Source organism: Blastococcus sp. TBT05-19 (assembly GCF_003319095.1).
Taxonomy (GTDB): domain Bacteria; phylum Actinomycetota; class Actinomycetes; order Mycobacteriales; family Geodermatophilaceae; genus Blastococcus.
The window spans coordinates 1185657-1241112 of record NZ_QOHI01000001.1; the positions used below are offsets into that span (position 1 = coordinate 1185657).

Annotated in this window: 60 protein-coding genes, 1 tRNA gene and 1 pseudogene (2 of these 62 only partly in view); 38 read left to right on the forward strand and 24 right to left on the reverse strand. The window is 73.3% G+C overall.

Features of this window, described 5'->3' with window-relative positions; all coding sequences use genetic code 11:
* The 4 genes in view from DQ244_RS05785 to DQ244_RS05800 are tightly spaced (at most 6 nt apart) and all read left to right on the forward strand, a layout consistent with a single transcriptional unit that may run on beyond the window.
* Positions 1-267, forward strand: partial view of a PhoH family protein gene (locus DQ244_RS05785; RefSeq protein ID WP_113810686.1) — the 3' portion only. It extends 834 nt beyond the left edge of the window; only the last 267 of its 1101 coding nucleotides appear in the window; the start codon falls outside the window, past its left edge; its stop codon occupies positions 265-267.
* A 5-nt stretch (positions 268-272) separates the two neighbouring features.
* Entirely contained in the window at positions 273-776 is a 504-nt protein-coding gene (gene ybeY / locus DQ244_RS05790; protein ID WP_113810411.1) for an rRNA maturation RNase YbeY, read from the forward strand.
* Positions 773-2128 carry a hemolysin family protein gene (locus tag DQ244_RS05795; RefSeq protein ID WP_113810412.1) on the forward strand — a complete coding sequence of 452 codons (1356 nt, stop codon included), beginning with the start codon at positions 773-775 and terminating at the stop codon, positions 2126-2128. Before ybeY ends, DQ244_RS05795 begins: the two co-directional genes overlap by 4 nt.
* A 6-nt stretch (positions 2129-2134) precedes the next feature.
* Positions 2135-2467: a cytidine deaminase gene (locus DQ244_RS05800; RefSeq protein WP_113810413.1), complete on the forward strand. Its 333-nt coding sequence runs from the start codon at positions 2135-2137 to the stop codon at positions 2465-2467.
* Here DQ244_RS05800 and DQ244_RS05805 read toward each other — a convergent pair.
* Positions 2464-3051, reverse strand: coding sequence for a hypothetical protein (locus tag DQ244_RS05805; protein ID WP_113810414.1), 588 nt, complete (start codon positions 3049-3051; stop codon positions 2464-2466). The genes DQ244_RS05800 and DQ244_RS05805 overlap by 4 nt on opposite strands.
* Positions 3052-3119: 68 nt before the next feature.
* On the opposite strand from DQ244_RS05805, the gene era reads away from it, so the two are divergent.
* The 10 genes and pseudogenes from era (at position 3120) to ppdK (ending at position 14102) form a co-directional block, all read left to right on the forward strand.
* Positions 3120-4037: a GTPase Era gene (era, locus tag DQ244_RS05810; RefSeq protein WP_113810415.1), complete on the forward strand. Its 918-nt coding sequence runs from the start codon at positions 3120-3122 to the stop codon at positions 4035-4037.
* A 1-nt stretch (position 4038) separates the two neighbouring features.
* The gene (recO, locus tag DQ244_RS05815; RefSeq protein WP_113810416.1) at positions 4039-4827 is read left to right on the forward strand and encodes a DNA repair protein RecO; all 789 of its coding nucleotides are present in this window, start codon (positions 4039-4041) and stop codon (positions 4825-4827) included.
* Positions 4817-5581 carry an isoprenyl transferase gene (locus DQ244_RS05820; RefSeq protein WP_113810417.1) on the forward strand — a complete coding sequence of 255 codons (765 nt, stop codon included), beginning with the start codon at positions 4817-4819 and terminating at the stop codon, positions 5579-5581. The genes recO and DQ244_RS05820 overlap by 11 nt, the downstream gene beginning before the upstream one ends.
* On the forward strand, positions 5581-5877 hold the full coding sequence (locus DQ244_RS05825; RefSeq protein WP_113810418.1) for an antibiotic biosynthesis monooxygenase: 297 nt from the start codon (positions 5581-5583) through the stop codon (positions 5875-5877). The genes DQ244_RS05820 and DQ244_RS05825 overlap by 1 nt, the downstream gene beginning before the upstream one ends.
* Before the next feature lie 59 nt (positions 5878-5936).
* Positions 5937-6458, forward strand: coding sequence for a hypothetical protein (locus tag DQ244_RS05830; RefSeq protein ID WP_113810419.1), 522 nt, complete (start codon positions 5937-5939; stop codon positions 6456-6458).
* A gap of 90 nt (positions 6459-6548) precedes the next feature.
* A complete protein-coding gene (locus DQ244_RS05835; RefSeq protein WP_113810420.1) occupies positions 6549-7946 on the forward strand; it encodes a glycine--tRNA ligase in 1398 nt (465 codons plus the stop codon).
* A 213-nt stretch (positions 7947-8159) separates the two neighbouring features.
* Positions 8160-9511, forward strand: a pseudogene (locus tag DQ244_RS05840) (aldehyde dehydrogenase).
* Between the two features lie 118 nt (positions 9512-9629).
* Positions 9630-10790, forward strand: a complete 1161-nt coding sequence (dusB, locus tag DQ244_RS05845; RefSeq protein ID WP_113810421.1) for a tRNA dihydrouridine synthase DusB — start codon at positions 9630-9632, stop codon at positions 10788-10790.
* Entirely contained in the window at positions 10787-11236 is a 450-nt protein-coding gene (locus DQ244_RS19330; RefSeq protein ID WP_158544476.1) for a hypothetical protein, read from the forward strand. Before dusB ends, DQ244_RS19330 begins: the two co-directional genes overlap by 4 nt.
* A 172-nt stretch (positions 11237-11408) precedes the next feature.
* The gene (ppdK, locus tag DQ244_RS05855; protein ID WP_113810422.1) at positions 11409-14102 is read left to right on the forward strand and encodes a pyruvate, phosphate dikinase; all 2694 of its coding nucleotides are present in this window, start codon (positions 11409-11411) and stop codon (positions 14100-14102) included.
* Between the two features lie 47 nt (positions 14103-14149).
* On the opposite strand, the gene DQ244_RS05860 is transcribed toward ppdK, so the two are convergent.
* From DQ244_RS05860 to DQ244_RS05875, 5 genes are all read right to left on the reverse strand, one after another.
* Positions 14150-15007, reverse strand: coding sequence for a metal ABC transporter solute-binding protein, Zn/Mn family (locus DQ244_RS05860; protein WP_113810423.1), 858 nt, complete (start codon positions 15005-15007; stop codon positions 14150-14152).
* Complete coding sequence (gene aztD / locus DQ244_RS05865; RefSeq protein WP_113810424.1) at positions 15004-16278, reverse strand: zinc metallochaperone AztD; 1275 nt, start codon at positions 16276-16278, stop codon at positions 15004-15006. The genes DQ244_RS05860 and aztD overlap by 4 nt, the downstream gene beginning before the upstream one ends.
* 111 nt (positions 16279-16389) lie before the next feature.
* Positions 16390-16539 carry a hypothetical protein gene (locus tag DQ244_RS19335; protein ID WP_158544477.1) on the reverse strand — a complete coding sequence of 50 codons (150 nt, stop codon included), beginning with the start codon at positions 16537-16539 and terminating at the stop codon, positions 16390-16392.
* Between the two features lie 77 nt (positions 16540-16616).
* Positions 16617-18836 carry a catalase/peroxidase HPI gene (gene katG, locus DQ244_RS05870; protein WP_199580209.1) on the reverse strand — a complete coding sequence of 740 codons (2220 nt, stop codon included), beginning with the start codon at positions 18834-18836 and terminating at the stop codon, positions 16617-16619.
* A complete protein-coding gene (locus DQ244_RS05875; protein ID WP_113810687.1) occupies positions 18833-19303 on the reverse strand; it encodes a Fur family transcriptional regulator in 471 nt (156 codons plus the stop codon). The genes katG and DQ244_RS05875 overlap by 4 nt, the downstream gene beginning before the upstream one ends.
* Positions 19304-19435: 132 nt before the next feature.
* Here DQ244_RS05875 and DQ244_RS05880 point away from each other — a divergent pair, with 132 nt between their 5' ends.
* From DQ244_RS05880 to DQ244_RS05895, 4 genes are read left to right on the forward strand one after another with little or no spacing between them, the layout of a single operon-like run.
* Entirely contained in the window at positions 19436-20041 is a 606-nt protein-coding gene (locus tag DQ244_RS05880) for a YdcF family protein (RefSeq protein ID WP_113810426.1), read from the forward strand.
* Between the two features lie 11 nt (positions 20042-20052).
* The gene (locus DQ244_RS05885) at positions 20053-20559 is read left to right on the forward strand and encodes a hypothetical protein (RefSeq protein ID WP_113810427.1); all 507 of its coding nucleotides are present in this window, start codon (positions 20053-20055) and stop codon (positions 20557-20559) included.
* On the forward strand, positions 20559-22442 hold the full coding sequence (dnaG, locus tag DQ244_RS05890) for a DNA primase (protein ID WP_113810428.1): 1884 nt from the start codon (positions 20559-20561) through the stop codon (positions 22440-22442). The genes DQ244_RS05885 and dnaG overlap by 1 nt, the downstream gene beginning before the upstream one ends.
* Positions 22439-22987: a hypothetical protein gene (locus tag DQ244_RS05895; RefSeq protein WP_113810429.1), complete on the forward strand. Its 549-nt coding sequence runs from the start codon at positions 22439-22441 to the stop codon at positions 22985-22987. Before dnaG ends, DQ244_RS05895 begins: the two co-directional genes overlap by 4 nt.
* Before the next feature lie 12 nt (positions 22988-22999).
* Here the strand turns inward: DQ244_RS05895 and DQ244_RS05900 are convergent, their stop codons facing one another.
* Positions 23000-23209 (reverse strand): hypothetical protein, encoded by a 210-nt coding sequence (locus DQ244_RS05900; RefSeq protein ID WP_113810430.1) that lies wholly within the window; start codon positions 23207-23209, stop codon positions 23000-23002.
* Between the two features lie 139 nt (positions 23210-23348).
* Here DQ244_RS05900 and DQ244_RS05905 point away from each other — a divergent pair.
* The 3 genes from DQ244_RS05905 to DQ244_RS05915 all read left to right on the forward strand — a co-directional run bounded on the left by DQ244_RS05905 (position 23349) and on the right by DQ244_RS05915 (position 24948).
* Positions 23349-23421, forward strand: a tRNA-Asn gene (locus DQ244_RS05905).
* 74 nt (positions 23422-23495) lie between these two features.
* Positions 23496-24308, forward strand: coding sequence for a hypothetical protein (locus DQ244_RS05910; RefSeq protein WP_113810431.1), 813 nt, complete (start codon positions 23496-23498; stop codon positions 24306-24308).
* A 79-nt stretch (positions 24309-24387) separates the two neighbouring features.
* Positions 24388-24948 (forward strand): AAA family ATPase, encoded by a 561-nt coding sequence (locus tag DQ244_RS05915; protein ID WP_233491219.1) that lies wholly within the window; start codon positions 24388-24390, stop codon positions 24946-24948.
* Here DQ244_RS05915 and DQ244_RS05920 read toward each other — a convergent pair.
* The 4 genes from DQ244_RS05920 to DQ244_RS05935 form a co-directional block, all read right to left on the reverse strand.
* Positions 24926-27442: an HAD-IC family P-type ATPase gene (locus DQ244_RS05920; RefSeq protein ID WP_113810433.1), complete on the reverse strand. Its 2517-nt coding sequence runs from the start codon at positions 27440-27442 to the stop codon at positions 24926-24928. The genes DQ244_RS05915 and DQ244_RS05920 overlap by 23 nt on opposite strands.
* Positions 27443-27558: 116 nt before the next feature.
* Positions 27559-28584, reverse strand: coding sequence for an acetamidase/formamidase family protein (locus DQ244_RS05925; protein WP_113810434.1), 1026 nt, complete (start codon positions 28582-28584; stop codon positions 27559-27561).
* Positions 28581-30011 (reverse strand): APC family permease, encoded by a 1431-nt coding sequence (locus DQ244_RS05930; RefSeq protein ID WP_113810435.1) that lies wholly within the window; start codon positions 30009-30011, stop codon positions 28581-28583. The genes DQ244_RS05925 and DQ244_RS05930 overlap by 4 nt, the downstream gene beginning before the upstream one ends.
* Positions 30012-30094: 83 nt before the next feature.
* Positions 30095-31138 (reverse strand): ABC transporter substrate-binding protein, encoded by a 1044-nt coding sequence (locus DQ244_RS05935; protein WP_199580212.1) that lies wholly within the window; start codon positions 31136-31138, stop codon positions 30095-30097.
* Between the two features lie 21 nt (positions 31139-31159).
* Here DQ244_RS05935 and DQ244_RS05940 point away from each other — a divergent pair, with 21 nt between their 5' ends.
* From DQ244_RS05940 to DQ244_RS05960, 5 genes are all read left to right on the forward strand, one after another.
* Positions 31160-31603, forward strand: a complete 444-nt coding sequence (locus DQ244_RS05940; protein WP_113810689.1) for a MarR family winged helix-turn-helix transcriptional regulator — start codon at positions 31160-31162, stop codon at positions 31601-31603.
* Positions 31604-31675: 72 nt separating this feature from the next.
* The gene (gene bluB / locus DQ244_RS20125; RefSeq protein WP_113810436.1) at positions 31676-33370 is read left to right on the forward strand and encodes a 5,6-dimethylbenzimidazole synthase; all 1695 of its coding nucleotides are present in this window, start codon (positions 31676-31678) and stop codon (positions 33368-33370) included.
* Entirely contained in the window at positions 33367-33912 is a 546-nt protein-coding gene (locus DQ244_RS05950) for a bifunctional adenosylcobinamide kinase/adenosylcobinamide-phosphate guanylyltransferase (RefSeq protein WP_233491190.1), read from the forward strand. The genes bluB and DQ244_RS05950 overlap by 4 nt, the downstream gene beginning before the upstream one ends.
* On the forward strand, positions 33909-34688 hold the full coding sequence (locus DQ244_RS05955) for an adenosylcobinamide-GDP ribazoletransferase (protein WP_199580214.1): 780 nt from the start codon (positions 33909-33911) through the stop codon (positions 34686-34688). Before DQ244_RS05950 ends, DQ244_RS05955 begins: the two co-directional genes overlap by 4 nt.
* A gap of 55 nt (positions 34689-34743) precedes the next feature.
* Positions 34744-35004 carry a hypothetical protein gene (locus DQ244_RS05960; protein WP_113810438.1) on the forward strand — a complete coding sequence of 87 codons (261 nt, stop codon included), beginning with the start codon at positions 34744-34746 and terminating at the stop codon, positions 35002-35004.
* 9 nt (positions 35005-35013) lie between these two features.
* Here DQ244_RS05960 and DQ244_RS05965 read toward each other — a convergent pair whose 3' ends face one another.
* Positions 35014-35787 (reverse strand): alpha/beta hydrolase, encoded by a 774-nt coding sequence (locus DQ244_RS05965; RefSeq protein ID WP_199580216.1) that lies wholly within the window; start codon positions 35785-35787, stop codon positions 35014-35016.
* Positions 35788-35816: 29 nt separating this feature from the next.
* Entirely contained in the window at positions 35817-36122 is a 306-nt protein-coding gene (locus tag DQ244_RS05970; protein WP_113810439.1) for a hypothetical protein, read from the reverse strand.
* A gap of 175 nt (positions 36123-36297) precedes the next feature.
* Between DQ244_RS05970 and DQ244_RS05975 the strand changes: the two genes are divergently transcribed.
* Entirely contained in the window at positions 36298-36558 is a 261-nt protein-coding gene (locus DQ244_RS05975) for a hypothetical protein (RefSeq protein WP_113810440.1), read from the forward strand.
* 27 nt (positions 36559-36585) lie between these two features.
* Here the strand turns inward: DQ244_RS05975 and DQ244_RS05980 are convergent, their stop codons facing one another.
* The 6 genes from DQ244_RS05980 to DQ244_RS06000 all read right to left on the reverse strand — a co-directional run bounded on the left by DQ244_RS05980 (position 36586) and on the right by DQ244_RS06000 (position 42469).
* On the reverse strand, positions 36586-37773 hold the full coding sequence (locus DQ244_RS05980) for an acyl-CoA dehydrogenase family protein (RefSeq protein ID WP_113810441.1): 1188 nt from the start codon (positions 37771-37773) through the stop codon (positions 36586-36588).
* A gap of 89 nt (positions 37774-37862) precedes the next feature.
* Complete coding sequence (locus DQ244_RS19555; RefSeq protein WP_199580217.1) at positions 37863-38000, reverse strand: hypothetical protein; 138 nt, start codon at positions 37998-38000, stop codon at positions 37863-37865.
* Positions 38001-38033: 33 nt separating this feature from the next.
* The gene (locus DQ244_RS05985; protein WP_113810442.1) at positions 38034-38537 is read right to left on the reverse strand and encodes a mycothiol transferase; all 504 of its coding nucleotides are present in this window, start codon (positions 38535-38537) and stop codon (positions 38034-38036) included.
* Between the two features lie 41 nt (positions 38538-38578).
* Positions 38579-39784, reverse strand: a complete 1206-nt coding sequence (locus DQ244_RS05990; protein ID WP_199580219.1) for a serine/threonine-protein kinase — start codon at positions 39782-39784, stop codon at positions 38579-38581.
* Between the two features lie 60 nt (positions 39785-39844).
* Complete coding sequence (locus tag DQ244_RS05995) at positions 39845-41494, reverse strand: AMP-binding protein (RefSeq protein WP_113810443.1); 1650 nt, start codon at positions 41492-41494, stop codon at positions 39845-39847.
* A gap of 9 nt (positions 41495-41503) precedes the next feature.
* Positions 41504-42469, reverse strand: a complete 966-nt coding sequence (locus tag DQ244_RS06000) for a cyclase family protein (protein ID WP_113810444.1) — start codon at positions 42467-42469, stop codon at positions 41504-41506.
* 131 nt (positions 42470-42600) lie between these two features.
* Between DQ244_RS06000 and DQ244_RS06005 the strand changes: the two genes are divergently transcribed.
* The gene (locus DQ244_RS06005; protein ID WP_113810445.1) at positions 42601-43890 is read left to right on the forward strand and encodes a hydroxyacid-oxoacid transhydrogenase; all 1290 of its coding nucleotides are present in this window, start codon (positions 42601-42603) and stop codon (positions 43888-43890) included.
* 6 nt (positions 43891-43896) lie between these two features.
* On the opposite strand, the gene DQ244_RS06010 is transcribed toward DQ244_RS06005, so the two are convergent.
* Both DQ244_RS06010 and DQ244_RS06015 read right to left on the reverse strand, forming a co-directional pair.
* Complete coding sequence (locus tag DQ244_RS06010; RefSeq protein WP_113810446.1) at positions 43897-44877, reverse strand: MsnO8 family LLM class oxidoreductase; 981 nt, start codon at positions 44875-44877, stop codon at positions 43897-43899.
* Between the two features lie 36 nt (positions 44878-44913).
* Complete coding sequence (locus DQ244_RS06015) at positions 44914-45330, reverse strand: PaaI family thioesterase (protein ID WP_113810447.1); 417 nt, start codon at positions 45328-45330, stop codon at positions 44914-44916.
* A 119-nt stretch (positions 45331-45449) separates the two neighbouring features.
* Here DQ244_RS06015 and DQ244_RS06020 point away from each other — a divergent pair, with 119 nt between their 5' ends.
* From DQ244_RS06020 to DQ244_RS06035, 4 genes are read left to right on the forward strand one after another with little or no spacing between them, the layout of a single operon-like run.
* Positions 45450-45872 carry a putative T7SS-secreted protein gene (locus DQ244_RS06020; protein ID WP_113810448.1) on the forward strand — a complete coding sequence of 141 codons (423 nt, stop codon included), beginning with the start codon at positions 45450-45452 and terminating at the stop codon, positions 45870-45872.
* A complete protein-coding gene (locus DQ244_RS06025; protein ID WP_113810449.1) occupies positions 45869-46651 on the forward strand; it encodes a hypothetical protein in 783 nt (260 codons plus the stop codon). The genes DQ244_RS06020 and DQ244_RS06025 overlap by 4 nt, the downstream gene beginning before the upstream one ends.
* Positions 46638-48038 carry an alpha/beta fold hydrolase gene (locus tag DQ244_RS06030; protein WP_113810450.1) on the forward strand — a complete coding sequence of 467 codons (1401 nt, stop codon included), beginning with the start codon at positions 46638-46640 and terminating at the stop codon, positions 48036-48038. The genes DQ244_RS06025 and DQ244_RS06030 overlap by 14 nt, the downstream gene beginning before the upstream one ends.
* A gap of 7 nt (positions 48039-48045) precedes the next feature.
* Positions 48046-48501: a hypothetical protein gene (locus tag DQ244_RS06035; protein ID WP_113810451.1), complete on the forward strand. Its 456-nt coding sequence runs from the start codon at positions 48046-48048 to the stop codon at positions 48499-48501.
* Positions 48502-48509: 8 nt separating this feature from the next.
* Here the strand turns inward: DQ244_RS06035 and helR are convergent, their stop codons facing one another.
* Positions 48510-50726 (reverse strand): RNA polymerase recycling motor ATPase HelR, encoded by a 2217-nt coding sequence (gene helR / locus DQ244_RS06040; protein ID WP_233491191.1) that lies wholly within the window; start codon positions 50724-50726, stop codon positions 48510-48512.
* Between the two features lie 243 nt (positions 50727-50969).
* A complete protein-coding gene (gene wrbA / locus DQ244_RS06045; RefSeq protein WP_199580223.1) occupies positions 50970-51572 on the reverse strand; it encodes an NAD(P)H:quinone oxidoreductase in 603 nt (200 codons plus the stop codon).
* Positions 51573-52022: 450 nt separating this feature from the next.
* On the opposite strand from wrbA, the gene DQ244_RS19340 reads away from it, so the two are divergent.
* The 6 genes from DQ244_RS19340 to DQ244_RS06070 all read left to right on the forward strand — a co-directional run bounded on the left by DQ244_RS19340 (position 52023) and on the right by DQ244_RS06070 (position 54517).
* Positions 52023-52322, forward strand: a complete 300-nt coding sequence (locus tag DQ244_RS19340; protein ID WP_158544478.1) for a helix-turn-helix domain-containing protein — start codon at positions 52023-52025, stop codon at positions 52320-52322.
* Positions 52319-52531 carry a hypothetical protein gene (locus tag DQ244_RS06055; RefSeq protein ID WP_113810453.1) on the forward strand — a complete coding sequence of 71 codons (213 nt, stop codon included), beginning with the start codon at positions 52319-52321 and terminating at the stop codon, positions 52529-52531. The genes DQ244_RS19340 and DQ244_RS06055 overlap by 4 nt, the downstream gene beginning before the upstream one ends.
* A 124-nt stretch (positions 52532-52655) precedes the next feature.
* Positions 52656-53060, forward strand: a complete 405-nt coding sequence (locus tag DQ244_RS19345; protein WP_158544479.1) for a hypothetical protein — start codon at positions 52656-52658, stop codon at positions 53058-53060.
* Positions 53061-53152: 92 nt separating this feature from the next.
* The gene (locus DQ244_RS19350; protein ID WP_233491192.1) at positions 53153-53365 is read left to right on the forward strand and encodes a hypothetical protein; all 213 of its coding nucleotides are present in this window, start codon (positions 53153-53155) and stop codon (positions 53363-53365) included.
* 357 nt (positions 53366-53722) lie between these two features.
* On the forward strand, positions 53723-54106 hold the full coding sequence (locus tag DQ244_RS06065) for a hypothetical protein (protein WP_147251474.1): 384 nt from the start codon (positions 53723-53725) through the stop codon (positions 54104-54106).
* Positions 54107-54181: 75 nt separating this feature from the next.
* Positions 54182-54517, forward strand: coding sequence for a hypothetical protein (locus DQ244_RS06070; RefSeq protein ID WP_147251475.1), 336 nt, complete (start codon positions 54182-54184; stop codon positions 54515-54517).
* A 46-nt stretch (positions 54518-54563) separates the two neighbouring features.
* Here DQ244_RS06070 and DQ244_RS06075 read toward each other — a convergent pair whose 3' ends face one another.
* On the reverse strand, positions 54564-55456 hold the 3' end of the coding sequence (locus tag DQ244_RS06075; protein ID WP_113810457.1) for a hypothetical protein. Its footprint extends 1624 nt past the window's final position; only the last 893 of its 2517 coding nucleotides appear in the window; its start codon lies off the right edge, out of view; its stop codon occupies positions 54564-54566.

The window sequence follows — 55456 nt, forward strand, 5'->3', positions numbered from 1 at the left end:
TCGAAGATCGTCGTCACCGGCGACGTGACCCAGGTCGACCTGCCCGGTGGCGCGCAGAGCGGCCTGAAGATCGTGCGCGAGATCCTCGACGGCATCGAGGACGTCCACTTCGCCAACTTGACCAGCACCGACGTCGTCCGCCACCGCCTGGTCGGCGACATCGTCGACGCCTACGAGCGGTTCGACGCCACCCGGCAGCCCGCACCCACCCGACCGGCTGCCGGCGCGCCCGTCCGGACGAACCGACCGCGCCGGCAGGGGAGCTGACCGCGGTGCCCGTCGAGGTGTCCAACGAGTCCGAGATCGCCGTCGACGAGGCGGAGCTGGCCGGCATCTGCCGGTTCGTGCTGGGCGAGATGAAGATCAACCCGATGGCCGAGCTGTCGGTGCTGTGCGTCGACGTCGACTACATGAGCAGCCTGCACGAGCGGTGGATGGGCGAGCAGGGCCCCACCGACGTGCTCGCCTTCCCGATGGACGAGTTCGACACCGGCCGTCCCGACGACCCGGACCCCGGCCCGGCGCTGCTCGGCGACATCGTGCTGTGTCCGGCCGTCGCCGTCCGCCAGGCCCGCGCCGCCGGCCACTCGATGGACGACGAGCTCGTGCTGCTGGCCACCCACGGGGTGCTGCACCTGCTCGGCTACGACCACATGGAGCCAGACGACGAGAAGGAGATGTTCGGTCTCCAGTCGCAGCTCATCGAGTCGTGGCGGGCAGCGCCCCGCGAGCCCGTGACGGGCGCCCCCTCCGGTCAGGAGCCCGGCTCCCGATGACGAGCAACGCGATCACCATGCTCGTGGTCGCTGTGTGCCTGGTCCCGCTCGCCGGTCTCTTCGGCGCCATGGACGCCGCCCTCCAGCGGGTGTCCAAGGCCCGCGTCGAGGAGATGCGCAAGGAAGGCGTGAAGCGGGCGGCGGCGCTGGAGGAGGTCGTCTCCGAGCGCGCCCGGCACGTCTCCCTGCTGCTCCTGCTGCGCATCGCCTGCGAGATGGTGGCCGTCGTCCTGGTCACCGTCCTGCTCTACGACCTGTGGGGCGGCGGCTGGCAGACGTTCCTCACCGCCGCCGGCGTGATGACCCTGGTCAGCTACGTGCTCGTCGGCGTCGGTCCCCGCACCCTGGGCCGCCAGCACGCGTACGGGACGGCGCTCGCCACCGCCGGCGTCGTGCGCGTCCTCGGCCGGGTCCTCGGGCCGGTCGCCACGCTGCTCATCCTCGTGGGCAACGCGATCACCCCCGGCCGGGGCTTCCGCGACGGCCCCTTCTCCTCCGAGGTGGAGCTGCGCGAGCTGGTCGACATGGCCGAGGAGCGCGGCGTCGTCGAGTCCGGCGAGCGCAACATGATCCACTCGGTGTTCGAGCTGGGCGACACCATCGCCCGCGAGGTCATGGTCCCGCGCACCGACGTCGTCTACATCGAGCGGCACAAGACGGTGCGGCAGGCGCTGGCCCTGGCCCTGCGCAGCGGGTTCAGCCGCATCCCGGTGATCGGCGAGAACGTCGACGACGTCGTCGGCGTCGTCTACCTCAAGGACCTGGTGCGCCGGTCGCAGAACTCCGGCGACCAGCGCGGGCCCAAGGTCGAGGAGCTGATGCGGACTCCGGCGTTCGTGCCGGAGTCCAAGCCGGTCGACGAGCTGCTCCGCGACATGCAGGCGCAGCGCATCCACATCGCGATCGTGGTCGACGAGTACGGCGGCTTCGCCGGCCTCGTCACCATCGAGGACATCCTCGAGGAGATCGTCGGCGAGATCGCCGACGAGCACGACACCGTCCAGCGGCCGGAGATCGAGCAACTGGAGGACGGGTCGGTGCGGGTCATCGCCCGGCTCCCGGTGCAGGGCCTCGCGGAGCTGTTCCCCGGCGTGGAGCTGACCGACGACGACGCCGTCGAGACCGTCGGCGGGCTGCTGGCCCGCGAGCTCGGCCGGGTGCCGATCGAGGGCGCGTCCGCCGAGGTGGGCGGCCTGCGGCTGGTCGCCGAGAGCACCGGTGGGCGGCGCAACCGGATCGACACGATGCTGGTCAGCCGGGTGCCCGAGCCGTCGGAGGACGGCGAGGAGGAGCGCGAGGAGCAGCCGTCCGGGGCCACCCGCGCCGAGCAGCACGCCGGCGTGGAAAGCTGACTCCTCGTGGCTGACCTGGACCCCGAGGACGCAAAGCTCGTCACCCTCGCCCGCTCGGCGCGGGCCCGCACGGGTGCGACCGAGGGTGCGGCGGTGCGGGACACCGACGGCCGCACCTACGTCGCGGCGAGCGTGGCCCTGCCGTCGCTGACCCTGACCGCGCTGCAGGCCGCCGTCGCCGCCGCGGTGTCCAGCGGCGTCGAGGGGCTGGAGGCGGCCGTGATCGTCTCCGCCGCCGAGGCCGTGGAGCCGAACGGGCTGGCCGCCGTGCGCGACCTCACCGCCGGCGCCCCGGTGCACCTGGCCGGACCCGACGGGGTCGTGCGCGCCAGCGCCTAGCGGTACAGCGGCACGCCGAGCGCGTCGGCGAAGGCATCGGGGTCGCGCACCCAGAGGGTGAACGCCGCGTCGCCGTCATCGGTCAGGTGCCGCACCGCGACGCGGGTCCGCCCCGGCCACCAGCCGCCGCGCTTGACCGGCGCCGGCCAGTCGGCCGGTGCCCGGCCGGTGCGCACCGACCGCACGGCCACCGACGGGACGACGGACGCGGGCTCCAGGCCCGTACCGACGGCGGAGAACGAGATCCCGGTGTCGGAGACGGTGAGCCGGCCGGTGTTGACCGCATAGATCAGCAGCCCGGCCGCCAGCGCCACCGGGAGCTCGTCCTGCACGGCGTACCAGCCGCCGCGCCAGGCGAAGAGCCCCACCCAGACGGCGGTGACGATCACCGCCAGCACGGCCGCCCAGGGTCCCGGGGCCCGGTACTGCCAGTAGCGCAGCGGAGCGGGGACGACCGTCGCCGACCGCTTCGGCCCCCAGCCGGCGACGAAGCGGTGCCCCCGCAGCTGCTCGGCGTGCAGCCGCCGAGCACGGTCCAGAGCCGCCTGCGGCGGCCGGGAGCGGTCGCGTTCTCGCTGTGCCACGCGGCGATGATCCCAGGCGACCGCGGCGCCGGTCCGTTCCCGTCGTCCCCGGGTGGGAGACTGGACCGGTGAGCAGCCCTGACCAGACGCCGTACCGCAGCGGCTTCGTCGCCCTGGTGGGTCGCCCGAACGCCGGCAAGACCACGCTGACCAACGCGATGGTCGGCGAGAAGGTCGGCATCGTCAGCAACCGCCCGCAGACCACGCGGCACGCGATCCGCGGCGTCGTCCACCGTCCCGGCGGTCAGATCGTGCTGGTCGACACCCCGGGGCTGCACAAGCCCAAGAGCCTGCTGGGCAAGCGGCTCAACGACGTCGTCCGGGACACGCTGTCCGACGTCGACGTCATCGTCTTCTGCATCCCGGCCGACCAGCCCGTCGGCAACGGTGACAAGTTCATCGCCCGCCAGCTCGCGGAGGTGAAGGCGCCGGTGGTCGTCGTCGTCACCAAGACCGACGCCACCGGCAAGAAGCAGATCACCGAGCAGCTCATGGCCGCCAGCCGCCTGGTCGAGGCGGCCGAGATCGTGCCGGTCAGCGCCGTGGCGGGCGACCAGGTCGACCTGCTGCAGGACCTGCTGATCAAGCTGCTGCCCGAGGGTCCGCCGCTGTACCCCGAGGAGCAGACCACCGACGAGGACGTCGAGCGCCAGCTCGCCGAGCTGGTCCGCGAGGCGGCGCTGGAGAAGGTGTTCCAGGAGGTGCCGCACTCCCTCGCCGTGACGATCGAGGAGATGCACCGGCGTCCCGACCCGAAGCGCGCCGGCCGCGAGCTGGTCGAGGTGCACGCCCTGCTGCACTGCGAGCGGCAGACCCAGAAGCCGATGCTGCTGGGCAAGGGCGGCTCGGTCATCAAGGCCATCGGTACCGAGGCGCGGGTGGGCATGGAGACGCTGCTGGACGCCCGCGTGCACCTGGAGCTGCACGTCACCGTGCTCGGCGAGTGGCAGGACGACCCGAAGAAGCTGAACAGGCTGGGGTACTGAGGTGAGCACGACCCCGAAGGCCCTCTACCGGGACGAGGGCATCGTGCTGCGCACCCAGAAGCTGGGTGAGGCCGACCGGATCGTCACCGTGCTGACCAGGCGCACGGGCAAGGTGCGCGCGGTGGCCAAGGGCGTGCGCCGCACCAAGAGCAAGTTCGGTGCCCGGCTCGAGCCGTTCACCCACGTCGACCTGCAGCTCTACACCGGCCGCAACCTCGACATCGTCAGCCAGGCGGAGTCGATCCGGTCCTACGGCCAGGAGATCGTCGCCGACTACCCGGCCTACACCGCCGGCACCGCCGTGCTGGAGACCGCCGACCGGCTCACCTCCGAGGAGAAGGAACCGTCGCTGCGGCTGTTCCTGCTCGTCGTCGGCGCGCTGCGGGCGCTGGGGGAGAAGACCCACCCCGCCCCCCTGGTGCTCGACGCCTTCCTGCTGCGGGCGATGTCGGTCGCCGGGTGGGAGCCCGCGCTCTCGGAGTGCGCCCGCTGCGGCGAGGCCGGCCCGCACCGGCACTTCTCGGTGCCCGCCGGCGGCACCGTGTGCCCGGCCTGCCGGCCCACCGGCTCGGCGATGCCCAGCCCGGTCACCATCGAGCTGCTCGACTCGCTGCTCACAGGCGACTGGGCGCGAGCCGAGGCCAGCCAGGGCATCAACCGGCGCGAGGGCAGCGGCCTGGTCGCCGCCCTGCTGCAGTGGCACCTGGAGCGCGGGCTGCGCTCGTTGCCGCTGGTCGACCGAACCGAATCGGCACCGCGCCGGGAGATGAGCCTGCTGCATGAGGCGTGAGGTCAAGGCGCCGAACCCGCATCCCTCCGGCGCGCGCCCGCCGCAGCTGCCGAAGGACAAGGTGCCCCGGCACGTCGCCCTCGTCATGGACGGCAACGGCCGCTGGGCCAAGCAACGCGGGCTGCCGCGGACCGCCGGGCACGAGGCGGGGGAGTCCTCGCTGTTCGACTGCGTCGAGGGTGCGATCGAGCTGGGTGTGAAGGCGATCAGCGCGTACGCCTTCTCCACGGAGAACTGGCGTCGCAGCCCCGAGGAGGTCCGCTTCCTCATGGGCTTCAACCGCGACGTCATCCGCCGCCGGCGCGACGAGATGCACGAGCTGGGGGTGCGGGTGCGCTGGGCCGGCCGTCGTCCCCGGCTGTGGCGCAGCGTGGTCAAAGAGCTCGAGGTCGCCGAGGAGCTGACGCAGGACAACGACGTCCTGACCCTCACCATGTGCGTGAACTACGGCGGCCGCGCCGAGATCGCCGACGCCGCGGCGGCCATCGGCCGCGAGGTGGCGGCGGGCCGGCTCAACCCCGACAAGATCGACGAGTCCACCGTCGCCCGGTTCCTCGACGAGCCCGACATGGAGGACGTCGACCTGTTCGTGCGCAGCTCGGGGGAGAACCGCACCAGCAACTTCCTGCTGTGGCAGTCGGCCTACGCGGAGTTCGTCTTCCTCGACACGCTCTGGCCGGACTTCGACCGCCGGCACCTGTGGGCGGCGTGCGAGGAGTTCGCCGCTCGCCAGCGCCGGTTCGGGTCCGCCTGATGTTCGCCGTGACGCGGCTGCGCGTGGGCGCGGGCGACGAACCGGTGCTGGCCGAGCAGGTGCGCACCCTGCTGGCCGCCCTCGCCACGCGGCCGGGGTTCCTGGACGGCGAGATCGGCTCCGCGCCGGACGAGCCCGGGCTGTGGGCGCTGGTCACCCGCTGGGAGGGCGTCGGGTCCTACCGGCGGGCGCTCTCGGCGTACGACGTGAAGCTCGCCGGGGGACCGGTCTGGGTGCACGCCGTCGACGAGCCAGGGGTGTACCTCACCGCAGCGGACCTGGGAACCGAGGCGTAGGTCCGGCGTTGGCGGGCACCCCAGGCTGGCAGCCGCCGCTCACCTGGGAGGACCCCCGCATGACCGAGCCCTCGCAGGAGCCGTCCCTGCCCGACGACCGCACCCGGGACATCACCCTCCCGCCCCTGCCCGACCGGCCGGGTCCGGCGCTGCCCAAGGCGTGGCAGTCGCTGCCCTCGGTGGACCAGCCCACGACCGCGGTCGCCGGTCCCGCCGCCGCGCCGCCGGCCCGCGCCACCCCTCCGGTCGCCGCCGAGCCGGCTCCGACGGTCGCCGAGCCTGCTGCGTCCACGGTCGCCGAGTCCGCGACGCCCCAGGTGTCCAAGGAGGAGGCGGTCGCCCGGATCGAGGCGCGGCGGTTGGCCTCCCAGCGCACCGACGAACTGGTGCAGCCGCCCGCGGCGCAGCGTCGCGACCGGACCCTGTCGTTCAGCGAGCCGGAGATGCGCAACCGGCCGGTCGAGCCGGTGCAGGTCGGCCGGACCTCGCGACGGTGGCCGTGGGTCGTGCTGACGCTGCTGCCGATCCTGGTCATCGTCGGCGCCGCGCTCGCCTGGATGCTGCTGCTCGACGGCGTCTGACCCAGGGCACCGGACCGGAGAGGCGGTCGACCGGGCGACTAACGTTGGGAGGTCACCCGCCGACCGCCAGCCGGATGGAGCTACTCCTTCGTGAGCACCGCCAAGCACGACGCCGCCCGCCTCGACAAGGTCGTCAACCTCTGCAAGCGACGGGGGTTCGTCTTCCCTGCCGGGGAGATCTACGGCGGTACCCGCTCCGCCTGGGACTACGGCCCGCTGGGCGTCGAGCTCAAGGAGAACATCAAGAAGCAGTGGTGGCGCACCGTCGTCCAGAGCCGTGACGACATCGTCGGTCTGGACTCCTCGGTGATCCTGCCGCGCCAGACCTGGATCGCCTCCGGTCACGTCGGCGTCTTCACCGACCCGCTGACCGAGTGCCAGAGCTGCCACAAGCGCTTCCGGGCCGACCACCTCGAAGAGGGCTACGAGGAGAAGAAGGGCCGGGCCCCGGAGAACGGGCTGGCCGACATCTCGTGCCCGAACTGCGGCACCAAGGGCGCCTGGACCGAGCCGCGCGACTTCAACATGATGCTCAAGACCTACCTCGGCCCGATCGAGGACGAGTCGGGGCTGCACTACCTGCGCCCGGAGACCGCGCAGGGCATCTTCGTGAACTTCGCCAACGTCATGGGCGCCGCGCGCAAGAAGCCGCCGTTCGGCATCGGCCAGATCGGCAAGTCGTTCCGCAACGAGATCACCCCGGGCAACTTCATCTTCCGCACCCGCGAGTTCGAGCAGATGGAGATGGAGTTCTTCGTCGAGCCGGGCAGCGACGAGGAGTGGCACCAGTACTGGATCGACGAGCGCACCCGCTGGTACACCGACCTCGGCATCGACCGGGACAACCTGCGGCACTACGAGCACGCGAAGGAGAAGCTGTCGCACTACTCGAAGCGCACCGTCGACATCGAGTACCGCTTCGGCTTCCAGGGATCGGAGTGGGGCGAGCTCGAGGGCATCGCGAACCGCACCGACTTCGACCTCTCCACGCACTCGGAGCACTCCGGCACGGACCTGTCCTACTTCGACCAGGCGACCAACACCCGCTGGACGCCGTACGTGATCGAGCCCGCGGCCGGCCTCACCCGCTCGCTGATGGCCTTCCTCATCGAGGCCTACACCGAGGACGAGGCGCCCAACGCCAAGGGCGGCGTGGACGTGCGCACCGTGCTGAAGCTGGACCCGCGGCTGGCGCCGGTGAAGGCCGCCGTCCTGCCGCTGTCCCGCAACGCCGACCTCTCGCCCAAGGCGCGCGACCTGGCCGCGACCCTGCGACGGAACTGGAACATCGACTTCGACGACGCCGGCGCAATCGGCCGCCGGTACCGCCGTCAGGACGAGGTCGGCACGCCGTTCTGCATCACGGTCGACTTCGACACCCTCGAGGACCAGGCGGTGACCATCCGCGAGCGCGACTCGATGAGCCAGGAGCGGGTCGCCCTGGACCAGGTCGAGTCCTACCTCGGCGCTCGGCTCGTCGGCTGCTGACCGACCGCGCGTGCACCTGACGCCGGCGCCCGTCCCCGTTCCCGGGGGCGGGCGTCGCGCGTTCCCGGGCCATCGTCCGACGGCCCGGGCCCCCTTCCAGTTCCAGGAGTGATCGTGTTCGAGACCAGCCTGCTCATCGGCAGCGAGCCGTCGTCCGCCGCCGACGGACGCACCTTCACCCGCGCCAACCCGGTGTCCGGCGAGGTGGTCACGGTGTCCCCGGCCGCCGGCGTCGAGGACGCGGTGCGCGCCGTCGAGGCGGCCGCTGCGGCGTTCGAGTCGTGGGCCGCCACCACCCCGAGCACCCGCCGCATGCTGCTGCTGAAGGCCGCCGACCTGCTGGAGGCCGGTAGCGACCGCTTCGTCGAGCGGATGGCCGCCGAGTGCGGCGCCACCGCCGGCTGGGGTCACTTCAACGTGCACCTCGCCGCCGGCATCCTCCGCGAGGCCGCCGGCCTCACCACCTCCGTGGGCGGTCAGGTCATCCCCTCGGACATCCCGGGCAGCCTGAGCATGGGCATCCGCCAGCCCGCCGGCGTCGTCGTCGGCATGGCGCCGTGGAACGCGCCGGTGATCCTGTCGACCCGCGCCGTCGCCTTCCCGCTCGCCGCCGGCAACACCGTCGTCCTCAAGTGCTCGGAGCTCTCCCCGGCCACGCACGCGCTGCTCGGCGAGATCCTGCAGGAGGCCGGCTTCCCGGCGGGTGTCGTCAACGTCATCACCGTCGCCCCCGAGGACGCCGCCGACGTCACCGAGGCCATGGTCGCCCACCCGGCCGTGCGCCGGCTCAACTTCACCGGCTCCACCCGGGTCGGCCGCATCATCGGCGAGGTCTGCGCGCGGCACCTCGTGCCCGCGGTGCTCGAGCTCGGCGGCAAGAACCCGCTGCTCGTGCTCGACGACGCCGACATCGACGCCGCCGTCGCGGGCGCGACCTTCGGTGGCTTCGTGAACCAGGGCCACGTCTGCATGTCGACCGACAAGATCATCGTCGACGAGTCGATCGCTGACGAGTTCGTGGCGAAGCTGGTGGCCCGGGTGGAGTCGCTGCCCGTCGGCGACCCGCGCGAGGGCGACGTCGTCCTCGGCTCGGTCATCGGCCAGAGCACGGTCGACCACATCGGCGCCTGGTCGACGACGCCGTCGCCAAGGGTGCGAAGGTGCTGACCTCGGGCGAGCCGAACGGCACGATCATGCCCGGCGTGGTGCTCGACCACGTGACCCCGGAGATGGAGATCTTCTCCGAGGAGATCTTCGGCCCGGCGGTCACCATCACCCGGGTGAGCGGCCAGGACGAGGCGATCGCCCAGGCCAACGACAGCGCCTACGGGCTGTCCGCCGCGGTCTTCACCCGGGACGCCGCCCGTGGCTTCCAGGTGGCCCGGCGCATCGAGTCGGGCATCTGCCACATCAACGCGCCGACCGTGCACGACGAGGCGCAGATGCCCTTCGGTGGCGTGAAGGACAGCGGTTACGGACGGTTCGGCGGCCAGGCCGGCATCGACGCCTTCACCGAGCTGCGCTGGATCAGCATGCAGGTGGAGCCCCGCGTCTACCCGTTCTGACCGGAGCGTGGTCCCCGGGGCGCGCAGTTCCTCGCCCGGAATGCGCGTCTCGGGGACCACGCGGCGACACCGGACCAGGGGGCGAGGGTGACCGGCGTCGCCGCCTACCCTGGGTGCCGTGACCGCCACGCTCGAGCCGACGACGACGGCGCTCCCGCCGCTGCGGCTCGGGGCGCTCACCGTCGACCCCGCCGTGGTGCTCGCGCCGATGGCCGGCATCACCAACCCCGCGTTCCGCACGCTGTGCCGTGAGTTCGGGGCGGGCCTCTACGTCTGCGAGATGATCACCACGCAGGCGCTGGTCCAGCGCAACGCGAAGACCCTGCGCATGATCCGGGCGACCGCCGACGAGAAGGACGCCTTCTCCGTGCAGCTGTACGGCGTGGACCCGGTGACGGTCGGCCGCGCGGTGGAGATGCTCGTGGACGAGGGCGTCGCCGGCACGCGCCCGGCGCACATCGACCTGAACTTCGGCTGCCCCGTGCCCAAGGTGACCCGCAAGGGCGGTGGCTCCGCGCTGCCGTGGCACCGGGTCCTGCTGCAGAACATCGTCCGCGAGGCCGTGCGCGCGGCCGGGGACGTGCCGGTCACCATCAAGACCCGCATCGGCATCGACGCCGACCACGTCACCTACCTCGACGCCGGCCGGATCGCCCAGGACGAGGGCGCCGCCGCGATCACCCTGCACGGCCGCACCGCCGACCAGCTCTACAGCGGCACCGCCGACTGGGGCCCCATCGCCCGGCTGGTCGAGACCGTCGACATCCCGGTGCTGGGCAACGGCGACATCTGGGAGGCCGACGACGCCCTGCGCATGGTCGCCGAGACCGGGTGCGCCGGCGTCGTCATCGGCCGGGGCTGCCTCGGCCGGCCGTGGCTCTTCGGCGACCTGGCCGCCGCGTTCGCGGGGGAGAGCCGCCGCGCGCTGCCGGCGTTCCGCGAGGTCGCCGCGATCATGCACCGGCACGCCGAGCTCCTGACCGAGGAGCACGGCGAGCTGCACGGCTGCAGCGACTTCCGCAAGCACGTCGCCTGGTACCTCAAGGGGTTCAGCGTGGGCGGTGACGTCCGCCGGGCGCTGGCGATGGTCAGCAGCCTCGACGAGCTGGCCGGGCTGCTGGCCGGCATCCCCGACCAGCCGTACCCGACGGCCGTCCTCGGCGCGCCGCGCGGCCGGACCAGCACGCCCCGCCCGGTGGCGCTGCCGGAGGGCTGGCTCCTCGACCGGGACGACCCCAGGCCGCCGGTGGGCGCCGAACTGGAGACGAGCGGCGGATGACCTCGCAGGGACCCTTCCTCTACGACGACGGCCCGGCGCCGCTGCACACCGGCACGCCCCGCAGCGCGAAGACGTGGATCGTCGCGGGCATCGTCGGCATCGTGCTGCTGTCCGGGGCCATGGTCGGCTTCCTCTACCTGCTCAAGGGCTCTCCTCAGGAGCAGGCGACCCAGGCCGCCGAGGTGTTCGTCGCCTCGATGTCCGACGGCGACACCGAGACCGCGTACCAGATGCTGTGCGAGGACGAGCGGAACCGGCTGGAGCCCGGCGAGGTCGCCGGCGAGTACCTCGGGACCGGCGTCGGAGAGGTCGGCGAGGTGCGGGACGACGACGTCGAGGGTGCCGCCGTGCAGCTCGTCGCCGTCGGCTGGGACGACGGCACCACCACCGAACTGCGCGTCCTCAACGAGGACGGGCCCCGCATCTGCGGGATCGCCGGGCGCTGACCCGTAGGGGTGTGGCCGAATCGCGCCGCACCCTCCTCTGCGCCAAGATCACTGACACCCGTCCGGAGGGCGCGCCGCCGCGCGGTCGCGACCGGACGGGCAGACCGAGCGCCTCCGGTACGGCAGCATCGGGGCTCCGCGGAGGCCGGTCGTCGAGCGTGGAGGTGCGGGGATGTCGGGCGGTGCGTCGGCGAAGTGGGTCTACGACTTCAGCGAGGGCAGCAAGGACCAGAAGGACCTGCTCGGCGGCAAGGGGGCCAACCTCGCCGAGATGACCAACCTCGGGCTGCCGGTGCCGCCCGGCTTCACCATCACCACCGACGCGTGCCGGTTCTACCTGGAGCAGGGCGGCACCCCGCCGGAGCTGGACGCCCAGGTCACCGAGCACCTCACGGCGCTCGAGAAGGCGATGGGCAAGACCCTCGGTGACCCCGCCGACCCGCTGCTGGTGTCGGTCCGGTCCGGTGCGGCCGCCTCGATGCCCGGGATGATGGAGACCGTCCTCAACGTCGGCCTGAACGACGAGTCGGTGCGTGGCCTCGCCGCCCAGTCCGGCAGCGAGCGCTTCGCCTGGGACTCCTACCGCCGGCTCATCCAGATGTTCGGCAAGACCGTGCTCGACATCGACGGCGAGCTGTTCGACGACGCCCTGGACGAGGTCAAGCGCGAGCAGGGCACCGAGTCCGACCTGGACCTGGACGCCGCGCACCTCGAGGACGTCGTCGGCCGGTTCAAGGCCATCGTCGAGGAGCAGACGGGCAACGCCTTCCCGCAGGACCCCCGCGAGCAGATGGACCTGGCGATCAACGCCGTCTTCGACTCGTGGAACTCCGACCGGGCGATCATCTACCGCCGTCGCGAGCGGATCCCCAGCGACGCCGGGACCGCGGTCAACGTCTGCTCCATGGTCTTCGGCAACCTCGGCATGGACTCCGGTACCGGTGTCGCCTTCACCCGTGACCCGGGCAGCGGCGAGCAGGGTGTGTACGGCGACTACCTGCAGAACGCCCAGGGCGAGGACGTCGTCGCGGGCATCCGGAACACCGTGCCGCTGGTCGACCTGCAGAAGATCGACGAGCCGGCCTACGACGAGCTCATGGGCATCATGTCGCGGCTCGAGCAGCACTACCGCGACCTGTGCGACATCGAGTTCACCGTCGAGCGCAACAAGCTCTGGATGCTGCAGACCCGCGTGGGCAAGCGCACCGCCGGCGCGGCCTTCCGCATCGCCACCCAGCTGGTCGACGAGGGCCTCATCGACATGGACGAGGCGGTCCGGCGGGTCAGCGGCGACCAGCTCGCGCAGCTGATGTTCCCGCGCTTCGTCTCCAGCGGGGACGCCACGCAGCTGACCCAGGGCATGAACGCCTCCCCGGGCGCGGCCGTGGGCCGGGCGGTCTTCTCCTCCGAGGAGGCCGTGAAGTGGGCCGACCGCGGCGAGAAGGTGGTCCTGGTCCGGCGCGAGACCAACCCCGACGACCTGTCCGGGATGATCGCCGCCGAGGGCGTCCTGACCAGCCGGGGCGGGAAGACGTCGCACGCCGCCGTCGTCGCCCGCGGCATGGGCAAGACCTGCGTCTGCGGCGCCGAGGAGCTGCAGGTCGACACCAAGGCGAAGAAGTTCACCGCCCCGGACGGCTCCGTGGTCGAGGAGGGCGACGTCATCTCCATCGACGGCTCCACGGGCAAGGTCTGGCTCGGCGAGGTGCCGGTCGAGCCGTCCGCCGTGGTCCGCTACTTCGAGGGCGAGATCGACCCCGACGCCGAGGACACCGACGACCTGGTGAAGTCCGTGCACCGGATCCTGACCCACGCCGACGACGTGCGGCGGCTCGCCGTCCGCACCAACGCCGACACCCCCGAGGACTCCGCCCGCGCCCGGCGGTTCGGCGCCCAGGGGATCGGCCTGTGCCGCACCGAGCACATGTTCCTCGGCAGCGACCGGCGGAAGCTGGTGGAGAAGCTGATCCTGGCCGACGGCGACGACGAGCGGCAGGCGGCGCTCGACGCGCTCGAGCCGCTGCAGAAGCAGGACTTCCTGGAGATCTTCGAGGCGATGGACGGGCTGCCGGTGACCGTCCGCCTGCTCGACCCGCCGCTGCACGAGTTCCTGCCCGACCTCACCGAGCTCTCGGTGCGCGTGGCGCTGGCCGAGGAGCGCGGGGAGCCCGACGAGGGCAACCTGCGGCTGCTCGCCGCCGTCCGGGGCATGCACGAGTCCAACCCGATGCTGGGCCTGCGCGGGGTGCGCCTGGGCCTCGTCGTCCCGGGGCTGTTCGACATGCAGGTGCGGGCGATCGCCGAGGCGGCGTGCGAGCGGAAGAAGGCCGGCGGGGACCCGCGGCCGGAGATCATGATCCCGCTGGTCGGCGCGGTGCAGGAGCTGGAGGCGATCCGCGAGGAGTCCGAGCGCGTGCTGGCGGAGGTGTGCCGGTCCTGCGGCATCGACGTCCAGCCGCTCATCGGCACGATGATCGAGGTGCCCCGGGCCGCGCTCACCGCCGGTGAGATCGCCGAGCACGCCGACTTCTTCTCCTTCGGCACCAACGACCTGACCCAGATGACGTGGGGCTTCTCCCGCGACGACGTCGAGGCCGCCTTCTTCCACCAGTACCTGGACAAGGGGATCTTCGGGGTCTCGCCGTTCGAGGCGCTGGACCGCGAGGGCGTGGGCCGGCTCGTGCAGCTCGGCGTCGAGGCCGGCCGCGAGGCCCGTCCCGACCTCAAGCTCGGCATCTGCGGCGAGCACGGCGGCGATCCGGAGTCGGTGCACTTCTTCCACGAGGTCGGCCTGGACTACGTGTCCTGCTCGCCGTTCCGGGTGCCGGTGGCCCGGCTCGAGGCGGGCCGCGCCGCGCTCGCCTGACCGGCGGCCCTCGGCCGGCGGGCTGCCGGCCGAGGGCCGCCGAGGTGTCAGCCGCAGACGAGCCCGCGCTGGAGCGCCGCCAGGTTGGCGCGCATGAGCTCGTCGTAGGTCTCGCCCGCGGCGACCCGCTCGATCGGGTGCAGCACGTCGGTGGCCAGGCCGAGGTCGTCGGCCAGCACGTCGGCCACCCCCGAGCCGGCCGGCGCCTCGAAGAAGATCGTCCGCGCGCCGGTGCGCCCGACCTCCTCGGCCACCGCGCGCACCCGGCTCGGGGACGGCTCGACGTTCGGGTCCAGCCCGGCCACGCCCACCTGCCGCAGGCCGTACCGCTCGGCGAGGTAACCGAACGCCTCGTGCGAGGCGAGCAGGGTGGCACCGTCGCAGACGGCGAGACCCTCGGTGTACGCCCGGTCGATCGCCCGGAGCCCCTTCTCCAGCCGGGCCGCCGCGGCGTCGTAGTCGGCAGCGTGCGCGGGGTCGACCTCCGACAGCTCGTCGGCCACGTCCCGACCCACCTGCGCCAGGCGCAGCGGGTCGAGCCAGAAGTGCGGGTCCGGCCCGCGGTCGGCCACGGCGGCGGCGTCCACCAGGTGGTCGGGCCGCTCGCGCTCGAGGACCTCGTCGACGGCCGGTTGCAGCCCGCCGCTCAGGTGCACGACGACGTCGGCCTCCGACAACGCCGCCACCTCCCGCGGTGCCGGGTCGAGCCGGTGGGTGTCCCCGCCGGGCGGCGTCAGGTTGACCACGTCCACGTGGCGTCCGCCGACCTGCTCCGCGACGTGCTGAAGCGGGTAGGAGGAGACGACGACGTCGAGCCGTCCGTCGTCCTCCGCGGCCTGGCCCGCGCCGCAGCCGGGAAGCCCGACGAGGAGCACGGCGGCTGCCAGCACGCGGGTGCAGGTCACTCGTCGTCCTCGTGCTCGTGGTCGCTGTGCGCCTCGGCGTCGCCGGACACGCCGGAGAGCTCGTTCGGCGTGACCTCCAGGTCGGCGCTCTTCCACACCTCGCCGCCCTCGATGTCGACGGCGTGCACCTGCTTCGTGGCGGGCTCGGTCACGTACGCCATGCCCTCGACCACGACCACCTGCGGGTGCGGGTCCTGCCAGTCGTCGGACTCCTCCCACGGACCGGTCACCGGGATGGACCGGGTCACGGTGCCGGAGACGACGTCGATGACCTGCAGGTCGCCGTCGTAGGTGAGCACCAGGCCCTCGCCGTCCGGGCCGCGGTCGAAGGACTGGTACCAGTACGGCGCGGGGAGGTCGAGCAGGCGGAGCTCGGCGGTCGTGGTGTCGATGAGCGCGACCGTGCGGGACCGGTCCTCGGCGCTGCGCTCGTAGTCGCCGAGCACGATCGGCGAGGCCTCGGTGCCGAACTGGTTGCCGATGCGGCCGTACCCGTCCGGGCTCTGGATCTTCGTCAGCTCCCCGCCGGTGTAGAGCACGGCGCCGTCCTGGCAGCCGATGACGACGGCCTCGCCCGCGGCGACGGTCTCGCCGTGCACGGAGGGGCAGTCGTCGCGGGCCGTGAGCTCGTTGCCGTCGGCATCGAGGATGCGGACGCCGGAGCGCTCCTCCTCGGTGCCGTCCGAGACGAGCACCGACCCGTCCGCGAGCTCGACGGCGACGCCGTGGTGGGCCGCGGGGGTGGTGAACTGCTCCAGCTCGCGGTCGGGGTCGGCGAGCTCCGCGCTGTCGACGGCGGTGACCTGCCCGGTGCCGTCGTCGAACAGGACGGTACGGCCGGCGTGGGCGACCACGTGGCCCGGCTTCTCCGCCTCGAACAGCACGTCGGTCAGCTGCGGCTCGGCGGTGTAGTGGTGCGAGTGGTCGCCGTGCGGCTCGCCCCAGGCGCCGCCGTCCAGCAGCCGGAAGCCGCCCTGGGTCGAGACGAGGAAGTGCCGCCCGTCGCCGGCGGGGTTGAGCCGGTTGAAGCCCTCCAGGGGTTCGTCGGCCAGCACCTCGAGCGTGGTGGCGTCGAGGACGAGCAGGCCGCCGTCGTAGGTGAGGGCCAGGCGCGGTGCGCTGCCCCCGACCTCCGTCGGTTCCGGGGCCGGGGTCGAGGACGGGGTGGCCGCCCGGCCTCCGTCGGGAGAGGCGCAGCCGGTGGCGAGTGCGAGCGGCAGGGTCGCCGACAGGGCGATGGCGCGGAGGGAGGTGGACGAGAGGCGACGCACGGTTGCTCCTGGGCGTGGGGGATCGGTCGGCGTCACCGTAGCGTGTAACGAGAATCGTTATCACTTAGGGGGTGCCGACGACGATCACCTACGCACGCGCCCGACCGCCTCTCACTTCTTCTTCTTCTTCGTCTTCCCGCCCTTCTTGCCGAGCTCGCTCTGGGCCGCCGAGCTCGTCCGCGGGTTTTTCTTGCCGTCCTTCTTCGCCTTGGCGTTCGCCTTCTTCGCCGTGTCGCTGCCCTTGCCGCTCTTCTCAGCCATGCCGACGCCCCTACCCGCGGCGGACGCGCGAACGCCCCGGCCCGCAGATGCGGGCCGGGGCGTCCGGAGAGGGTGGATCAGGCGTGCAGGTCGTACCGGTCGAGCTCCATGACCTTGACCCAGGCGGCGACGAAGTCCTGGACGAACTTCTCCAGAGTGTCCTCGAACGAGTACACCTCGACGAGGCCGCGCAGGATGGAGTTCGAGTTGAACACCAGGTCGACGGCGGTGGCCGTGCGGACGACGTTGCCGTCGGCGTCCAGACCCTCGTAGACGTCCTCGGTGTCGGCCGAGGTCCGCCAGGAGATGCCCAGGTCCAGCAGGTTGCGGAAGAAGTCCTGCGAGAGGACGCCGACCCGGTCGGTGAAGACGCCGTGCTGCACGCCGCCGGTGTTGGCGCCGAGCACGCGCAGACCGCCGACGAGCACGGTCATCTCCTTGGGCGTGAGCTCCAGCAGGTAAGCCTTGTCGACCAGGAGCGTCTCCGGCTCGAGCTTGCTGCCGGGGGCGATCCAGTTGCGGAAGCCGTCGGCCCGGGTCTCGAGCCACTTGAAGTTCTCGACGTCGGTCTGCTCCTGCGAGGCGTCGGTGCGGCCCGCGTGGAACGGCACCGTGACCTGCACGCCGGCGTCGGCCGCGGCCTTCTCCACCGCCGCGCTGCCGCCGAGCACGATGAGGTCGGCCAGCGAGACCTTCTTGCCGGTCTGCTGCTCGAACTCGCCCTTGACGCGCTCCAGCACCGGCAGCACGTCGCGGACGCCCTCGTTGGCCGCCCAGTCGATCTGCGGCTGGAGGCGGATGCGGGCGCCGTTGGCGCCGCCGCGCTTGTCCGTGCCGCGGTAGGACGCGGCGGCGGACCAGGCGGTGTGCACCAGCTGGGAGACGGTGAGCCCGGAGGCCAGGAGCCGCTGCTTCAGGTCGGCGATCTCCGCGTCGCCTACGAGCTCGTGGTCGACGGCGGGGAGCGGGTCCTGCCAGATGAGGTCCTCGGCCGGGACGTCGGGGCCGATGTAGCGGCTCTTCGGGCCCATGTCGCGGTGCAGCAGCTTGAACCAGGCGCGGGCGTAGGCGTCGGCGAAGTACTCCGGGTCGGCGTGGAACCGCTCCGAGATCTCGCGGAAGCCGGGGTCCACGGCCAGCGCCATGTCGGCCGTCGACATCATCGGGGGGTTCTTCTTGCCCTCGATGTGCGCGTCGGGCACCAGCTCCTGCGCCTCGGGGTTCTTCGGCTGCCACTGCTTGGCGCCGGCCGGGCTCTGGACGAGCTCCCAGTCGAGGCTGAACAGCGTGTCGAAGTAGCTGTTGTCCCACGTGGTGGGCGTGGGGGTCCAGGCGCCCTCGAGGCCGCTGGTGATGGTGTCGGCGCCCTTGCCGGTGCCGTGCTGGTTGATCCAGCCGAGGCCGTTGCCGTGGACCGGGCAGCCCTCGGGCTCGGGGCCGACCAGCTCGGGGTTGCCGGCGCCGTGGGTCTTGCCGAAGGTGTGGCCGCCGGCGATGAGGGCGACGGTCTCCTCGTCGTTCATGCCCATCCGGCTGAAGGTGACCCGGATGTCGTGGGCCGAGGCCATCGGGTCGCCGTTGCCCTTCGGGCCCTCGGGGTTGACGTAGATGAGGCCCATCGTGACGGCGGCGAGGTGGCCCTCGTCGAGGTTCAGGTCGGCCTGGTCGGCGTAGCGCTCGTCGCCGAGCCAGGTGTCCTCGGGGCCCCAGAAGACCTCCTCGGGCTGCCAGGTGTCCTCGCGGCCGAAGGCGAAGCCGAAGGTCGGCAGCCCCATGTCGTCGTGCGCGACGTTGCCGGCGAGCACCAGGAGGTCGGCCCAGGACAGCGCGCGGCCGTACTTCTGCTTGACGGGCAGGAGCAGACGGCGGGCCTTGTCGAGGTTGGCGTTGTCCGGCCAGCTGTTCAGCGGGGCGAAGCGCTGGGCGCCCTCGCCGCCACCGCCGCGCCCGTCGGCGATGCGGTACGTGCCGGCCGCGTGCCACGACATGCGGATGAACAGCGGCCCGTAGTGGCCCCAGTCGGCCGGCCACCAATCCTGCGAGGTGCGCATGACCTGGACGATGTCGCGCTTGACCGCCTCGACGTCGAGCGCCGACACGGCGGCCCTGTAGTCGAAGTCGCCGAGGGGGTCGGAGTCCTTCGAGGGCTTGTTCAGCACGTCGAGGTCGACCTGGTTGGGCCACCAGTCGCGGTTGCTCTGCGGCCGGCGGTTCGTCACCTGCGTCGGCGACGGGATCGCCGGGTTCTCGCTCTCGCTGGTGCTCTCGGTCTGGACCTTGTTGGTCTCGTCCTTCACGGGGTGCCTCTCTGTGCTGCTGATCGGTCGGGGTCGGGGGATGGGTGGGTGCGGGAGCAGGTCGGGCAGCGGCCCCAGTAGATGACCTCGGCCTCCTCGACGGTGTAGCCCGCCTCGGCGCTCGGTATCAGGCAGGGGGCCTCGCCGACGGCGCAGTCGACGTCGACGATGGCACCGCAGGAGCGGCAGACCAGGTGGTGGTGGTTGTCGCCCACCCGCGCCTCGTAGCGGGCCACCGAGCCCTCGGGCTGGAAGCGCCGCAGGAGCCCGGCCGTGGTGAGCGTGCCCAGCACGTTGTAGACCGCCTGGTGGGACACCTCGCCGGAGTCGCGGCGCACGATGTCGATCACCGAGTCCGTGTCGGCGTGCGGGTGACCGTGGACGGCGGCCAGCACGGCCATCCGGGGGCGCGTCACGCGGAGAGCGGCGGCCCGCAGCATCGCTTCGAACTCGGCGCTGGTCGGCACCCCCCGAGCCTGCCGCATTTCTTTGAATCGATCAAGATGAGATTCCGCTCGGTGGTGGCACGTCGTCGTCCCTCGGCGCCCTCGCGCGTCGGCTCCCCGTGGTACCCATGACGGGTGCTGGTGTGGAGGCTGATGACGCGGGTGGTCGGAGCGGCCGTCCTGGCTGCCGTCCTGCTCGTCGTCTCCACGGCACTGGGCATCTGGTGGACCGCGCGGCAGGACTCGCGGCCGCAGTCCGACGCGATCGTGGTGCTGGGTTCGGCGCAGTACAACGGCGTGCCGTCGTCGATCTTCGAGGCACGGCTGGAGCACGCGCGCGACCTCTACGAGGCCGGGGTCGCGCCGGTCATCGTGACCGTCGGCGGCAAGGCGGCCGGCGACCAGTTCGCCGAGGCCGAGGCCGGCCGCGACTACCTGGCCGACGCCGGCGTGCCCGCGGAGGCGCTGCTGGCGGTGCCCGAGGGCGTGGACACCCTGGAGAGCATGCGGGCGGTCGGCGCGGCCTTCGCCGAGCGCGGCTGGTCGCACGCGGTGGTGGTCACCGACCCGTGGCACGCGATGCGGGCCGTGCGCATGGCCGAGGACTCGGGCATGCAGGCCGAGAGCTCGCCGACCCGCCAGGGTCCGGCCGTGCAGACCCGCGACACCCAGTTCCGGTACATCCTGCGGGAGACTGCTGCATACCTGCTCTACCGGGTGACCGGTGAGAGCGTCGCCGGGGCACCCGGCATCGGCTGAGGAAGGACACCGTGCTCGAACTGGGCAAGGCCGGCTCGCTGGGCGTGGAGAAGCGCGTCCTGCCCGTCCTCCGGGACGGCGCGGTCGTGGCCACGCTGCGCGCGCCCGGGTGGAAGGAAGCGGCCACCGCCGTGGTCGGCGACCGCGAGTGGGTGCTCGCCAAGCGCAAGCGCGAGCTGGTCGGCCGGTGGGCCGGCGAGCCGGACGACTCGGCCCGGCTGCGCGCGTGGCAGACGTCGTTCTGGAAGGGCACCTGGGAGGCCGACCTGGAGGGGCTGGCCCTCCGGTCGGAGGTCGTGTCCCGCTGGAAGGGTGGCCACCGCTACCTCTCGGGGAAGCGCGTGCTCGCCGAGACCGGGAGCACCGGGGGCTGGTCCCCGCGGCCGACGCTGACGGCCGACGAGTCGCTCGCGCTCGACCACCAGGTCTTCCTGCTGTGGCTCGGGCTCGTCATGAGCCGCCGTGACCAGAGCGCCGCGACGGCGGCCATCGCCGCCGGCGCGGCCGGGAGCAGCTGATGGCCGGGCGAGGACGCATCCGGGCCGCCGACATCGCGCTGGTCCGCGAGCGCAGCAAGATCGACGAGATCGTCGGCGAGCACCTGCAGCTCAAGCGCGCGGGTGGCGGCAGCCTCAAGGGCCTGTGCCCGTTCCACGACGAGAAGTCCCCGTCGTTCCAGGTCACACCGAGTCGCGGGCTCTGGCACTGCTTCGGGTGCGGGATGGGTGGTGACGTCATCTCCTTCGTCCAGCAGATCGACCACCTGTCGTTCTCCGAGGCCGTCGAGCTGCTGGCCGGCCGGGCCAACATCGAGCTCAAGTACGAGGACGACGGGGGGCGCCCCACCGCCGGCCCCGACCGCGCCTCGGTCGGCCAGCGCGCCCGGCTGGTCGCCGCCAACACCGCGGCCGCCGCGTTCTACGCCGAGCAGCTCACGACGCCGGAGGCGGCGCCCGCCCGCCAGTTCCTCGCCGACCGCGCGTTCGATCGGCAGGCGGCGCTGGACTTCGGCTGCGGCTACGCACCCGGCGGGTGGGACGCGCTCACCCGGCACCTGCGGGCCAAGGGCTTCACCCAGGCCGAGCTGGTCACCGGCGGGCTGGCGAAGGAGTCCTCCCGCGGCACGCTGATCGACCGGTTCCACCGCCGGCTGCTGTGGCCGATCCGCGACATCACCGGCGACGTCATCGGCTTCGGTGCACGCAAGCTGATGGACGACGACCCGGGCCCGAAGTACCTCAACACCCCGGAGACGCCGCTCTACAAGAAGAGCTCGGTGCTCTACGGCATCGACCGGGCCAAGCGCGACATCGCCAAGCGGCACCAGGCGGTCGTCGTCGAGGGCTACACCGACGTGATGGCCTGCCACCTGGCCGGCGTCACCACGGCGGTCGCCTCCTGCGGTACCGCGTTCGGCGCCGAGCACATCGGCGTGCTGCGCCGCCTGCTGATGGACCAGGACGAGTTCCGCGGTGAGGTGGTCTACACCTTCGACGGCGACGCGGCCGGACAGGCAGCGGCCATGAAGACCTTCGCCGAGGACCAGCGGTTCGTCGGGCAGACCTTCGTCGCCGTCGAGCAGGAGGGGCGCGACCCCTGCGAGCTGCGCCAGGAGCAGGGTGACGCCGCCGTCCGCGACCTCGTCGCCCGCCGCACCCCGCTGATCGCGTTCGTGCTGAGGACGACGCTGGCCGGCTACGACCTCGACACCGTCGAGGGCCGGGTCGCCGCGCTGGAGAAGACCGCGCCACTGGTCGCCCAGATCAAGGACCACGCGCTGCGCCCGGCGTACGCCCGCGAGCTGGCCGGGATGATCGGCAACACCGACGAGTCCGAGGTGCTCGAGCGGATGCGCCGGCTCAGCAACGACTCCGGCAGTGCGCCCTCCCGAGGTCGCCAGCGGGCTCCCCAGCGGACCCCGGACGACGCCGCCCTCGCCGTCGAGCGCGAGGCGGTGAAGGCGGCGCTGCAGGTGCCGGAGTACGCGGGCCCGGCGTTCGACGCGGTTCCGTCGACCGCCTACACCGACCCCGACTACGCCGCCGTCGCGGCGGCGATCGCGGAGGCCGGCGGTGCGGCCGGCACGGCGGTCACCGGGCCGGCCTGGCTGGACGAGGTGGCCGAGCACTGCGGGCGCGAGAGCGCCCGCGCGATGCTCACCGCGCTTGCCGTGGAGCCGCTACGGGCGGTGGGCACGGGGGACGCCGGCTACGTGAACGCCGTCGTCGCCCGGCTGCAGGAGATGGCGACCGTCCGCGAGATCACCGCGCTCAAGGGCCGGCTGCAGCGCATGAACCCCGTCGAGGCGGCTGACGACTACATGAAGGCGTTCAAGCAGCTGATGGACCTGGAGCAGCTCGCGATCTCGCTGCGCAAGCGCGCGGTCGGGGGGCTGGGATGAGCCTGCTCGCAGCGGTGCGCCGGCGGTTCGCCGGTCCGCCGGAGCCGGTGCGGGCCGCGCTCGCCGATCCGGAGGAGCGCGTGCTCGCCTGGGGGCCGCTGGTGCGCGACGGCGGCTGGCTGGTGGCCACCTCACGGGGGCTCCGGTCCGTCGGCGCGGCCGACGACCTGCTGCCCTGGCACCTCGTGGGATCCGCCCGCTGGGCCGGCACGAACGACGGCGGGGGCAGCTTCAAGGTCACCGCGCTGACCGAGGTGGAGCCGGGCGTCCAGGCCCGCGAGCCCGCCGTCCGCTACGTGCTGAGCGACGCCGGCGACCTGCCGGCCGTGGTGCGCAAGCGGGTGGACCAGACCGTCGTCACCAGCCGGCGCAGCCCGCTGCCCGGCCGCGGAGGGGTGCTGCTGGTGGCCCGCCGGGTGCCCGGCCAGGCCGAGCGGGAGTGGACCGTCGTCTTCGACGAGGACGCCGACCGGCACGACCCGGTGGCGCGGGAGGCGGCCCAGGAGAAGCTCAGCGAGGCGCTGGCCGCCGAGCAGCCGACCTGATCGGTCCGCGCGTCAGCGCGGCGGCTCGCCACCCATGCGGGCCTTGAGCGCGGAGACGGCGTCGTCGGCGCGGGCCTGCGCCATGCCGGCGATGCTCTGCAGGCGCGGGTCGTCCTTCGCCTGCTCCCAGCCGCGACGAATCTGCTCGTACCGCTCGTGCCCGGCCTTGGAGCCGAGGACGTAGCCAGCACCGAATCCGGCGAGGAACGACAGCTTGGCCATGGGGGTCCTCCTGGGTGGACGTGCGGTGAACGACGATCACGCTACCTGTGGCGCACAACGCTTCGCGGCCGGTGAGCCCTCCGCGAAGCCGTCCGGGGCCTGGGGTACTCTCGTCGGGCCAGCGGGTCGCACCCGCTGATCCCCCGTAGCTCAATTGGCAGAGCATGCGACTGTTAATCGCAGGGTTATTGGTTCGAGTCCAATCGGGGGAGCCCTCCAAGGCCCTTGACCGGCAGCGGTCAGGGGCCTTCGTCGTCCCCGGGTCGGGCGCTGTGCGGAGGTGCGGGTGGACGAGGCGAGCGAGGACCGGCTGTGGGCCGCGCTCCGGGACGGCCGCCGCGACGACGTCGTCGAGGTGCTGCTGGCCATGGCGCCGCGGGACCGGAAGCGGCTCCGACCGGCTGTCCACCGTCACGAGGACCTGGTGATGGCCGAGCCCATCGGTGCGCGTTCTCCTGACGGCTCCTGGCTGGGTGAGCTGCGGCCCTGGCACCAGTCCGCCGCGATCGCCGCCCTGCTCGGCTGCTCCACCGTCGAGCAGGCGGTCAGGTACGCACCGCTCGACCCGCCCGACAGCGTCGACCTGCCCAAGGCGTTCTTCCCCGACCGGCTCGACGCCTTCGTGCGGGAGTGGTCCGCGCGGTACCTGCGGAACCCCAAGGCGTGGGACCGGATCCGCGGCCTGGAGGCGATGTTCGACTGGGCGGCGGAGGGGCTGATCCCGCCACCGACGGAGGACGGGGCGGTTCTCCTGCTCATCACGGCAGTACCGAAGGCCTACGACGGGCACGACCTGCTGCGCTACCTCGAAGCGAGGCCGGTGCTGATCGACGTCACCCTCCGGCGGATCTTCGACGTCGACGGCATCAAGGGGGCCTCGCTCGCCCAGCGGGACCAGATGTGGCAGCCGGGTCACCGGATGGACGACGTCGTCATCCCCGAGCTGATCCGGCGCGGGCACTGGACGGTCGAGTTCGTGGAGGACGGGATCGCCCGGGCGCTGGCCCGCGGGCAGACGCCCTACCTCGAGCGCTGGTTCCGCGGCCTCGCCGTCAACGTCGCCCCGCTGCGCGATCGAGCGGCCCCGCCCGGCCCGTGACGCCCGACGGGCGATCCTCACAGCGAACCCCCAGCCGGCTCGCGGCACGGCCCCAGGGACGCCGGGCAGCGTGGCGTCCATGCAGAGCGGCGGCACCCTGATCCGCCCCGGCGGCCCGGTCCTCGTCGTGATCGGTGGTCTGCCCGGCAGCGGGAAGACCACGCTGCTGCGCCGGATCCTCGGCGAGGGCGTGCCCGGTGTGGTCGGGCTGGACTCCGAGCAGGTGACCGAGCGCGTGCGCCGGGCCGGCGGCTCCATCCCCTACGGATTGCTCCGGCCCCTCGTGCACGGCTGGCACCGGTGGCGGGTGCTGCGCGCCGTCGGCGGGTCCGCGCCGGTCGTGCTCCTCACCGACCCGTGGACCCGGCCGGCCTGGCGGGCGGTGGTGCTGGCTGCCGCCCGCGGCGCGGGCCGGTCGGTGGAGGTCGTGCTGCTGGACGCGGCCCCCGGAACCGCCCGGGCCGGTCAGCTCGCCCGCGACCGGACGATCTCCGCCCGTGCGTTCGACCGGCACGTCGCGCGGTGGCAGCGACTCCTCGCGTCGCAGCGCGACGCCGTCGTCCTCGACCGCGCGGCGGCCGACCGGCTGTCGCTCGGCGACCTCGTGCCGTGCCCCGTCAGTGCCCCAGGGGCCCGGTGAGCCGAGCGAGCCCCAGCGCACGGTCGAGCACGCGGAACCGGTAGGCCGCCGTGAGCAGCGCGAACCAGACCAGGAGAGCCGGCAGCACGGTCCGGAACACCGGGTCGGCCGCATCGGTGAGGCCGAAGTACGTGGTGAACCACGGCACGAACAGCAGACCGGAGAACGCGACCACCAGCACCGCGACCAGCACCGCCGGGCGCCGATCACCGTCGGGGTCGGTCCAGGAGGCGAAGAACCGGTTCGGCGGCTTGAGGAACAGGATGAGCAGGAAGGCCGCGTAGGAGACGAACGTCGACAAGGCGGTCTGCGCGCCGATGGTGGCTGCGGCCTCGGCGAAACCGACGTCGTCGGAGGAGAGGCCGGTGAAGCGCTCGAAGGCGGGCAGGAAGCCGTCGGGCGGATCGGCGCTCGTCAGCCCCTCGAGCAGGGTCGTGTAGTGGAAGGCGTAGACCCCGACGCCCGCGGCCGCCGTCAGCACCGCGGCCGGCACGACGAAGCGGCCGAGGCCGGCCAGCAGGTGCGGGTCAGGTGCGGTCGGCCTGGCCCAGGCGGTGAGGAACAGGGTCGGGACACCGACGGTGAGCAGGGTCAGCCCGACGTTGGCGGGGGAGTAGGGGAAGCCCAGGCCGAGCATCGTGACGGCCAGGATCACCAGTCCCTGGGTGGCGACGCGGGCGAGGAAGACCTGCATCGACGTCGCGATGCCGTCGATGATGCGGCGCCCCTCGTGGCGGGCGGGTCGCAGCGCCGCCAGGGAGTCGTCGGTGAGCACGATGTCGGCGACGTCGCGGGCGACCGCGCTGCCGCTCTTCATCGCCACGCCGACGTGCGCCCGCTTCAGCGCGCGGGCGTCGTTGACGCCGTCGCCGATCATCGCGACGTAGCCGCCCTGCCTGCGCAGGGCGTCGACGAGGCGCTCCTTCTGCTCCGGCGCGATCCGGCCGAAGACGGTGGAGCGGGCGACCACGCGGTCGAAGTCCGCGTCGGAGAGGGCAGCGAGCTCCGGGCCGCTCACGGGCTCGCCGGCGTCGAGGCCGGCCTGCCGGGCCAGCGCGGCGACGGTCCGGGGATCGTCACCCGAGACCACCTTGAGGGCCACGCCGTCCCGGGCGAAGCCGGCGAGCGTCTCCGGGACGTCGGGACGCAGCTCGTCGGCGAGCGCCACCACGGCGATCGGTTCGAGGCGGGGGAGCGTCGGTCGGCCGTCGGGGTCGCGCAGCGGTGCGTCCGGCTCGGCGCGGGCGAGGACCAGCACGCGGAGCCCGCGCGCGGTGCGGGCCCCGACGACGTCGTCGACCGGATCCCCGGACAGGTGCGGGGCGAGCCGGTCGGGTGCGCCGAGGACGTGCACACCCTCGCCGGTGCGCAGCGCGCTCCAGCGCAGCGAGGAGGAGAACGGGATCTCCTCGCTCACCGGCAGGGCCGTCCCGGGAAGGGCGGCGAGTGCGCTGGTGGTCAGGTTCGGTGCAGCGGTGCTGCGGGCCACCGTGCCGGCCAGCAGCTCCACGGTCGCCCGGTCGCGGCCGCCGAGCGGGTGAACCTCGGCCACCGTCAGCCGGCCGGTGGTGAGGGTGCCGGTCTTGTCGGTGCAGACGACGTCGACGTTGCTCACCGACTCGACCGCGTTCACCTGCTGCACCAGGGCACCTCGACCACTGCTCTTCGCGGCCCCGACCGTGTAGGCGAGCGCGACGAGGAAGAACAGGCCGTAGGGCACGAGGCCGGAGAGCACCGCCGTGGTCTGCACGACCCGTACGAGGGTGAACCCCTCCAGCGCGGCCTGGAACAGGATGGTCGCGCTCATCAGGGCGACCAGGAGCATGACGAGCCGCACGACGAACTCGATGCGGTGCTGCAGCGGGGTCTGGTCGGTGCTCGACTCGCGGGCGTCCGCGGTCAGCCGACCGGCGTAGGCCGCCGCTCCGACGTCCCGGGCGAGCTGATGGCCTTCTCCGCCGACGCAGAAGCTGCCCGACAGGAGGTCGTCGCCTGGGCGCTTCAGGAGCGCCTCGGACTCGCCGGTGAGGAGGGACTCGTCGACGTCCACCCGGCCGTCGAGCACGGGTCCGTCGACGACGATCTGGTCACCGGGTCGGACGTGCACGACGTCGCCGCGGACCAGCTCCTCCGGTGCGACCTCGACGTCGCGGCCCTCGCGCACGGTCGTCACCCGGCTGCGGCCCAGCAGTTGGAGGCGGTCGAGCTTGCGCTTTGCCCTGATCTCCTGGACGGCGCTGATGGCGGCGTTGACCAGACCGAGCCCCACGCTGGTTAACGCGTCGCTGTAACGGCCCAGCGCCAGGAGCGCGGCGCCGATGACGAACAGGATGATGTTGAAGAACGAGAAGACGTTCGTCCGCAGGATCTGGGTGTAGCTGCGGGACGACGCGTCGACGGCGTCGTTCCCCTCGCCGCGCCGGCGCCGTGCCCGGGCCTCCTCGTGGGAGAGCCCGGACCGGATGTCGGGGACCGCGTCGGTCTCGAGGTCCATGGCGGGGGAGTGCCCACACCGCGGTCGTCGTAGGCGCGGGGCCCGGGGCGGCTGCGCGGGGCCGGCACGGCTCGGGGCCCGGCCGGAGATCCGACCGGGCCCCGAGATCCCGCTGATCAGCGCTGGGCGAGGTAGGCCGCGCCGGTCCGCCGAAGCCGGTCGTGCACGCCGTCGTTCACCGTGACGCCCTCGCGGCCGAGGTAGGCCTTGGCCAGCTTGGCGACCATCGTGTAGTTCGTGTCCACGACGTTGGCCACCGGCGCGAGCCCGGCCTGGCTCACCAGCTGGTAGGCGTCCAGGGTGTCCCAGCCGGTGAGCTCGGCCGCCCAGGTGACCAGGTCGTGCTGGCTCACCCGGTAGGCGTCCTCCAGCGGCTTGGTGGAGCCGGTCGACATGAGGAAGTCGTCGGTCTCCAGCCGGGGCCACGCGTTGCCGCCACCCTTGATCAGGTCGACGACGACGACGGTGCGCATCGCCGCCTCGACCGCGGTGCCGCACACCTCGCCCTCGCCCTGCCGGCAGTGCCCGTCACCGATGGCCAGCTGCCCGCCCGCGACGTTGACGCCGAAGTACGCAGTCGTGCCCGCACGCAGCTCCGGGGTGTCCATGTTCCCGCCGTGCGCGCCGGGCGTGATGGTCGCGAACACCTCCCTGCCCGCCGGTGCGACGCCGACCGTGCCGTGCATCGGGTCCAGCGGCAGCTCCACCTCGGGGCCGCCGCGGCGCGGCCGGAACAGGCAGGTGCCCCGCTCGCGGTCGACCTCGTAGACCCACACGACCTCGTCGAGCGGGTCGTGCAGCATCGCCGTGGTGTGCGTCGCGGTGAGCGCCCCGAAGTGCGGGAACGTCGTCGACACCGCCCAGTCGCGGGCCGGTGCGATCTCCACGAAGTGCACCGCGAGCGTGTCGCCGGGCTCGGCACCCTCGACGTGGATCGGCCCGGTGACCGGGTTGAGCTGCGAGAAGTCGCAGACCGCGCTCGGCAGGTCCTCGGCCTTGGTCACCCGGCCGCCGAAGCAGTCCTCGGTGGTGAGCTCGACGACGGTGCCGGGCTGCACCCGGACCAGCGGCTCGGGTGCGCCGCCGAAGGTGTAGCGGTACTGCTCGGGGGTGGGGGAGAGCTGGACGACCTCCAGGCTCACAGCTTCTCCTCCGAGGTCAGCTCGGGCTTGCGGCCGGTGGCCAGCAGGACGACCAGCAGCACGACGCCGATCGCGAACCACACGAAGCCGAGCTCCTGGGCCGCCACCTGCGCGTTGTAGACGACGTAGGCCAGGATCGCGAAGCCGACGACCGGCACGACCAGGTGCAGCCACCAGTTCCGGCTGCGCTGACGGCCGATGTAGTGGACGACCACCGAGGCGTGCAGCAGCAGGAACGCCGACAGGGCGCCGAAGTTGACCAGCGTCGAGAGCAGCGTGATGCCGTCGTCCCGGGTGCTCATGTAGATGCCGAGCACCAGCGAGATGACCGCCACCAGGAACGTGGCGTTGACCGGCACCCGCCGGGTCGGGTGGACAGCGGCCAGGAACGAGGGCAGCTGGCGGTCGCGGGCCATGGCGAAGAGCAGCCGCGAGGTGGCGGCCTGGGCGACCAGCGAGTTGGCGAAGCCCCACGCGATCGCGGTGGCGACGGCGGTGAGGGTGCCCAGCCAGGCCCCGCCGGCGACCTCGGCGGCGTCGTAGAAGGCGGTGCCGGCGGCGTCGCCCTCGGCGATGAGCGTGTCGGGGTTCGGCACGAGCAGGGCCGCGACCCAGGTCTGGACGACGAACAGCGTCCCGGCGAGCACCAGCGCGGCGATCATCGACTTGCCGATGGAGCGGGCCGAGTCCCGGTTCTCCTCGGCGAGCGTGGAGATCGCGTCGAAGCCCAGGAAGCTCAGCACCGCGACCGAGACCGCGCCGAAGACCAGCTCCAGGGAGAAGGTGTCGCTGTTGTAGATGGGCGAGAAGTCCCAGCCGCGGCCCTCGCCCGAGGACAGCGCGATGACGCCGATGACGAGGAAGATCGCCAGCACGATCAGCTCGGCGACCAGCACGATCTTGTTGACCCGTGCGGTGAACTCGATGCCGAAGTAGTTGACCACCGTGTTCAGCACGACGAAGGCGACGACCCAGACCCAGACGGGGATGCTCGGCAGGATCGAGTTCATGGCGAACCCGGAGATCAGGTACAGCAGCCCGGGGATGAGCAGGTAGTCCAGCAGGACCATCCACCCGGCGATGAAGCCGACCGGCCGGCCGATGCCCCGCCCGGCGTAGGTGTAGACCGAGCCGGCCATCGGGAAGGCGCGCGACATCTGCGAGTAGGACGCGGCGGTGAAGGCCATGGCGATCCCGCCGACCACGTAGGCCAGGGCGACCATCCCGCCCGACGCCTGGAAGACGCCGCCGAAGATGCCGAACGGCGCGATCGGGACCATGAAGACCAGGCCGTAGATCAGCAGGTCGGTGAAGGTCAGGGAGCGCTTGAGCTCCTGCTTGTAGCCGAAGGACTCCACGCCTTGCTCGCTGGCGGCGGGCGTCACGCCGCCGAGCGCGGGGCCGGTGGTGGTGCGGGGTTCGCTCATGCGCGCATTCCTCCGTGTCATCCCGGTGCGGTCCGGGGCGCCAGCAGAGTAGGACGCAATGCTTCCAGGTGGAAGTATCTGTCTCAGGTCGTGAGAAGGCCGGGGATCTCCCGCAGGGTCAGCCCGTCGGCGCGGGCCAACCGGGCGAACGGTGCCCGGCGCGGCACCCGGGTCCTGCCGGGGCCGGACACGGCCACACGGACGCCGTCGTAGAGCCCGCGCGCGTAGGCGCACACCACCGGGGCCGAGGGGCCGGACCGGCGGGCGTGCCGCTCCTGCAGGTCCAGCTGCATCTCGTCCGGGCCGTCGCCGGAGGAGGCGAACGAGGGCATGCAGGCGTACAGCTCGCCGGTGCCGTCGCCGCCCACGGCGTAGAGCCCGTTCTCCTCGAGGGCGCCGGACAGCCGCACGACCCGCCGGTCCAGCCCGGCGCGGGTGAACTCGCGGTTGAAGGTGACCAGGTCGCGCCCGACCATGCTGAGCAGCACGCCGTCGGCCCGCGTGCGCCGGACCAGGTCCAGCAGCGGCCCCATGTCGGTGGGCCCGAACGGCACCAGCGCCTCGCCGACCACCTCGGCGCCGGCCGCGGACAGCGCGCGGTGCGCCGCCCGGTGCACGGCCCGCGGCCAGACGTAGTCGGTGCCCAGCAGCACCCAGCGCCGGGCCCGGCGGGAGCCGACCAGCCAGGTCAGGGCCGCGGCGTGCTGCTCGGCCGGCGAGACCCCGGTGCGGACGACGCCCGGCCGCAGCCGCCCGCCCTCGTGCGGCGGGGTGAACACGTACCGGGCTCCCGGCGGCAGCGCCCGCTCGAGCGCGCGGTGCACGTCGCTGGTGTGGAACCCGACCAGGACGTCGAAGGCACCGGCCTGGAACAGCGACGCCGCCTCGGCCGCGACGACGTCGGGCGCCCGGCCCGAGTCGACGGTGACCAGGCGGACCTCGCGCCCGTCCACCCCGCCGGCGGCGTTCAGCTCGTCGGTGGCCAGCCCGGCGAGGTCCAGCGCGGACGGTGCGGTGAGCGCGAGCGGACCCGACAGCGGCACGGCGAGACCGACGTGGAAGACGTCGGTCCGCGGGCCCGTGAGCAGGAGCTCCCACGGGTCCAGCGGACGCGTGGCACCGGACACGGGGAGAAGTATGGTGCCCCCATGTTTCCGGGAGGTCGCACCGACGCCGAGCGCGTCACCGACGACCTCGTCGAGCTGCTGACCGTCACCCAGCGTCGCGTCGCCGGGGGAGCGGCCGCGGCCCTCGCCGAGGACGGCGGCACGCTGGACGGCTACCGGCTGCTGCGGGCCCTGCACGGGAACGGCCGGACCATGGGCGAGCTCGTCGCGGCGCTGCACCTGCCCGCGCCCACCTGCACCCGGCTGGTCGACGCCGCCGTGGACCAGGCGCTGGCCTACCGGCTCCCGCACCCGGACGACGGGCGCAAGGTCGTCGTCCACCTCTCCGAGCCCGGGCGCGACCGCCTCGGTCGCTGGGAGGCGCTCGTCGCCGCGCACGAGTCGGCGCTCGCCGCCTCCCTCGGCCCGGAGCGGGTCGCCGCGCTGCGGCACGCGCTGACCGAGCTGGCCGCCCCGGAGGGCTGAACCCTCCGCCCTGACCGGGATCCCGGCCTACGGCCGTGCGAGGGTTCCCGGAGACGTGATGGAGGAGTTGGCATGACCTGGCCCCGGCCGGTCCCGGTGATCGGTGACCAGACCCACGCCGCGGAGCGTGCCGCCGACCCGGCGGGCTGGGCCCTCGACCCGGCCACCGTCGAGGCGCTGCACACCGTCGTCGGGGCCCGCCGCGACATCCGCCGGTACCGCCCCGACCCCGTGCCCGCCGACCTGCTGCGCACGGTCCTCGAGGCCGGCCACCGGGCGCCGTCGGTCGGGCACTCGCAGCCGTGGCGCTTCGTCGTCGTCACCGAGCAGGCCACCCGCGACCGGGCGGCGGTGCTCGCCGACCGGGAGCGGCTGCGGCAGGCCGAGCTGCTCACCCCGGACCGCCGGGCCCGGCTGCTGGACCTGCAGCTGGAGGGCATCCGCGAGGCGCCGGTCGGGATCGTCGTCGCCTGCGACCGCCGGGCGCACGCCACGGGCGTGCTGGGCCGGGCCACGTTCCCCGACGCCGACCTGTGGAGCTGCGCCTGCGCGATCCAGAACCTCTGGCTGGCCGCCCGCGCCTCGGGGCTGGGCATGGGCTGGGTGACGCTCTTCCAGCCCGCCGACCTGGCCGCGCTGCTGCACCTGCCCGAGGGCGTGGAGACCCTCGGCTGGCTGTGCCTCGGCTGGCCCGACGAGCGCCCGCCCGAGCCCGGGCTGGTGCGGCACGGGTGGTCGGCCCGCGCCCCGCTGGACGACGTCGTGCTGCACGAGCGGTGGCCGGCCGACGACAGCCCGGCCGCCCCGGTCTCCCACCTCGCCGGGCCGCAGCCGGAGGCGGTCGTGGCCGCCCGCGACAGCGGTGACGACCTGCTCGCCGTGCCCGGTTCGCTGGGCGTGCTGGACCGCGCCGTGGACCGGGTGCTGGCGCTGCCCGGTCCGGTACCGGAGACCGGCACGCTGCTGGTGGCCGCCGCCGAGCACCCGGTCGCCACCGCGCACGCCGTCTCGGCCTACCCGGTGTCGGTGACCGCCGACGTGCTCGCCGCGACCCGCACCGGGGAGTCGCTGGGGGCCTCGACCGCGCGCCAGGCGGGGCTCCGCGTGCGCGCCCACGCCGCGGTCTCGCCGGAGCCGCAGGGCGACCTGCTGACCGCCGACGCCCTGACCGCCTCCGCGGCCGTCGCGCTCGTGGCCGAGGGGCGCGCCATCGGCGCCGAGCTGGCCGCCACCGGGCTGGTCTGCCTGGGCGAGGTCGGCATCGGCAACACCACCGTCGCCGCCGCGCTCGCCTGCGCGCTGCTCGACCTCGACCCCGACGACGCCGTGGGCCTCGGTGCCGGTGCCGACGCCGCGATGCTCGACCGCAAGCGCGCCGTCGTCCGCGGGGCCCTGGACCGGGTGCGGTCCGAGCGCGGCGCCACCGACCCGATGACGCTGCTCGCCGCCCTCGGCGGGCCGGAGATCGCGGTGCTCACCGGGGTCACCCTCGGTGGCGCCGCCGCGGGCGTCCCGGTGGTGCTCGACGGGCTGGTCACCTCCGTCGCCGCGGCCGTCGCCGTCCGGCTGGAGCCCGCCGCGCAGACGGCGCTGGTCGCCGGTCAGCGCAGCCGCGAGCGCGGGCACGCCGCGGTGCTCACCGACCTCGGGCTCGAGCCGCTGCTCGACCTGCGCCTGCGGGCGGGGGAGGGGGTCGGCGCAGCCCTGGCCGCCCAGCTCCTGCTCACCGCGCTGCGCGCCCGCCGCACCGCCGGGCGGGTCTCGTGATCGGTCGGCGCCCGCGCCGCACGCTGGTGCTGGGCGGCGCGCGGTCGGGCAAGTCCCGCTACGCCGAGGAGCTGCTCGGCCGCGCTCGCGCCGTCGAGTACCTGGCCTGCGGCCTGCCCGCAGACGGCGGCGATCCCGAGTGGGCCGACCGGGTCGCGCTGCACCAGGAGCGCCGCCCCGGCAGCTGGCGCACCGTCGAGACGGTCGACCTGGTCGGCGAGCTCGGCCGCCCGGGCCCGCCGGTGCTGGTCGACTGCCTCTCCACGTGGCTCGCGCGGGTGATGGATGACTGCGGTGTGTGGACCGAAGAGGACGGCGCCGACGATCGGCTGGCCCGCGCGGTCGACGACGTCGTCGCCGCCTGGTCGGGGACCCGCCGCCGGGTGGTCGCGGTGAGCAACGAGGTCGGCTCCGGCGTCGTCCCCGCCACCGTCTCCGGCCGGCGCTACCGCGACGAGCTGGGCATCCTCAACGCGCGGATCGCGGCCGCCTCGCAGCGGGTGTGGCTGCTCACCGCCGGCCTCCCGCAGCGGCTGAAGTGACCGGTCCGCTCGCCGCCCTCGGCCTGTTCAGCGTGCTGCCGGTCCCGGCCTCGGCCCGCACGCCGGGGCCGGGGGTGCTCCGCTGGTTCCCGCTGGTGGGGGTGCTGCTCGGCGCGCTCGCGTTCGTCCCGGCCCTCGCGGTGTGGCGGGGTGCCGACGGCGGGAGCCCGCTGCTCGCGGCTGCGCTGGTCGTCGGCGCGCTCGCTCTGCTGACGCGCGGCCTGCACCTCGACGGCACCGCCGACCTCGCCGACGGGCTGGGCAGCGGCCAGCCGGCCGAGCAGGCGCTGGCGATCATGCGGCGGCCCGACGTCGGCGCGTTCGGCGTCGCGGCGCTGGTCTGCCTCCTGCTCGTGCAGGTCACGGCCCTGGGGACGGTGCTGGCCGCCTCGTCGCTGGTCGAGGGGCTCGTGGTCGTCGTCCTGGCAGCCACCGCCGGCCGGACGGCCGTCCTGCACGCCGCTGCACGTCCGGTGGCCGGCGGCTCGGCACTCGGGAGCCTCGTCGCTGGAGGGGACTCCCCGGTGGTCCGGTGGACGGCGACCGTCGTCCTGGTCGCCGCGGCGGCCGGGCTGCGGCTGCTGGCCGGTGGCTCCACGGCCGACGCCTCGTGGGCGGCCGGTGCCGTGGTCGTCGCCCTGATCGCCGGGGCGGGGCTCACCGCTCATGCGACCCGGCGGCTCGGCGGGGTCAACGGCGACGTCTTCGGTGCCGTGGTGGAGGCCGGCACCGCCGCGGCACTCGTCGTCCTGGCCGCAGGAACCGCCTGGACCTGAGGCCCCGCGACGATCGGGGCTTCCCTCGGCGGCGATCGCCGCTAGCCTCCCGCCCGTGGAGCCGTTCGCGACGGGGCGTTTCGCCGAGGTCAGCCCCCGGCAGGTCGCTGCCGTGCGGTCGGCCGCGGACTTCGCCCGGCTCGTGACGCACATGCGGGAGGACCTCGGCCGCTCGGGCAAGGCCGAGTGGGAGAACGCGACCCTGGACCGCTACCTGGAGGCGCTCGCCGCGGTCGCGGAGGACCGCGGCCCCGAGGGCAGGCTCAGCTGGGCGGAGCTCGCCGACCTGGTGGTCACCGCCACCGGCTACGAGTAGGCGGGCACGTCAGCCGGCCGGGAACAGCGAGCGCACCCCGAACCGGGTCGGCCGCTGGAACGGACGCCAGGCGCCGCGCGGCTGGGCCAGGCGGTCGGCGACGATCCAGAGCACGGCGGGGTCCAGCCCCATGCCGAGGTGGCTGGCGTGCACGGCGACGTTCTCGCTGATCGGCCCCTCCTCCTGCAGGCAGGTGCGCCAGTCGACGACGCCGTCCCACCGCGAGTACACCGACGTGCTCGGCACCTTCAGGGGCCGGGCGGGGCGCACCTCCTCGACGGCGCGCAGCTCGCGGTAGGCCCGGTACATGCCGGCCCCGGACGGTGGGCGCTTGCGGGGGACGACGCCCGCGAAGGGGGAGCCGAGCGAGACGACCTGCCGGACCAGGTGCGGGCTGCGCTCGGCCAGCCGGCGGCCGTAGATGCCGCCGAGGCTCTGGCCGACGATGCTCACCGGCCCGCCGTGCTCGTCGGCGAGCCGTTGCACCAGCGCCCGCATGCCGTCGACCACCTCCGGGCGCGGTCCGCGGTTGCGGCCGAGGTCCCAGCCGACCGTGGGGTAGCCCAGGCGGCCCAGCCAGCGGCGGATGGTGCGCGTCGAGACGTCGGACGCCAGCCAGCCGGGGAGGACGACGACGGGGTGCGGTTCGCCGCGCGGGGCGAACCGCAGCAGCGGGTAGCCGGCGGCCAGGGCGCCGGCGCTGACCACGGCGCGGGCGGGCTCGGTCAGGGCCAGCAGGTTGTCCACGCGCTCGGCGCGGGCGGGTCCGGAGGAGGTGGGCACCCGCACCCGGTGCCCGGGACGGGCCCGGATCAGTCGCCCGGCGGCAGGATCCGCGGCACGAACACCTCGTCGACCGGCCGCGGGCCGACGTACTGGCGGCAGGTGCACGGCACCCAGCTGTGCCCCGACCAGCGGCCGCGCTTGTCGTAGGTGTCGCGCCGGAGCTCGGCGTAGCAGGTGTTCGTGGAGGTGTCGTGCTGGCTGAGCGTGTGGCCGCAGCCGCACAGCGGGGTCATCGGCGGAGGCGGTGCGGGGGTGCGCCGGCGGCCCAGCCGCCCGGTCACGAAACCGACGCCGAGCAGGGCGGCGCCCACCAGCAGGCTGACCGGATCCATCCCCGTGCACCTCCTCCGATCGAGGCCTCCGACGGTAGCGCTCGCGACCCGCCCTCCGCCGGGGGAACGGCGCCGGTGCCGACCGCGGAGCGTGGCCGGACTTGTCGCGCGGAGTCGTCCGTATTCGCCCGATCAGGGGGATTGGCCGGTGCCCCCTGCGGGAACTGGAAACCCCGTGAGCACGTATGCCGTGGGGTTCGCCCGGCCCGACCGCTGGTCGGGCAGTCAGCCGAGTCAGCCGAGCTACCCCTGGCACGCCGTGGAGGCGCACCGCCCGCCCGCCGAGCTGGACGGCGAGGTCGAGCTCGCGGTCTGCGGCGCGATCGTCCAGGTCTGGGGCACGCAGAAGTGGGAGCGCGTCGGCATCGGCCGCACCGGCTGCCCGGAGTGCGCCCGCCTCACCGCCGCCGGCCGGCGGCTGACCCGCGCGAGCTGAGCGCCCCGCGCGGGCCGGCCGCGGAGCTCAGCTCTTCTCGGGCCTGCGGCCGCTGATCGCCGAGAGCCCGGTGATCGCCCGGCCCACGATCAGCGCCTGCACCGAGTCGGTGCCCTCGAACGTGAAGACCGCCTCCATGTCGGCGAAGTGCCGCGCGACGTGGTGGTCGATGAGGATCCCGTCGCCGCCCAGGATGTCGCGGGCGTCGGCCACGATCGCCCGTGCCTTGGCCGCGTGGTTCATCTTGGCCAGCGAGGCCATCGCCGCCGTCATGCGGCCCTCGTCGGCCAGCTTCGACAGCCGCCAGCACATCAGCTGCATCGAGGTGATCTCGGCGAGCATGCGGGCGAGCTTGTCCTGCACCAGCTGGAACCCCGCGATCGGCTGACCGAACTGCTCGCGCTGCATCGCGTGCGCCAGCGCCAGCTCGTAGGACGCCGTCGCCAGACCGAGCGCCCGCCAGGCGACGGTGTACCGGGTGCGGTCGAGCACCTGGGAGACGTCCTTGAACGAGTGGCAGTTGGCCAGCTTGTTCTCCGCCGGCACCCGGACGTCGGTCAGCGTGATCTCGGCCTGCCAGACCGCGCGCAGCGCCGTCTTGCCGGTCATGACCGTGGCCTCGTAGCCGGGCGTGCCCTTCTCGACGACGTAGCCGCCGACCTTGCCGTCCTCACCGCGCGCCCAGATGATCACGAAGTCGGCGATGGACCCGTTGCCGATCCACTTCTTCTGCCCGTTGAGGACGAAGCCGTCGCCGTCGGCGCGGGCCGACGTCTCCAGGCCGACGGCGTCCGAGCCGTGCTGGGGCTCGGTGAGACCGAACGCGCCGATCTTCTCCAGCCGCGCCATCGGCGGCAGGAACCGCTCGCGCTGCTCCTCGTCGCCCAGCAGCGCGATCGACTGCATGGCCAGGAAGCTGTGCACGCCGTTGAAGGTGCCGACGCTGCCGTCGGCGCGGGCCAGCTCCGCGGCCACCAGCCCGGCGGCGACGTTGCTCATGCCGGGGCAGCCGTAACCCTCGATGGTGCCGCCGACGATCCCGGTCTCCGCCAGCAGCGGCACGAGCTCGAACGGGAACTCGGCGCGCTCCCAGTACTCGTTGATCCGGGGTACGACCTCCTTCTCGCCGAAGGCCCGCACCCGGTCGCGGATCTCGATCTCGGCCGGCTCGAGCAGGTCCTCGAACGCGTAGATGTCAGGGCTGTCGATGGTCACGGAGCGGACGCTACGACCAACAGGAGCATGCTGCGCGTCGTGATCGCCCACTCGAGGGCACGCTCTCCGCCGACGACGCGCCGCTCCGGCTAGGAGGGGTGCCCCTCCACGTCGGCCTCGTCGCCCTGCGGGGCCTCGCGCGGCTCGCTCTGCGCCTCCAGGGACGCCTCCATCTCCGGCGTCTCCTGCTCGATGGCGATGTCGCGGGGCTGCGGCGTCTCGGTCATGCCCCCACCTTGGCCCAGGTCACGGCCGGCCGCTCACCCGAGGAGCCCGCGGGCGTAGCCGATCTGGCCGAGGTGCTGGAGGTCGTCGCCGATCACGCTGACCAGCCGCATGCCCACGGTCACCGGCGGGTCGTAGGAGCCGTCGACGACGCGGTCGAGGTCGTCGTCGGTGAGGCCGCGCAGGAACTCCGCCGACTGCGCGTGCACGGCACCCGCGTACCCCTTGAGCAGGTCGACCGACGGGACGCGCACGTCCGAGACCTGGTCGCGGTCGAAGCCGTAGCCGGTCTCGCTCGCGTCGAAGGGCAGCCCGAAGCGCTCCGCCCAGCCCTGCGCCGTCCACACCTGGTCACGGCCGGCGAGCTCGGCGACGTGGTCGTCCTGCACCCGCAGCAGGTGCCAGGCGAGCCAGGCGATCGGGTTCGCGTCCGGCGTCACCCGGCGGTGGAGGCCGTCGGCATCGAGGCCGTCGAGGCTGCTCCGGAACATCTCGTGGATCTGGTCGAAGGCGTAGCCGTACACGTCGGAGGTCTGCATCCCGTCGCCGTACCCACGGTCCGGGCGCCCAGCCCTGCGGATCAGAAGTCGAGGAACTCGCCGAGCGCCAGGGCCGCCCCGAGGACCAGCAGGACCAGCACGGCCACCGTGGTCAGGACCGGCACGAGCACCCAGCGGCGCTTGAACCGCCAGCGGCGGCGGGGCGGGGGAGTCACGGCCCGGCTGGGCCGCACGGGCGCCGCTACCTCGTCGGCCTTGCGCTCGCGCCGGCGGTCGGCCATGTACCGGACCTGGTCGCGGGCGTCGCGGGCCACCGAGCCCAGCAGCGTCTTGGAGGCCGACGCCAGCGCGATCAGGTCGGCGGCGTCGATCCGCTCCATCGAGTTCCCGCCGATCGGGCCGGGGGTCTTCGGCGGCGGAGGGGCCCAGGCGGGCGCCGGTCCCGGGGCGGGCGCGCGCTCCTCGGCGACGGCGCGCAGCTGCGCCCGGGCAGCCGCCGCGGTGGTGCGCTGCGCCGTGTCCTTGGTGAGCAGCCCCTGCAGCACCGGGCCGAGCGGGCCGGCGCGGACCACCGGTGCGGGGTCCTCCGCGACGACGGCCATGAGCGTGGCCATGGCTTCGCCCCGGTCGAACGGCGGGCGGCCCTCGACGGCGGCGTAGAGGGTCGCGCCGAGGGACCACAGGTCGACGGCCGGGCGCGGCTCCTCGCCCCTGGCCCGTTCCGGGGCCATGTAGGACGGCGAGCCGATGAGCGCGCCCTGCGTGGTGAGGCTGGAGTCCCCGGTGGTGGTCGCGATGCCGAAGTCGGTGAGGCAGCCCGACCCGTCGGGACCGACGAGCACGTTGGCCGGCTTCACGTCGCGGTGCACGATGCCGATCTCGTGCGCGGCCTCGAGCGCGTCCAGCACGTCCAGCCCGATCCGGGCGACGGCGGCCGGCGGCAGCGGGCCGCGCTCCTCGACGATCTCCTGGAGGCTGCGGGCCTGCACGTGCTTCATCACCAGCCACGGCTTCCCGGCCTCCTCCACGACGTCGTAGACGGTCGTGACGTGCGGGTGCTCCAGGCGGCCGGCGGCGCGGGCCTCGCGCATGGTGCGCTCGCGCAGGAGGGCGCGCTCCTCCTCGGTGACGTGCACCGAGAACGTGACCTCCTTGACCGCGACCTGCCGCTCGAGGACGAGGTCGGTCGCCAGCCAGACGGTGCCCATCCCGCCCTGGCCGAGCATGCCGCCGAGCGCGTAGCGCCCGCCCACGACACGGGTGCTGGGTCCTGGGTCAGCGGTCACGGACGCCTTCCTACCCGACTGCGGTGGTCAGGACCCCTCGCGTGCGCACCGGGACCGCGGTCAGCCGCGCAGCTCCCGGCGGAGGATCTTCCCGGTCACCGTCTTGGGCAGCTCGTCGATGAGCTCGACGATGCGCGGGTACTTGTAGGCGGCCATGCGCTCCTTGCAGTGCGCGACGAGCTCCTCGGGCGTGGTGGTCGACCCGGGCTTGAGGCTCACGAACGCCTTGACCGTCTCGCCGCGCTTCTCGTCGGGCACGCCCACCACGGCCGACTCCCGGACCGACGGGTGCTCGGCCAGCACGTCCTCGACCTCGCGGGGCCAGACCTTGTAGCCCGAGGCGTTGATCATGTCCTTCTTGCGGTCGACGATGAACACCCAGCCCTCGGGGTTCATGAAGCCGACGTCGCCGCTCTTCAGCGCCCCGCCGGGCAGGTTGGCCGCCGTCTCCTCGGGCTTGCCCCAGTACCCGGCGACCACCTGCGGGCCGTCGGCCACGATCTCGCCGACCTCGCCCAGGGGCAGGTCGTTCCCGGCGTCGTCCTGGATGCGGACGATCGTGTTCGGTGCCGGTACGCCCACCGACAGCGCCCCCGAGGTGGGGTCCACCGGTGAGGGCGACCCGAACGGCGTGACCGTCATGGGCGACGTCGTCTCGGTCAGGCCGTAGGCGTTGTGCACCTGCGTACCGGTCGCTTCCAGGAAGTCCCGCTCGGACGTGGGGGAGATGGCCGCGCCCCCGGAGTAGATCGAGGTGAAGGAGGCGAAGTGGTCCTTGGTGAAGCCCGGTGCGTTGAGCAGCGCGGTGAACGCGGTGATGGCGCCGATGGTGAACGTCGGCCGGTGCTCGGCGAAGGCGTCGAGCACCACCTGCGGCTCGAACCGGTAGGCCAGCACCAGCGGCGCGGGCGCCAGCATGCTCACCGCGATGTGCCCGATCAGCCCGGTGATGTGGAACAGCGGGGCGACGCCGAAGATCGCCCCGCCGTCGGCTCCGGCGTGCACCCAGTCGCGGTAGACCTGGGCGGTGAAGACGACGTTGCGGTGGGTGTTCATGGCGCCCTTGGGCACCCCCGTCGTCCCCGAGGTGTACGTCAGGAAGGCGACGTCGTCCGGCGCGAGCTCGACCGGTGGCGGCGCGGTGCCGCGGTGCTGCGCGATGAACTCGGAGAGGTCCGTCGTCCCCTCGTGCCGCTGCCGGGTCATGCCGGCGAACAGCCGCTCGTCGTTCCTCGTCTGGAACTCCAGCTCGCTGGTGGTGAGCACCAGGGCCACGTCGGTCTCCGGCACGACGTCGCGCGCGACGGAGTCGTAGAGCGCCTCCAGGGACACCAGCACCTTCGCGCCGGAGTCCTTCAGCAGGTAGGAGAGCTCACGGGTCCGGCTCATGGGGTTGATCGACACCATGACGCCGCCGGCCTTCCACGCGGCGACCATCGCGATGACGAACTGCGGCACGTTCTGCAGGTAGACCGCGAGCCGGTCGCCGGGCGCGAACCCGTGCGCGAGCAGGCCGGCGGCCAGCCCGTCGCTGAGCTCGTCGAGCTCCGCGCGGGTCACCACGCCGTCGAAGTAGCGCAGGGCCACGGCGCCGGGGTCGTGCGCGACCCCGGCGCGGAACATCTCCAGCGCGTTGCCGAACTCGATGTCGTAGTCGGCCGGCTGGTTCCCGTAGAGCGCCAGCCAGGGGCGCTCGTCGTAGGCGCTCACGGTGGCGGCCTACTTGATGACGACGGGGTTGACCGGGGTGCCGGCGGCCTTGGCGACCTTCAGCGGGGCGGCGACGTAGAGGAAGGCGTACCGGCCGTCCTCGGCGCAGTCGGCGGCCAGCTTCTCCAGGTCGGCGATCTCGGTGAGGGTGACGCCGAGGTTGCGCATGAGGGCGTTGTGGAGCACCAGGGCGACGCCGTTGTTGGGGTCGAAGGTGACCTCGTTGGCGATCGTGTCGGTGACCAGGTTCGGGATCTCCATGTCCTGGAACCACTGCACGAGCTCGGGGCTGTAGACGAGGCCCGGCTCGTTGAAGCCCTCGTAGAAGGCGTCGCCCTGCTCGTGGAAGAGCTTCAGGAAGTTCGTGCGGACCACCAGGATGTCGCGCTTCTCGATGGGCGTCCCCTGGGCCTCCGCGCAGGCGACGAGGTCCTCGTGGGTGAAGGTCTCGCCCTTGTCGAGGGTCTCCTTGCCGCGGAACCGCGCCATGTCCAGCAGCACCGCCCGGCCGACGATGCCGCGCTCGGCGATCGGCTCGACGCTCGCCTTCTCCAGGCCGCCGACGGTGCTGCGGGCGTCGTAGCCGTTCCAGATCTTGCCGTCGTACCAGAGGTGGCCGAGCGCGTCGTACTGCGTGGAGCCCTGCAGGTAGGCATCGATCTTGTCGTCGGCGTAGTGCAGCCCGCCGGGGAACACCCCGCCCTTGCCGCCCTCGTCCCAGTCGCTCTCGTCGAGGACCTGGGTGCGGACGGCGGGGGTGCGCCCGGGCCACACCGGGTCGCCCTTGGGGTCGCCGATCAGCCGCTGGAGGGTGAACACCTTGCCGGAGCTGACCAGCTTCACCGCCGCGAGGACCTGCTCGGGACCGAGGTAGTTCAGCGCGCCCACCTCGTCGTCCGGCCCCCACTTGCCCCAGTTGCTCGGCGAATCCTTGAGCAGGTCGCCGACGTAGGGGGCGGCGGGGGTGTCGGTCACGGGGGCCTCCTGGACGGGGAGTGCGAGCGGGGTGCCCCGACACCACCACGGCCCCCTTGTGGTGTCAATCACGAGCATCTGGAAGGTTCTGAGGAGTCCACCGAACTCGCCCGAACCGCCTGGGAGAAGTCATGAGCAGCACCGTTCCCGGTAACCCGGAGACCGTCTTCACCTACGGCGCACCGCAGCTGAAGTTCGGCAACGGGGCCTCCGACGAGATCGGCTACGACCTCAGCCGGTACGGCGTGAAGCGGGTCCTCGTGGTGACCGACCCGGGGGTCGCGGCCACCGGTCACCCGCAGCGGGTGGCCGACCAGATGGCGCAGTTCGGCATCGAGGCGCGGGTGTTCGACGGCGTGCACGTCGAGCCGACCGACGTCAGCCTCATCGCCGCGATCGACGAGGCGCGGTCGACCGGGCCGTGGGACGCGTTCGTCGCCGTCGGCGGTGGGTCCAGCATCGACACGGCCAAGGCGATCAACCTGCTGACCACCAACCCCGGCGAGCTCATGGACTACGTGAACGTGCCGGTGGGGAAGGGGCAGGCGCCGCCGGAGCCCCTCAAGCCGCTGGTCGCGGTGCCGACGACGACGGGCACCGGAGCCGAGAGCACCACGATCTGCGTCATGGACGTGATCTCGGCGCGGGTGAAGACCGGCATCAGCCACGCCCGGCTGCGGCCCACCCTCGCCGTCATCGACCCGGACCTGACGTTCACCCAGCCGGCCGGCGTCACCGCGGCGTCGGGCATGGACATCCTCTGCCACGCGCTGGAGAGCTACACCGCGCGCTGGTACACGACCTACGAGCACCGGACGCCGGAGCAGCGGGTGCCCTACTGCGGCTCCAACCCGATCTCGGACATGTGGTCGGAGAAGGCGCTCACGCTGCTGGCCGGCTCGTTCCGCACCGCCGTCCGCAACGGGGACGACGCCCAGGCGCGGGCGGACATGGCGATCGCGGCGACGTTCGCGGGCATGGGCTTCGGGAACGCCGGCGTGCACATCCCGCACGCCAACGCCTACCCGATCGCCGGGCAGGTGAAGGACTTCCACCCGAAGGACTACCCGGCCGGTGAGGCGATGGTCCCGCACGGGATGTCGGTGTCGCTGACGGCGCCGGAGGCGTTCCGCTTCACCTTCGACGCGTCCCCCGAGCGGCACGTCCGGGCGGCCGAGCTGCTGGCCCCGGGCGCGGACCGCCCGTCGGACCTCGTCGAGTTCCTGCCCACCGTGCTCGCCGACCTGATGCGCGACATCGACATGCCGAACGGCATCGGCGCCGTGGGCTTCGACGAGGGCGACATCCCCGACCTGGTCGGCGGGACGATGAAGCAGCAGCGGCTGCTCGCGACCTCGCCGAAGGAGGTCACCGAGGACGACGCGGCCGGGATCTTCAAGCGCTCGATGGAGCTGTGGTGACCGGCCTCAGCTGAACAGCGCGGCCAGCGCCGCGTCCGAGGCGGCGAGGGCGTCACGGTCGTAGGTGCTGCTGCTCGCGACCAGCTCGGCGGCGCCGGTGCGCTCCAGCAGCTGGGCGAGCCGGCCCTCCACCTCGGCCGGGGTGCCGGCGATCGCCGCGGCGGCGGTCCGCTCGAGGTACTGCTGCTGGCGCGGGGTGCGGTCGGCGGCCGTGACGGCCTGCACCGGTTGCAGGGCCGGGAAGACACCCTCGGTGCGGGAGCGCGCCATCGCCCATGCCTCGGGGAGGAGCAGGTCGGCGGCCTCGGCGGCGGTGTCGGCGACCAGGACGTCGAGGCTGATCGAGATCCGCGGCTCGGGCTGCTGCTCGGACGGGCGGAAGTCCCGGCGGTAGGCCCCCAGCGCCTCGAGCCCGGGCTCCGGATCGCCGGCCACGCCCAGGACCGGCCCACCGACGACCACCGGCAGACCGAGCTCGGCCGCCACCTGCAGCCCGCTGCCGGTGGCCAGCACGTGCAGCGGGACGGCGCCGGCGGGCCGGGGGTGCATCATGATCTCCGCCGTCCCGGTGAGGAACGCCCGCAGCTCCGCGAGGTCGGCGGAGAAGTTCCGCTCGGTCTCCCGCAGCGCCCGGCGCACGGGGGGCGTGAAGCCGGGGGAGCGGCCCAGGCCGAGGTCGACCCGGCCGGGGGCGAAGGCCGACAGCGTCGCGAACTGCTCGGCGACCACGAGCGGCTGGTGGTGGGGAAGCATCACGCCGGCCGACCCGAGCCGGATGGTCCGCGTGCGGGCCGCGATCGCGGTCAGCAGCACCGCCGGGGCGGCACCGGCCACGCCGGGAACGCCGTGGTGCTCGGCGACCCAGAACCGGTCGAAGCCGAGCTGCTCCGCGCGCACGGCGCGCGCGACGGTGCCGGTGAGCGCGGCGTCGTCCGGCTCGCCGACGCGGGTGCGCGACCGGTCGAGCAGCGACAGCCTCGGGATCACGCACCTGCCAGCACGCGCGCGGGCGGCCGTGTTCCTTCAGCGGGCCTGGATCACCGTCTTGGTGACCTGGCCGGTGGCGACCAGGACGCCGTCGACGCTGGCCTCGGCGCGCATGAACGCCACCGCCCGGCCGCGGCGGAGCACGGTGCCGACGATGTCGACGGTCGCACCGCTGCTGACCGGCCGCAGCAGCGAGGCGGCGACGTCATGGGTCACCGCGTGCTCGTCCGGCCCCAGGGCCGGCAGCAGGGCCAGGAACGAGGCGACGTCGAGCAGGGCGTAGACGACGCCGCCGTGCAGCAGCTTCGCCGGGTTCTCCGATGCCGCCCCGACCTGGAACCGGATGCCGGCGGCCGGGTCCTGCGGGTCGCGCAGCTCCACGCCGAGGAAGCGGTGCAGCGGGATGTCGAGGACGACCTGCACGCGGGGGTCGGAGACGGGGTGGCCAGGCATCGGGCCAGCATCCATCAACAGCCCCGAGGGGTCTCCACAGGCCCGGCCGCGCGGTGGGCCGACGAGCCGCGGCTCCCATAGTCTCCGTCCTGGTTCAGGAACTCGGGAGGAGGACGGCGATGGGTCTGTACGGCGATCCTGCCGCCCTCGACGCGGTGGCCGACGAGCTGTCGCAGCGCGCCCGGGAGGTGCGGGCGGCCGGCGAGGAGCACCGGCGGGAAGGCGACGGCACCCGGTGGGTGTCCGAGGCGGCGTCGGCCTACCGCCGGCAGCAGCGGAAGGACTGCGCCGACGTGGACGCCGCTGCCGACGCCATGGAGCGCGCCGCCGACCTGCTGCGCCGGCACGCCGACGAGGTGCGCGAGCGGCTGGCCGCGATCCAGCGGGCCGAGGACGCGGTCCGCGCGTGGCTGTCCGAGCAGGCCGCCCGCGGCGGTGAGGTGCTCGAGGACGTCGGCGAGTTCCTGGGTGACCTCCCGGAGGCCGGCGCCGACGCGTGGCGCGGGCTGGCCGGGCAGCTCGGCCGGCTGGGGTTCGGGTGAGCGCGGCACCGCGGCGGCTGACGCTGACCGCCGCCGAGTGGTCGGTCCTGGTGACCGATCGGCTGGTCGACCCGCCGCCTGCCTTCGCTCCGGTGCCGGTGTCGCCCGCGGACCGGGACGGCGCGGTCGCGTCGCTGACCGAGGCGCGCGTCGTGGGAGCCGCCGACGGCGGGACGGCGCAACCGGTGCCGCCGGTGGCTGCGGACCTCGCGGTGCTGAGCAGCCCGTTGCTGACCGTCCGGATGGAGGTCAGCGGCCGGGCCGGTGAGCGGCAGGGCTGGTTCGCGCTCGGCCCGGGGGTGGTGGTCGGCGTGCTGACGACGCCGGACGGCGGGGTCGAGCTGTCCCTGGCTCCCGCCGTGCGGCTGGGCGCCGAACTGGCCCGCGCGGTCCCGGAGGCGCCGGAGGTCACGGGCCCGTGGCCGCCCGAGGAGGAGGCGAGCGACGGCGTGCCCCTCACCGGGCGCGTGCCGCTGGCCCTGCTGGAGGACCGGCCCCTCCCCGGCGCCGCCGACGAGGACCTGGCGCTGGTCCGGGAGCTGGAGCGGCGCACCGCGGGCTCGTTGAGCTGCCTGGTGCTCGGCCGGGTGGGGACGGACGTCGGCGCGGGGCAGGTCTCGTGGCTGGCCACCGACGCCGGCTGGGTCGGGCTGCGACCGCGCCTGGACGGGTCGCCGCGGCGGACTGTCGACCTCGTGCCCGTGGAGCCGGCCGACCTGGGCACCTGGGTGGCGCCGACCGTGGCGGCCCTGCTGGAGGCCGACGATGAGCGGCTCTGACCTCGAGGTCAGCGGTGGCGCGGGCGGGCTCGAGGCCGACCTCGCCGACCTGGCGGCGCTGGGCCGCAACAGCACCGACCTGGCGGAGATGCTCGCGGCGACGAGCCTGACCTGCCACGGGATGCTGGTCGACCCCGACGTCCTGGCCTCGGCCGTGCTGAACCCGGCCGGGGTCGCCCGGTTCGAGGCGGCGCTGCTCGAGGCCCTCGACGGTCCCGGAGGGCTGAGCGCGCTCGCCCTGCGGTTCGCGGCCCGTGCGGCGACCCTGCAGGCGGCCGCCGTCGCCTACCGGGCGGCGGACGAGGCGCTGGCCGAGATGGCCGACGCCCTGGACTGGGCGACCGGCGCGATCCCCGGGGGCCTGCTGGCATCGGTCCTCGGGCAGGTGACCGGAGCACTGCTGAGCGACCCCCGCGGGCCGGTCGAGGCGGTCCGGGCCCTGATCGACGATCCGCAGAAGTGGCTCACCGAGCACCCCGGTCTGGTCGACTCCGTGGTCAACAAGGTGCCGGGCCTGGCCTCTCGCGTGAACGCGCTCACCGGCGGCCTCCTCTCGCCCTGGATCGGCGGGGGCGACGTCCGGTCCGCAGCCGCCCGGCTCGGCCGGCTCTGGCCCGACGGCGAGCCCGTGGTCCGCACGCTGGCCGACGACGAGCGGGGCGTGGTGACCCGCGCGCCCAGGAACGTCACCGACCTGCTCGACGCGCTCGACCAGCGAGCCCGCGACTCCGGCCCGGACGAGGACCAGGTCAGCGTCCGGGTGGTCACGCAGCCCGACGGCACCAAGGCCTACATCGTCGACATCCCCGGGACGCAGGACTGGAGCCCGCCGGGGCTGTCCCCGAACTCCGCGACCAACGACCTGGGCACCAACGTCCGCGTCCTGGGTGGCGACGCGACGACGCGCCAGGAGGCGATCGCCGAGGCGCTGCGCCGTGCCGGCGCGGGCTCGACCGACCCGGTGATGCTCGTCGGGCACAGCCAGGGCGGCATGGTCGCGGCCCAGGCGGCGCACGACTCCGGAACGGCCGACTTCCCCTACGACGTGCGCAGCGTGGTGACCATGGGCTCGCCGATCGCGCGCGCCGACGTGCCGCCGTCGGTCCAGGTGCTCGCGCTGGAGAACGCCCACGACCTCGTGCCGCACCTCGACGGGCGCTCGAACGACGACGACCCGAACGTCACCACCGTGACCTTCGAGGCCCAGTACGGCTCCGTGGGGGAGAACCACGGCATCGGCAGCGCCTACCGGGACGGCTCGCAGCTCGTCGACCGCAGCGACGACCCGTCGATCGCGGCCTGGCGGCAGAGCGCGGCGCCCTTCCTCGCCGGTCCGGGTGACGCTCCTACCGTCGACGCGCACGTGTACTCGATCAGCAGGAGATGATCACGGCATGTCCTCGCTCCGCCCGCGCACCCGTCGGATGATCACCGCCGCCGTCCTGCCGCTCCTCGTCCTCGGGGTCGGCGCCTGCTCGGCGGCGGGCGGCGGTGGGTCGGCGGCCCCGTCCGACCCGTCCGTGCCCGTCGACGAGATCGGCGCAGGGATCGCCGACGAGCTCGCCCAGCGGGACGACGTCGCCACCGCCGAGGTGAGCTACAAGGACGACATCAACAACCCCGCCAGCGCCAGCGTCGACGTCCGGATGGAGCCCGGCGCCGACATGGAGGTCCTCTACGAGGAGGCCGTCCGGCTGGTCTGGCAGAGCCGGATCAACCCGCTGATCCTCATCTACGTCAACGTGATCAACCCGGCCGATCCGCCGTCGGGGCTGAGCCGCACGCTCGACGTGCGCAAGGCCGAGGTCCGGGACCCGATCGAGGAGAAGTACGGCCCGCACCCCGACTGAGCCGCAGGTCACGGGCTGGTGAGGACCACCAGCTGCTGGGTCGCCCGGGTCATGGCGACGTAGCGGTCCACGGCTCCCTCGACGCCGGTTCCGAAGTCCTCGGGATCCACCAGGACGACCAGGTCGAACTCGAGCCCCTTCGCCAGGACGGGCGTCAGCGACCGGACCCGGTTCGTCGCCTCGAAGGTCGGGTCGCCGATGACGCAGGCGACGCCCTCGTCGTGCTCGGCGAGCCACGAGTCGAGGATCCGATGCAGATCGGCGGCTGACCCGTGGACGACGGGCACGCCGCTGCTGCGGATGGACGTCGGCACGTTGGCGTCCGGCAGCACCGCGCGGATCACCGGCTCGGCCTCGGCCATGACCTCGGCCGGCGTGCGGTAGTTGACGCTCAGCGAGGCCAGCTCGACGCGGAGTAGGCCGACGCGCCGCAGCCGCTCCTCCCAGGGCTCGGGGAACCCGTGCCGCGCCTGGGCGCGGTCGCCCACGATGGTGAAGCTGCGCGACGGGCAGCGGAGCAGCAGCATCTGCCACTCGGCGTCGGTGAGCTCCTGCGCCTCGTCCACGACGACGTGCGCGAACGGGCCGGCCAGCGCGTCGGGATCCGCGGTCGGCAGGGCGGCGTCGTCGACCAGGGCGTCGCGCAGGTCCCCGTGGCGGAGCGACGTCATGAGCAGCAGCTCGGAGTCGTCGGCCGCGATCAGCTCGTCGATGACACCGGCCATGCGCTCCCGCTCGGCGGCCTCGACGGCGTCCTGCCGGCGCTTGCGCGCCGAGGCCGCGGGGTCACCGAGCCGCTGGCGGGCCGCGTCGAGCAGCGGCAGGTCGGACAGGGTCCAGGCCCGGGGGTCGGTGCGCTGCAGCGCCCGCACCTCGTCGGGGGAGAGGTCGGGCGCGCACTTCCGGAGGTAGGCGGGCACCGACCAGAGGTCACCGACGACATCGGGCGCCTCGAGCACCGGCCAGGCGCGGCTGAACGCCGTCCGCAGCTCCCGGTCCTGCTGCAGCGCCGTGCGGAGCAGCTCGCCGGGCACCTCGCCGTCGTGCTTGTCGACGACGATCGCGAGCAGCTCCTCCCAGACCTGCTCGCGTCCCTCGTTGTGCGGCGTCCCCGGCTCGGCCGCCTCGAAGGCCTCGGCCCAGTCGGCGGCGGTGAGCCGGACCTCGTCCCACGGCGTGGTGACCGTCATGCCCTTCGGAGGGGGCTCCTCGTAGAACCGGACCGCGGCCTCGACCGCCGCCACCAGGTGGGCCGACGACTTGAGGCGGGCGACCTGCGGGTCGGCCTCGACCGTCGCCGCGGCGCCCTCGGGCACGAGGTCGCGCAGGGTGCAGGTCTGCACGCCCTCCTCGCCCAGGCTCGGCAGCACGTCGGAGACGTAGGCCAGGTAGGGCTGGTGCGGCCCGACGAAGAGGACGCCGCCGCGCCGGTGACCCAGGCGTGGATCGGAGTAGAGCAGGTAGGCGGTGCGGTGCAGGGCGACGACGGTCTTGCCGGTGCCCGGGCCGCCGTCGACGACGAGCGCGCCCTCGGAGCCGGCGCGGACGATGGCGTCCTGGTCGGCCTGGATGGTGCCCAGCACGTCGCGCATCCGCGCCGTCCGGTTGGTGCCGAGGCTGGCGATGAAGGCGGACTGGTCGTCGAGCGCGGCGTGCCCCTCGAACCCGTCGGGGGTGAACACCTCGTCCCAGTAGTCGGTGATCCGGTCCCTCGTCCAGCGGTAGCGGCGCCGGCTGCGCAGCCCCAGGGGGTTGCCGTGGGTCGCGCCGAAGAACGGCTCGGCGGCGGGGGAGCGCCAGTCCAGGAGCAGCCGGCGCCGGGTCTCGTCGGTGAGGCCGAGACGGCCGATGTAGACGGGCTCGGAGCCGTCGGCGGGCACGATCCGGCCGAGGCAGAGGTCGAGACCGAAGCGGCGCAGGGTGCGAAGGCGGGCGCTGAGGCGGTGCACCTCGAGGTCGCGGTCGAGCGCCTCCTGGCCGATGCCGCCGGGGGCCTTGCGCTCGGCGTCGAGACGGGCGGCGAGCTCGGTGGTCTGCTGCCGGAGGCTGTCGGCGATGGCGGCGAAGTGCTCCTCGTCGTCGGCGACGAGGGCCGGATCGGCTTTGGCGGCGAGGTTCTCGGGAAGGGCGAACGCGCTGCTGGTCAGGGGTCTGACTCCGCTCTGGGTCGTGCCGGAGGTGCTCGTGGCGGGCGAGTCTCCGGCACCCCCGAGGTCTTGCCGCAAGCCCCGGGACGCGCTATACGTTGGAAGTGGCAGGGAGTGCCGCTCTCGCGCCGCCGCCTCTCTGCGCCGTCACCGATGCGTGCGCCGACTCCCGCCGATCACCAGGCAGGGCGCGGAGGCCCTGGACCACGCCACGAGCGCCTGGCCACCGCCGTCGCGGTGCGGCAGGAGCGGACCTGCCGCCCACGCAGGGACGGCTCCGCGGTCACCGACCGCAGAGCCGTCCCGAGTGCTGGGTCGAACTCAGGCGACGAGCTTGGCCGTGATCTCGGCCAGCCGGCGGCCCTGGTAGCGCGCGGCGGTCAGCTCGGCCTCGGTCGCCGTCTCCGACTGGCCGCCGGACGCCGTGGAGACGCCGTAGGGGTTGCCGCCGGCCTCGAACAGCAGCGGGTCGGTGTAGCCGGGCGGCACGATGACCGCACCGAAGTGCGAGAAGATGTTGAAGAACGTCAGGAGCGTCGACTCGTTGCCGCCGTGGACGTTCTGCGCGCTGGTGAACGCGGTGGCGCCCTTGTTGGCGAGCTTCCCGGTGAACCAGAGGCCACCGAGCTGGTCGATGAACTGCTTCATCTGCGACGCAGGCGTGCCGAAGCGGGTGGGGCTGCCCAACGCGTAGCCGTCGGCCCACTCCATGTCCTCCGGCGTGGCCTCCTCCACCTGGTCGGCGGTGGCGTCGACGTGCGCGCGCCACAGCGGGTTGGAGTCGATGGCCTCCTGCGGGGCGAGCTCGGGCACCCGGCGGAGGCGGACCTCGGCGCCTGCCTCGCGAGCTCCCTCGGCCAGCGCCTCGGCGAGCTGGTGGACGTTCCCCGTGGACGAGTAGTAGATGACGGCGATGTTGGGCACGGTTCTCCTCGTGGCGTCGTGGATGTGTAGCGAGCCCGTCTGACGTGCGTCATTGAACGCTCAACTACCCCTGCCGACGGTACAGCGCGGTCGCTCTCCTCGCACGTCGTCGCAGGCCGGTGCTCCTCGCGGAACTCGCCGGCCCGGGTCGGCGGCACTGCGCCGACGATCAGCCGGTTGTGATCACGCCGACGTGAGCGGCGATGGCGTGTGGTGGGGCGGGTGGGGCTCGAACCCACGACCCAGGGATTATGAGCCCGGCGGACCGGGTGTCGGCGGTGGTCGACCATGACCGGTGCAGGTCGTTCGCGCAGGTCAGAGAGCCAGTCCGGTTCGCTGGCGTTCGGCGTCGTCGGATGCGCCGCTGCGCGTTCGTGCCCACCCGGTGCCCACCTACTACTGCCACGTGGGCACTTCCGCTCAGGTGGTGTCTTCCCCCACGGTGGCCGCATGACCGACAACGAGATCAAGGCGCTGGCGAAGCTGCTGCAGCCGTACCGGGGCAAGGTCGAGGAGGTCTGGGGCCGCCAACGACCAAGGGCTGTGAGTTCGCCGACCGAGCTCCTGACGATCCCGGAGACCGCTGCGGTCCTCGGCTACAAGGACCGCGGCACGGTCTACGACCTCATCTCCTCGGGGGCCTTGCGCGCCGTCGACATCCGGGCGACCGGCAGGCAGGCGAAGACGCGCGTCCGGCGCGATGACCTGCAGGACTTCATCGACTCGCGCACCCGGAGGTCACCCCGATGAGCCGCACCCGCGAGGAGTGCATCGCCGCGGCGGCGCGGGCGTTCAACGCCGGCCGCGCCCGCCGGGACGCCCTGCCGGTGATGGACGCCGCCCACGAGGCCTACGTGCCCGGCGGGCCCAGCGTCGAAGAGCTCGCCGCACGGATTCGAGCGATGCGAGATCAGGCGCGGCAGCGCGCCTCCACAGACACGTCCCCGCCGACCGGCTGAGACGAGGCGGGCCCGGCAGGTGGTTGCACACCGGCCGGGCCCTGGATCCCAACCCCCAAGGAGGGCGAGGACCGTGAACCAGAACGCTACTGTCGACCACCGACAGGAACAGTCCCCCGAGCGAGTGACCGTCGACCTCAACGGCCAGACCTGGGAGCTCGACACCGCCGAGCAGGCCTCCATCGAGGTGTTCCTGACGGAACTCCGCAGGGCTCGTGAGCATCAGCCGTGGTGCGACCGCAAGCAGCACCGTCAGGTGGTCGCCGACGGACTGGAGGACAGCGGCTGCGTCGGCCGCATGATCAAGGCCACCGGCGGCGAGGTCACCGGCTGGTGGCACCAGGACGAGCCCGGAGCAGAGCCGCGGTTCTACGTCGACGCCAACGGCGGCGGCTGGGACCCGAGCCGGAAGGACCTCGAGGTCGTCGACCGGCTGCTGTCCTCCGGGCCGAAGGACGACCTCTGGGGCCTCATCGGACGGGCCCTCGGCGAGCTGGAGCACGGCATCAGCTGCGGGAAGCAGTCGTGACAGCCGCGGTGGCCGGCGGGCAGGGCCGAGGTCGGGAAGCTCGTCGTCTCTACGAGGAAGAGGGGCGGTCGCTGCGGCAGGTGGCTGCCCGCATGGGTGTGTCGCACTCGACGGTGCGGCGGCTGCTGCTTGAGCAGGGGGTGTCGATGAGGCGCCCGCGACTGTGGGCGGTCCCGGACGCGCCTCCCGCAGCCCTGCAGGTGGCACCGGAGCGGGCGTCGATCGCCTTCACCGCTGACCGGGGCTGGCACCTGGTGCAGGCACCGCCGGGCTGGTTCCTCGACCTGCTCGCCGAGCTCGACTAGGGCCAAAGGACGACCCCGCCCCTTTCCCGACCGGGTCCAGGGCGGGGTCGTCTCTATACGCGCCGATGAACCGATACGGTGCCGTCCACCAACCAGCGAAACGGGGCCAGCATGACGGAGCAGACCCAACCAGGAGAACCGACAGGGGAAGGCTCGGCTGTACCAATCGGAGCTTCGAGCGCCGCGGAGGAGACGCCGCGACCACGCTCGACCTGGGGCTTTCCCGCTGCGGCTCTCGCAGTCGGGCTCCTCGTGGGAGGCGCTGTCGGAGCTGGTATCAGCATCGCGTCCAGCGATCCCACGCAGTCCGAGGAGTACCGGGCCCTCGAGCAGGACCTGGAGGCGGCAGAGGACCGGGTGCAGACGATGTCGGACCGAGCCCGGGAGGTGCAGAGCGCTGCCCAGGAGGCCGTCGATGAGGCCGCGCAGCGCCGTGCCGAGTTGGATGAGCGGGCCGCCGAGGTGGCCGCCCGGGAGCAGGCTGTGACCGCGGTGGAGCAGCAGATCGCGGCCAACTCGATCACCAACGGTATCTGGACAGTCGGTGTGGACGTCGAACCGGGGACCTACCGCGTCTCCCAGCCCTTGACCGGGTACTGCTACTGGGCGATCTACCGGACGGGGAGCAACGGCGACGACATCATCGAGAACGATGGACCGGAGGGCGGTTTCCCAACCGTGACCCTGAGCGCCGGCCAGGACTTCGAGAACAGCGGCTGCGGGACCTTCGTCAAGCAGTAGGTCGAACGCTGTCGGTGGTCGCCGCTACGGTCGGCGGCGAGCCCGCCGCACCCGCGGCCGAAAGAGGGAGTGGCGATGCCTAGCGCCGAGGACGACAGGAAGCTCGTCCGGTACTTCGTGATGTCCGACAGGTACGAACCTGAGGTGCAGGTTGGAGGCGAACTTCCCGAGGGTGCCTTCATGGTCTTCACGGTGCTCACCGGCGAGTCGCTGGACTTCTGGTGCAGCAAGATGGACGTGAAGGGGTCGGGAGGGTCCGTCCCTCAGCGGGTCAACTGGAGCACCACCAACAGCGGCACGCTGGTCGTGCACCGGATGGGCGACCCGGAGACGGCCCTGCGGCTGTACAGCCCGTCGGCGTGGCTGGAGGTTGATCCCACGCCGTTCGAGGCCATGCGGAGGCGTTCCTAGCGCGCCCTCCCAGGCCTCGAGCGGTAACTCAGGCCGTAGGCCACCATCAGCGGGTGCCCGTGAGGAACTCGACGTCACGCTGGGCTTCGACGATCCGCTGAGCGATGCGGCGCTCATCGGCCGTGTTGGCGGTGACCGTGATGTGCGTGCCTGCGCGCACAGCCGCGGCGGGCGACGAGTGGGTCCCGGTGGTCACCGCACCCCCCGACGCGTACCCGCGGATGGCCAGCGCGGCCTGCCGCAGCTGCTCCACGGCGCCGTGCCCACCGGCGGCCCGAACCTCTCGGGCGGTCCACACGTGCTCGTTGTTGGACAGGCGGGCCGGGATCGAGTCCGACGTCTCCGATCCGGGGCCGAACACCGGACCGCCGGTGGCGCGCTGCAGGCCACCGCCGCCGCCCAAGCCGCCCAGGGTGGTGCGGGCCGCACCCGTGTTCACGATCGCTTGGATCTGGATGGTGCGCCGCTGGTTCATCAGTGCCGCCAGCGCGTTCTCGGCCGGCGAGGTGTCGGCGGTGACGTAGATGCGCCCGTTCGGCAGGGTGCGCACCGTCAGGCCGAGGCCCTCCAGTCGCGCCTTCTGCTCGGCCGTGGGCGCGTCGATGAAGATCGTCTTGTTGCCGGGCACCTGGATGACGGACAGGCCGAGGTCGCGCATCCGCTGCGCCGTGGTCGCCGCAGAGGCGCTGGTGCTGTTGAGCGCCACCCCCTCGGCCCTCAGCGTCTCGATCTGCTGGCCGATCGCCGCGGCCATCTCCGGGCCCGCCGCGGACTGCAGCCGGTACAGCTCGGCCAGAGTCTCTTCCTGGATGATGCGGGCGTAGCCGGAGTGCTCCTTCGACAGACCAGACAGGTCCGCCTGCTGCTGACCGAACGCGGTCGCGGTCGCCATCGCCTGCTCCTCGGCCGCCAGCATGGCCCGCTCGACGTCCTCCTGCG

Coding starts and splice junctions, on each gene's coding strand:
- DQ244_RS05795 (WP_113810412.1), top strand. CDS start 773: ATGACGAGCAACGCGATCACCATGCTCGTGGTCGCTGTGTGCCTGGTC.
- DQ244_RS05820 (WP_113810417.1), top strand. CDS start 4,817: ATGAGGCGTGAGGTCAAGGCGCCGAACCCGCATCCCTCCGGCGCGCGC.
- DQ244_RS05825 (WP_113810418.1), top strand. CDS start 5,581: ATGTTCGCCGTGACGCGGCTGCGCGTGGGCGCGGGCGACGAACCGGTG.
- DQ244_RS05830 (WP_113810419.1), top strand. CDS start 5,937: ATGACCGAGCCCTCGCAGGAGCCGTCCCTGCCCGACGACCGCACCCGG.
- DQ244_RS19330 (WP_158544476.1), top strand. CDS start 10,787: ATGACCTCGCAGGGACCCTTCCTCTACGACGACGGCCCGGCGCCGCTG.
- ppdK (WP_113810422.1), top strand. CDS start 11,409: ATGTCGGGCGGTGCGTCGGCGAAGTGGGTCTACGACTTCAGCGAGGGC.
- DQ244_RS19335 (WP_158544477.1), bottom strand. CDS start 16,539: ATGGCTGAGAAGAGCGGCAAGGGCAGCGACACGGCGAAGAAGGCGAAC.
- DQ244_RS05880 (WP_113810426.1), top strand. CDS start 19,436: ATGACGCGGGTGGTCGGAGCGGCCGTCCTGGCTGCCGTCCTGCTCGTC.
- dnaG (WP_113810428.1), top strand. CDS start 20,559: ATGGCCGGGCGAGGACGCATCCGGGCCGCCGACATCGCGCTGGTCCGC.
- DQ244_RS05895 (WP_113810429.1), top strand. CDS start 22,439: ATGAGCCTGCTCGCAGCGGTGCGCCGGCGGTTCGCCGGTCCGCCGGAG.
- DQ244_RS05900 (WP_113810430.1), bottom strand. CDS start 23,209: ATGGCCAAGCTGTCGTTCCTCGCCGGATTCGGTGCTGGCTACGTCCTC.
- DQ244_RS05915 (WP_233491219.1), top strand. CDS start 24,388: ATGCAGAGCGGCGGCACCCTGATCCGCCCCGGCGGCCCGGTCCTCGTC.
- DQ244_RS05920 (WP_113810433.1), bottom strand. CDS start 27,442: ATGGACCTCGAGACCGACGCGGTCCCCGACATCCGGTCCGGGCTCTCC.
- DQ244_RS05930 (WP_113810435.1), bottom strand. CDS start 30,011: ATGAGCGAACCCCGCACCACCACCGGCCCCGCGCTCGGCGGCGTGACG.
- DQ244_RS05940 (WP_113810689.1), top strand. CDS start 31,160: ATGTTTCCGGGAGGTCGCACCGACGCCGAGCGCGTCACCGACGACCTC.
- bluB (WP_113810436.1), top strand. CDS start 31,676: ATGACCTGGCCCCGGCCGGTCCCGGTGATCGGTGACCAGACCCACGCC.
- DQ244_RS05970 (WP_113810439.1), bottom strand. CDS start 36,122: ATGGATCCGGTCAGCCTGCTGGTGGGCGCCGCCCTGCTCGGCGTCGGT.
- DQ244_RS19555 (WP_199580217.1), bottom strand. CDS start 38,000: ATGACCGAGACGCCGCAGCCCCGCGACATCGCCATCGAGCAGGAGACG.
- DQ244_RS05985 (WP_113810442.1), bottom strand. CDS start 38,537: ATGCAGACCTCCGACGTGTACGGCTACGCCTTCGACCAGATCCACGAG.
- DQ244_RS06005 (WP_113810445.1), top strand. CDS start 42,601: ATGAGCAGCACCGTTCCCGGTAACCCGGAGACCGTCTTCACCTACGGC.
- DQ244_RS06015 (WP_113810447.1), bottom strand. CDS start 45,330: ATGCCTGGCCACCCCGTCTCCGACCCCCGCGTGCAGGTCGTCCTCGAC.
- DQ244_RS06020 (WP_113810448.1), top strand. CDS start 45,450: ATGGGTCTGTACGGCGATCCTGCCGCCCTCGACGCGGTGGCCGACGAG.
- DQ244_RS06030 (WP_113810450.1), top strand. CDS start 46,638: ATGAGCGGCTCTGACCTCGAGGTCAGCGGTGGCGCGGGCGGGCTCGAG.
- DQ244_RS06035 (WP_113810451.1), top strand. CDS start 48,046: ATGTCCTCGCTCCGCCCGCGCACCCGTCGGATGATCACCGCCGCCGTC.
- DQ244_RS19340 (WP_158544478.1), top strand. CDS start 52,023: ATGACCGACAACGAGATCAAGGCGCTGGCGAAGCTGCTGCAGCCGTAC.
- DQ244_RS06055 (WP_113810453.1), top strand. CDS start 52,319: ATGAGCCGCACCCGCGAGGAGTGCATCGCCGCGGCGGCGCGGGCGTTC.
- DQ244_RS19350 (WP_233491192.1), top strand. CDS start 53,153: ATGGGTGTGTCGCACTCGACGGTGCGGCGGCTGCTGCTTGAGCAGGGG.
- DQ244_RS06070 (WP_147251475.1), top strand. CDS start 54,182: ATGCCTAGCGCCGAGGACGACAGGAAGCTCGTCCGGTACTTCGTGATG.